Consider the following 57,671-nt stretch of genomic DNA (forward strand, 5'->3'; position numbering starts at 1 on the left):
TTTCATCTGGCGATGCGACTAATGAAATATCAGGATCAAAAAACACCGCGCTTAGCGATGAAATAAAAAAAGTAAAAGCGTAAACGCTCAAGGAACGCATGGAACTATCACACGCCACAGTCACAGATATGACACCTGACACTTTAAGAGTGCGGGAAAGTGCACTTTTGCGTGCTGCAGTTAATGGTGACCGCAATGCATATCGAGAAATTTACGACAATCATATCAACCGTGTTTATGGGTTGTGTTTTCGGTTAACCGGCGAACGCGGAATGGCCGAAGATGCTGCTCAGGAAGTGTTTATTCAAGTCTGGCGCACATTATCGAATTTCGATGAGCGAAGCCAATTTTCTACCTGGCTACACAGTGTGGCGGCGAACGTGACAATCAGTTATATGCGTCGGCAGAAAAACTGGTTGCAGCGCATGTTCGACATCGAAAGCGTCACATTGGCAGAACCCGAGACGTCTGGTTGTAGCAGTGAGGTCGATCTCGAAAAATATATTCTTCGATTACCGGAGCGAGCTCGAGTGGTGTTTGTATTACATGCCGTCGAAGGATATCGGCACGAAGACATTGCCACTATGTTGAAAATTGCATCGGGTACGAGTAAAGCACAGTACCACCGAGCGCGTCAGCTGCTCGAAGATTGGATGGGAGCAGACTAATGGCTGAGCATAACGACAAGCTAACAGTAGCGCTGGCGAAGCTAGATAAAGAAAAAGTCCCTGAGAAGGATTTGTGGGCAGGGATTGCGCATAGCATTAATGACAACATCCCTGCCACTCCCGTTAAGCAAGGGAGAAGCGTGGCAATGCCTATTGCTGCTTCCTTTATATTAATTGCTGCAGTGTTGTTTGTTACCAGAATGGATCCACTTTCAGAGCCATCATCACAAGGTATGCACGGTGATGCACTGGTGCAGGCCATCAGTCAGCAGCATGAAGAGCAAAAATTGTCGCTGTTAACCCGTTTTAGAGAGAAAGCTGCAGTGACGGATGATTGGCAGCAGCAACTTAATGAACTGGATGAGGCGGCTGCGGCGGTAAAACGCGCGTTGGCCGAAGATCCAGATAATACCGCCTTGCTGGGCATGCTCCAGCATATATACCAACAACAGTTATTGCTGATTGAGCGAGTGCACGCGCCCAAGTGGCAGCAAATTTGAACTTAAGGAATGATATATGATTCGCACTAAACCTTCGCACTCAACGGTCACCGCACTGGTATCAGCAAGCCTGCTTTTTGTAACATTGGCGGCTCACGCCAAAGAAAAAGTTGATAAACGCCTGGAGACTTCTGCATCTCCCCACGTAGAGATTGAGCACGTGTCCGGTAAGGCGAAAATTATTGGTTGGGATAAAAATGAAGTCTACGTTTCCGGCGAGCTTGGCGATCGCACAGAAGAATTTATTTTCGAGAAAGACGGTAATGACATTACCATTCAGGTAGAAACCAACCATCGTAAAATCAACTGGAAAGAGAAAGATTATGACGATGGTGATGATCTGACTATTTATGTGCCTATAGAATCTGGTGTGTCTTACACGGCTGTGAACGCAGGCGTAAGTGTAGAATCTCTTACCGACAGTGTTCAATTGGAAGTGGTGAACGGCGATATTGATGCCAAAGACATAGCCGGTCGAATGAAATTAGAAACCGTAAATGGTGACATTTCGCTTAATGCAATACGTGGCTTACTTCAAATTGAAACCGTTAATGGTGACGTGAAAGGCGAACACGAAGGTGACGAACTCACAAAAGTGATGACGGTGAATGGCAATGTGAAGCTTAAAACATCGAGTCCAGTCGTTGAGTTTGAATCAGTGAATGGTGATGCGGAATTAGAATTGGCTCTGATAAAATCGCTGTCATTGACTACCGTAAATGGTGAGATCGAAACATCAATGACCCTCGACAGCAAAGCGGATGTGGAAGCTTCCTCCGTAGGGGGCACCATCGCTTTCACCATGCAGAAAGAGGTGTCAGCGCGCTTCGAGTTGGAAGCCCATGCCGGAGGCGATATTGTTAATAAGATTACCAACGACAAACAGAAGTCAGCAAAATATGGCCCGAGTAAATGGCTTGAGTTTTCGGTAAATCAAGGTTCAGCAGGGGTGGAAATGTCTACCGTGCACGGCGAGCTCATTGTTAAAACTAAGTAGCAAGCCAGATAAGTATCCAATATCAAAATAGATAAAAGGGCAGAAAATCATCAGGTTTTCTGCTCTTTTTTGTAAACATCTGAACCTCTCTTCGCGCAAGCAGACCAACTATCCAATAAGCACGACAAGCTCCCTAAGCTGCTTATTTAAAGCAGCCTTTTTGACCCCATTTATGTTTGGTAATAAAAATAAGGAGAAATTGATGTCAGCGCGACACAGAAGCGCAAAGGGAACTTCCCCACTTATCTGGTTCGGCGTACTTTTTCTTACCGCTTGTGCGGCCATTACCAGTTGTGCAGTAAAAGAGCCTGCTAGCGTAGAAGGAACTTGGGTTATTACCTCCTCGGTGGCTCCGGGGATCAGTGCCATGGAGCCTAAAGACACTAAAACTATGTTAGGCCAATCTTTTCAATACTCAACCGACAATGTAGTGCTTGGTCAAACACAATGTGGGCAAACACAATGGCACGAGAAAAAGCTATCAGAGAAAGACTTTCAAACTGAATATAAAGTGTCTTTTGCGCAACTCGGCATTGTAGCGAATAAAATTTCCCGTTTCGACGTTGAATGTCACGGGGAAAATGTACCGGGTCAATCTGTACTGGTTGCCAGTAAAGAACGTGCTTTCACCCTATGGGACGGCGTTTTTTTTCAAATGGAGAAAACCGAAGCCGTAGTGCAATAATGGCTGTGTTAAATCTGAGAAAGCCAATCATCGTTTGTTATTGGAACGACAAGTTATTAGCTTGATAGCCTAAACACATTGCAATTCGTGCTGATTCACGGACAATATCCTCTTCGAAATTTTGGAAGTGAATATTGTGAAAGTCGTTCCAACCTCAAAAGATAAAAATATCGAAAAGCTGAAAGTACCGCCGCACAGCATCGAAGCCGAGCAGGCCGTGCTGGGAAGTATGCTTATCGATCGTGAGAGTTGGGACAAAGTGGCCGAAGTGGTCACCGATACAGATTTTTATAATCACTCTCATCAGGTCATCTTCAAAGTTATTCTTCATCTTTTAGGTCAAAGTCAACCGGTGGACTTGATCACCGTGTCTGAAGCCCTTGAGCACCGAAACGAGCTCGAAGATGCAGGTGGTTTTGCCTATCTTGCCGAATTGGCAAAGAACACCCCAAGCTCTGCCAACGTGGTTTCCTATGCGAAAATCGTTAGTGAACGCGCAATTACCCGCGAGTTAATTGGCGTAGCTCACGAAATTGCCGAAGTGGGGTACAACCCGGAAGGTCGCGACAGTGCCGACATTCTGGACATGGCAGAGAGTAAGGTTTTTGAAATCGCAGAGAAACGAACAGGGGAGAATGAAGGCCCCCGGGATGTTGACTCGGTGCTTGATAAAACCATCAAGCGACTGGAATCGTTGATTGAAACCAGCAAGGAAGTAACCGGTGTTACCACAGGTTTCAGCGACCTTGATAAGAAAACCAGTGGTTTACAACCTTCCGACCTGATCATCGTGGCTGCCCGTCCGTCGATGGGTAAAACAACCTTTGCTATGAACCTGTGCGAAAACGCCATGATGGCTGAGACAAAGCCCGTGTTGGTTTTCAGTCTGGAGATGCCGTCTGAGCAGATCATGATGCGTATGCTGGCATCACTAAGTCGTGTAGACCAAACTCGCATTCGTACAGCTCAACTTGATGATCAGGAGTGGGCCCGAGTCTCTAACACCATGGCCATGCTGAAAGACAAAGATAACCTGTTTATTGATGATTCTTCCGGCCTGACTCCGATGGATGTGCGCTCGCGGGCACGAAAGCTAGCCCGGGAACGTGGTGGCATTAGTCTTATTATGGTGGATTACCTTCAATTGATGCGGGTGCCGTCGTTAAGTGATAACCGTACATTGGAAATCGCCGAAATTTCGCGCTCATTAAAAGCATTGGCGAAAGAACTTGAAGTACCCGTGGTTGCGCTGTCGCAGCTTAACCGTAGTTTGGAGCAACGGGCAGACAAGCGCCCGGTGAACTCGGACCTTCGTGAATCGGGCTCCATCGAGCAGGATGCCGACTTGATCATGTTCATTTACCGTGACGAGGTTTATCACGAAAACAGTGAATACAAGGGTATTGCAGAAATCATCATTGGTAAGCAGCGTAATGGTCCTATTGGTACAAGCCGTCTTACTTTCCAAGGTCAGTTTTCACGCTTTGACAACTATGCTGGGCCCGCTTTCGACGACGAATACTAACGCTTACACTAACGAGTCAATCGATAAATCTACAGACACAAAAAAAGGCGCCAGATGGCGCCTTTTTAATTATGTCATATTGTCGAATTAACGCTTTTCAGGTACTTCAACAATCGCTGTAACGCGGATAGAGATACGACGGTTTACGCGGTTAGCTTCTGGAGAAGTACCTTCCATCAGCAGTTCACTTTCACCGAAACCTTCTGTGCTAAGACGTGCAGGGTCGATATCGTATTCATTTACCAGTACGTCTTTAAACGCTTCAGCACGACGCTCAGACAGTTCCATGTTGTACGCATCAGTACCTGGAGCAGATGCGTGACCCTCGATCACAGCTTCTGTTTTGCCGTAGCGCTTGAAGAAAGCAACAAAGTCTTCGATGTCGGCAGAGTGTGGCTCAGACACTTCAGCACTTTCGTTCGCGAACAGAACACGCAGGTTGTGCGTTACTTCTTTTTCGTCAAACACAGTACAACCGTCTGCGTCTACTTTGTCGTTCATTGGTGTGTCAGGGCACATGTCTTTGCTGTCTACAACGCCATCGCTGTCGCTGTCAGCTTCAGTCACTACTGCACAACCTGTTGAATCAACTTCGGTACCAGCTGGTGTGTTAGGACACTGGTCAACACTGTTCAGCACGCCATCGCTGTCGCTGTCACCGTCTACAACAGGCGTAGGCTCGTTGTAGTTAGACGTTGTCGCGTTACCGAATGGGAATGTCAGACCAACTTTAACGCTGTAGTCGTAGTAAGAATCGTCGATGTCGCGATAAGCAGCAATTTCAGTAGAAAGCTTCAGCTTTTCACCGATTGCCCAGTGCTTACCCAAACCCAGGTTAACCAGGTTGTGATCTTCATCGAATTCCTGACGCTTAAGACCACCGAAAATGTACCACCAATCATTAGGCATGAAGTACATCGCGTCTACGCCGAACATAAAGCCAGAAGCGCTGTCTTTATTGCTCAAAACTTCCATATAGTCGAGTTCTAATGCAGTAAATTCACCGCGAACAGCCCAGCTTTCATCAAAACGCCAGCCCATTTCCATACCAACGCCTTTGCCATCTTCCAGATAATCAGGTGCTGGTTTGTCTACGTCAGCATTATAATACATACCGTAAATGCCAAACCATTTATCGTATGATTGAGTTGATGCTTCCTGTGCAGATACATGAGCAGAGGCTGCTAATGCAAAAGCCAGTGCAGACAGTTTAAAAGTTTTGTTCATTTTCACATCCTGTATAACGTTGAGTGATTGATAAATCAATTGGATGAAAGGGTCTTAGCATACGGCGTGCCAACTACAACATTTCGTATATAAGAATTTTCTGGATTTTATCGCCAAAGGCCGTGTAAAGTCGCTAGAATGCGCCGACTGCCACCATTATTGCGATGTTCGCCCATAATGAGGCCTTGCCAGATGCCTAGCTGTAATTTTCCATCCTTTACCGGAACTGTTACCTCGCAACCCAACAAGCTAGACTTAATGTGAGCGGGCATATCATCCATACCTTCATAGGTATGTGTAAAAAATTCCGACGTTTCCAATACAGTATGGTTAAACCAGCTTTCTAGATCACTTCTTACCGACGGATCTGCGTTTTCATTAATGGTGAGACTGGCACTGGTGTGCTGAAGCCACAAGTGAAGTTGCCCAATCTTTACGTTTGCTAACTCACTGATTGCACTTTCGATGTGGCCTGTGATGAGGTGGAAACCCCGTCGAAACGGGGGGAGGGTAATTTCTTGCTGATGCCAGTTACTTGTCAAAACATATTTCCATGTGAGCTAGTCCTTCGTCACACATAAATGGCATGATGAGTTTGGAGCCATCGACCTGGTGACTGATAGTGTGTTGCTTTCCAGATACTACGATTGGTGTGGCCATGCCAAACTCGAAGCCTTTCTCTGCCAGGTCTCGCTTTGCGTTGCCACAAATCATGTTTGTGACTTCCCCAACCATATCGCCAACTTCCGCGTCGAGCTTCGCAGGACGTTCACCTACCATACGCTCCATAATGGTCAGCGCCAGTTCCTCATCAAAGGTAATCGACATTGACCCTTTTATCTGTGGGCCCACCATTCCAATTAAGCCGGAGACATCACCTTGCGCTATATCACTTTGTTTACGCTTGGGTTTTCCAGGCTTTAATTTGGTTTGCGCCATGGTTTCCATCACGTTTAGTAAACCATTGATGAAAGGATTAACAAACTCAACATTCATGGTGTTCTTCCTCTGGCTCAGAGTTTTCTGCATCCTGACAGTCTGCACAAAGTCCGTGAGCTTCTATTGTTTGTTTGGAAACTTTGAAACCATATTTACTCGCCTGGTTTTCAAGGGTTTCCTGTAAGCCTTCCGACTGAATTTCTGCTACATCGCCACAACTGTCGCAAATAAGGAACTGTACCGGATGGTGGCAGCCAAAATGATGACAGGCCACAAATGCATTAGTGGATTCCAGTCGGTGTATAAATCCAAATTCTAGTAAAAAATCCAGAGCACGATAGACAGTTGCCGGTTTCGCGCCGGATTCTGTCTCTTTTAATGTGTCCAGCAACTCATACGCCCCCATCGGACCATGTTTACCAAGTAAAATCTCGTAAACTTTTTCGCGTAAAGGGGTGAATCTGGCGCCACGCTGTTCGCAATAAGCACGGGCTTTATTAATCAGGGTAGTACTATTCATGACTTTTTACCGACAAATGTCTTTATTATTTATGACATGACAACCCGTGACTGGTTCGGGTTCCTGCCAATGCAGCTGATTTCTATTCTCAGTATAACATTGCGGTGAACCTTAACAATGACAGAGGTGTTTCCGCAATCGTAACAACTATAAAAATACCGGGAAAATCACTATCATGAGCGCCGTGTTTTTGAAATGCCGCATTAAATAGCAACGCAAGTTTAGGACTTTTTAAGGTGAATGAATGATTAAGCCAGTGACAGAGAATCGCCTCGCTACTACACAGGCGTTATGGATTATATTCAGCCGTGACATGTTGCTGGTGAGAAAATCTGATGATGCTTTATTTCAGGGGTACTGGAGTGATATTAGTCTACTCGCCCACCATCAAAGTAGTATTGTAGAATTACCCGCACTATCGGAACATCACGACCTCGCGCATCCCGTTTTTCTGCTCGATCTAGGAGCTGAGCACGTAGAACATGAGTTGTGGGAATTTACTACAATGCGTAGCGTGATGGCTGAAGGTTCAGAGGCACTGTTCAATGTACTGTCGAGAGCTTGGCAATACGTACATTTTCTTCGCACCCATCGCTACTGCGGCCAGTGCGGCGCGCAGATGGAACAGGTTGATTGGGAAATGGCGATGCAATGTCATCAGTGCAAACATCGGGCTTATCCTCGTGTCTCGCCTTGTATCATTGTGGGAATTTATCGCGAAAACCAGATTTTGCTGGCTAAGGGCGTTCGTCACAAAGAGAGTGGTATGTACTCTACGCTCGCCGGCTTCGTGGAAAGCGGCGAAAGTCTCGAACAAGCCGTTCATCGGGAAGTCGAGGAAGAAGTGGGCGTCAAAATTAAGAATCTTTCATACTTCAATAGTCAGCCTTGGCCATTTCCGCATTCCTTAATGATGGGATTTCTGGCGGAATATGACTCTGGCGATATTGTTCCGCAGCCCGGCGAAATTGATGATGCGCAATGGTTTGATATCGATAATCTACCAAAGATTCCACCTAAACTGTCGATAGCTGGCAAGCTTATAGAGGCGATGATCCAAAGAGACATGGGGAAAGAATAATAAAAAAGCCTCGCTAGGCGAGGCTTCAGGAAGGTTTTAATCGGTCCCTTAAGGGCTTCTTCATTTTTTCTTACTATTATATAAGTCTTCGTGAGAAGCAAGACTAAAGTCTTATGCATTCGTATGCAAAGCGAGTCTTTAGCACAATTTTGGGTAACAGTTGATTTGACTCCGACGCAAGCGGGCGAAATATTGTTATACTCCCCACCAGATTATGATTAAGTTGTAGAGGATTTGCATGTCGGCTAATAGCCCATCTATCGAGCGCCCAGCGCTGAAGAATGACAGATTTTTACGCGCGCTACTCAAGCAGCCTGTAGACGTTACTCCTGTTTGGATGATGCGTCAGGCTGGTCGATACTTGCCAGAATATAAAGCCACCCGTGCGGAAGCCGGTGATTTTATGTCGTTGTGTAAGAACGCCGAATTAGCCTGTGAAGTAACGTTACAACCTCTGCGTCGTTTTCCTCTTGATGCCGCTATTCTGTTTTCTGACATTCTCACGATTCCTGATGCCATGGGATTGGGTTTGTATTTTGAAGCGGGCGAAGGCCCTCGCTTTAAAAATCCAATACAGAGTAAAGCGGATATCGATAAAATTGGTATTCCTGATCCGGAAGGTGAGCTGCAATATGTGATGAATGCCGTGCGCACTATTCGCCGCGAATTGAAAGGCGAAGTGCCACTGATTGGTTTCTCGGGAAGTCCGTGGACACTGGCAACTTACATGGTTGAAGGTGGTTCAAGTAAGGCCTTCACCAAAATTAAGAAAATGGCGTTTGCTGAACCTGCACTGCTACATGCATTATTGGAAAAGCTCGCTGATTCTGTCACCAGTTATCTGAACGCGCAAATTGCTGCTGGCGCACAGTCGGTGATGATTTTTGACACCTGGGGTGGTGTATTGTCACCTCGGGATTACAAATTATTTTCTCTGCAGTATATGGCGCGTATCGTTGAAGGGCTTAATCGCGAAAGTGAAGGCCGTCGAGTGCCGGTTACCTTGTTCACCAAAAACGGCGGCATGTGGCTTGAAGCTATTGCTGATACTGGCTGTGATGCTGTGGGTTTAGATTGGACTATCGATATTGCTGATGCCAAAGCCCGCGTCGGTGACAAAGTCGCTCTGCAGGGCAACATGGATCCTTCCATGCTATATGCTCAACCTGAACGAATTGAGCAAGAAGTTGCAGACATCCTTGCCGGATTCGGCGAAGGGACAGGCCATGTATTTAACCTTGGTCATGGCATACATCTCGATGTACCACCCGAGCACGCCGGCGTGTTTGTTGACGCAGTGCATAAGCTAAGTCGCCAATATCACAAGTAATTGTTACTGAGCGTAAAATTGCGGGAAGGTAGGCGCTAATTACGCGTCTCTTGGTAAGCCTTTCTGAATGACTCTGATCAAACGCTGCTTCTGACGATTGTCGTCATGGGCAGCGTTTTTGTTTTTCTGCCGCTCTATGGCCCAGTCGATGTGTTCCTGAACCAGTTCGCTTACCTGACCACTTCTGCTTTCAAGGGCTGAAAGGATAGACTCATCGGCAGCGGCATTTCCCATCGCAACTGCAATGTTGCGTAACCAGCGTGCGTGACCAATACGTCGAATTGGTGAGCCTTCCGTGTTTTTCAGAAACGTCGTTTCATCCCAATTAAACAGGTTAATCAGCGTTTCACCATGCAGTTGGCTTCGAGGGAAGAAGTCTTTCTCTTCAGTGATGTTGCCATAGCGGTTCCACGGGCATACCAGCTGGCAGTCATCACAGCCGTATATTCGATTTCCCATCAAGGGGCGTAACGCTTCTGGTATTGGCCCATCATTCTCGATGGTGAGATATGAAATGCACTTTCTGGCATCGACAGTGTAGGGGGCGACGATGGCCTGGGTAGGGCAAATCGTCAGACATGCCGTGCAACTGCCGCAACCTTCTTCTACGGGCTTATCTACCGGTAATGGCAGGTTGATAAACAGTTCGCCGAGAAAAAACCAGGAGCCCGCTTCTTTGTTTAGTGTGAGGGAGTGTTTGCCTGTCCAACCAATACCGGCTTTCTCGGCTATAGCATGTTCGAGCACCGGCGCGGAATCTACAAACGGGCGATACTCAGTGTGAGCCAATTCAGCTTTAATTTTCTCGCCCAGTTGTTTTAGTCGGTTTCGAAGTACTTTGTGGTAATCCCTTCCCAGGGCATAACGGCTAATGTAACCAATTTTGTCATCAGAAAGGTGGCGAGCAAACGACGCGTCAGGCGGGAGATAGTCCATACGTACACTAATAACCCGCACTGTACCAGGCACCAGTTCTGCCGGGCGTGCACGCTTTACACCATGGGCTGCCATGTATTCCATATCGCCATGATAGCCGTTTCCCAGCCATTCAAGCAGCTTATCTTCGTGCTGACTAAGATCAACATCGCTGATACCGACCTGCTGAAAACCTAGCGCGCGGCCCCAAGCCTTGATATCGTTTGTTAATCTATTGAGATCGATTGATTGCAACGCGGACATGAAACCATGCTAGACACTAAACTCGCGACAAGCTTATCACACAAACTCTTTCGCGCAGAACAAGTAAGAGAACACGAACGTAAAGCAGCGGAAGATTCCGGCTGCGATTTATCTACGCTGATGGAGCGTGCCGGTACTTCAGTATTCCGTCAGTGTCAGAGCCTGCTCCCGAATACCGATGTTTTTTTGGTCGTAGTTGGGCAAGGAAATAATGCGGGTGACGGTTATATTGCCGCTTTAAAAGCTAAAGATGCGGGTAAACAGGTGCATGTCTGCGCCGTAGAGCCTCATCGAATTCTCGAAGGCGATGCTGGTGAAGCGCAGCGTCGTTGGTTAGATGCTGGCGGTAAAATTGAAGTGTTCTGCGAAGAGCTCCTGGCAAAAGCAGGGCTAATCGTAGATGCCATGTTGGGTACCGGCATTACTAGTTATATTCGCAATGAGTTTGCCGATATCATCGACGCCATCAATGCCAGCGATACCCCTGTTGTGAGTATTGATGTGCCGTCAGGTCTGGATGCCAACACTGGGCAGTCTTTGGGGCGTTGTATCGAAGCTGATGTTACGGTTACGTTTGTAGGCATTAAGCCCGGTTTAACCACCGGTGCCGGAAAACAGTCCTGCGGCAAACTGGTTTACGATGATCTTGGTATTGGTAAAGCCTTTGCAGAATTAGCGCGATCATCGGCCAGTTTGCTGGATATCGAACAGTTCCGTGGTATGGGGCCACGTGCTGTACACAGCCACAAGGGAACATACGGTCGTTTGCTCTGTGTTGGTGGAAATAAAGGCACTGCCGGTGCTATACGATTAAGCAGTGAAGCGGCTCTTCGCAGTGGTGCGGGCATGGTGCGGGTCTTTACGCATGAAACTTCTACCATACAAGTAAGCGCTGGTCGTCCAGAGTTAATGGTTACTGACAGCGATCTTGAAGATGCGCTGAAGTGGGCAACCTGTGTGGTGATTGGACCCGGGCTCGGACAAGACGATTGGGCTGAATCGGTATTCACCACGGTAATGAAGCACTGTCAGACGCATCCTAAGCCCATGGTACTGGATGCGGATGCACTGAATTTGCTTAATCGTGCGGCAACGGCGTACACCATTAACGACTGTATTTTAACCCCTCACGCTGGCGAGGCGGCCCGCTTGCTGGGTGTGTCGGTAGATGATGTAGAAGCAGAACGATTCAACTATGCACGTCAGTGCGCTCAGCGTTATCACGCAACGTGTGTGCTGAAAGGTGCAGGTACCATCATTGATAACGAGAGAAAGACCTGGGTGAGTAAACATGGGAACCCTGGTATGGCAACGGCTGGCAGCGGTGACGTATTAAGCGGTATTTTGGGGGCATTGTTGGCGCAAGGACTGTCTCGTGATATTGCGGCTAAATACGGTGTCACAGTGCATGCGAAAGCGGGTGATGATCTGGCTGACTTGTATGGTCAGCGTGGTATGATTGCCAGCGATTTATTCGATGCCGTGCGCATGCTCATCAACCAGTAGTGAATGTTAAACTGAACTTATGCCTTATCCAGAACTCTCCTTTACGTCTTCATCACCCGAAGAAACCGCATTTGTCGCTGAAACGTTGGCGGACTCGGTCAGTCAGCAGCAGCTAGCGACCGGCTTGGTTGTCTATCTGGAGGGCGATTTGGGTGCGGGTAAGACAACGTTCAGTCGTTACTTTATTCAACGGTTAGGCCATTCAGGTAACGTTAAGAGTCCCACTTATACACTGGTTGAACCGTATGAGCTGAAAGACGTATCGGTGTATCATTTCGACTTATACCGGCTAGCTGATCCTGAGGAACTGGAGTTCATGGGTATACGGGATTACTTTCGTGAAAAGGCGGTTTGTTTAATTGAATGGCCGCAAAAAGGGGCTGAATTCTTGGCTTCTGCGGATTTAGTGATTAGTATTAACTCACATAATGATGGACGAATATTATCGGTTACTGCCCGTTCAGAGGCAGGCAAAGCCATTATTGATGTACTAGGTAGCTGACTCTTTAAATAAAATAACAAAGTCAGTAAGGGTAAATTTCAGGGTTAATTATGTTGCGCGTAATCATACTCACAATCTGTGTGTGGTGTCTGGCGAGCGCTGCTTGGGCACAAAATCAGATAAGTAGCGTTAGGGCTGCGCCTTCTGGCGACAGAACCCGTTTGGTACTTGATCTGAAAAGTGCGCCTGAATATACCTATTTTTCACTCGAAAGCCCTTATCGGTTGGTTATTGATTTAGCTGATACTGGCAATAACAGCGATTTATCCAAGGCGGATATCAGCGGCGATCTCGTTCGCCGGGTTCGCCATTCCACACCAAAAAATGAGAATGCCGCTCGCATCGTCGTCGAGTTATCTCGCAAGGCTGCACCCTCCGTTTTTCCTGTTGAACCTGATGGACCCTATGGTCACCGCTTAGTTGTCGATCTTATTGACTCAAAGCCAACCTATACTCAAACCCCCAGTGTCGTGCTCGATAGCAAGAACAATAGTCGCGATCGCGACATTATCATTGCCATCGACGCTGGACACGGTGGGAATGATCCTGGTTCTATTGGCCGTGCTGGCACGTATGAAAAGCACATTACGCTAAGCATCGCCAAATATCTTGAAGATATGGTAAATGCCCAGTCGGGAATGCGTGCCATCATGACGCGAACAGGCGATTACTATGTGGGACTGAATAAACGCCCTGAAATTGCCCGTAAAAGTAAAGCCGATCTGCTTATCTCAATTCACGCTGATGCGTTTACTACCGCTGGACCGCGTGGCGGTTCGGTGTGGGTGTTGTCTATGCGCCGGGCTGATACTGAATTAGGTCGCTGGCTAGAAAGAACGGAGCAACATTCAGAGTTATTGGGTGGAGCCGCTGAAGTCATTTCCGATAATGCCAGTGAGCGTTATCTGGCTGAAACGATTCTTGGGCTGTCTATGGACCACTCGATGGCGTCGAGTTACGACCTGAGTCAGAAAGTGATTAAGGAGCTTAAGGGCGTCACTCGCATGCACAAGTCTTCGCCGCAGGCTGCAAGCCTTGCTGTACTGACTGCACCAGATATTCCCTCTATCCTGGTTGAAACGGGTTTTATCAGCAATCCGCAGGAAGAAAAAAACCTGAACTGGAGTGATTACCGGAAGCGTCTGGCATCATCCATGTTCAATGCTATTAAAACCTATTTCCGCCAGGTGCCGCCCGACGGCACCCTCTGGGCAGCAGAAAAGTCGCGGAATCTCATTCATAAAGTCAGACGGGGTGAGTCTTTATCCTTGCTGGCCCAGCGCTACAATGTCAAAATCAGCACTATCAAAGCCGCTAATAACTTAAATAGCGATACCGTTCAGATTGGTCAGGAACTGACCATACCGCGAACCTGAAAGTAACCAGTTACAGGATTTCCCTTGCCTATACAGCTACTCCCACCACAGTTGGCTAACCAGATTGCGGCTGGCGAGGTGGTAGAAAGACCTGCCTCCGTTGTTAAAGAACTGGTTGAAAACAGTTTGGACGCCGGTGCAACCCGTATTGAACTGGATATTGAAAAAGGCGGTCACAAGCGCATTCGTTTACGTGACAACGGCAACGGTATTATTAAAGATGAGCTAGCGCTCGCATTAAGCCGCCATGCAACCAGCAAAATTGCCACGCTGGACGATTTGGAAAGTATTTTATCGCTTGGTTTTCGTGGCGAAGCGCTTGCCAGTATCAGTTCGGTTAGTCGCTTGATACTCACCTCTAAGCCAGAAGCGCAAGAGCAGGCCTGGCAGGCACACTGCGAGGGGCGGGACATGGCTGTGAGTCTTAATCCGGTAGCGCACCCGCCAGGTACCACAATTGATGTTGCAGACTTGTTCTACAACACCCCGGCCAGACGAAAATTTCTGCGTACCGAGAAAACTGAGTATCAGCATATTGAAGATGTTATCCGTCGGATTGCACTCAGTCATCCTGCGGTGTCGTTTATTCTTAAACACAACGGCAAAGTGACTAAGCGTTATCAGACATCATCTTCAGACCATCTTACCCAGCGCATTGCTGCGGTGATGGGGCAGAAGTTTCTGACCAATGCGATACATGTGAAAACAGATTATCACGGTATGCATCTGGAGGCATGGCTGGGCAATGAAGCCATGTTGCGAAGCAGTACGGATGGGCAGTTCAGTTTTGTAAATGGTCGCGGTATGCGGGATAAACTTATCTTGCACGCAATTCGTCAGGCATATGAGAGTGTGTGGGGCGTATTAGAACAACCCTCATTCGTGGTTTACCTCACTGTTGATCCCAGCGATGTAGACGTCAACGTACATCCTGCGAAACACGAAGTGCGTTTCCAGCAAAGTAGGTTGGTACATGATTTTATATGTAAAACCGTGGCTGATGCGCTTTGCGACGGTGATGAGAAAACGCAAACGCGTTTCGACGAGCCCGAACACGACTATATTCGCCCTTTAACACCCGTTACCTCAACGTCGCCGGTTCCGGCGTTTGAGCAGCGTCAGGCGGGGTCGCCAAGCTCGCCGTCTGGGGTTGGCGGGTCATTTCGTCAGCCTACCGGTGGCGGGAGCAGCAGTGGGCGCTATCCGCCAACACAATCAGGGTCGTCGAAGCCCTCCATCGCCGATTACAGCGAGAGCTATACGGCCTTGCTGACATCGCAGGCAAATATTGGTGACACAGTAAACTTGCAATATCTTCAAATAAATGAATATATAAGAATTTACTGTCATAAAAACAGCTGTTTGCTATTGTCTATAAACGCTATAATTGGCCCTTGGGTCGAGCAAAATATTATCGCGGCTGGCGCCTCACAACCGCTACTCATGCCTGTCTCCGTCGCTGACGATGGTGCTATTAGCCAGGACACGGTGGAATTACTTCGGGAAGGCTTTTTTGAAGTAAATTTGGTTGCGGGGAAGTATCGTTTGCAGCAGGTGCCGGCAGGTTGCAGGCATTTCCCATGGGTTAACTGGTTTCCGCAAATACTCGCATCAAAACAGGAAACGCTAGGTGGTGTGCTAAAATCCGTGAGTAATACCGACACCTTGCCTAGCGACATCATTGCTGCGGTTTGGCATGATTTTGACCAAAATGCGGAAGCAGAGAAAATTGTCACGCTGGAAGCCCATGGACGCAGGCAGTCCATAGATAGCCTGATTGAGAAATGGCCTGAATGAAAAGTAAAGACGATATGAAGCCTGTCGTAACAATTATGGGCCCGACCGCTTCCGGTAAAACCAGTCTGGCTCTAGCGTTGTCACAGCAAACACCCTGTGAAATTATTAGCGTTGATTCTGCACTGGTGTATCGCGGTATGGATATCGGAACCGCGAAGCCGACAGCTGAAGAGCAAACCATCGCGCCGCATTGGCTTATCGATATAATCGACCCCAATGAAAGCTATTCTGTAGCAGAATTTCACAGTGATGTGGGAACACTGATAAACGACATTCACCAACGCGGCAAATTGCCTGTTTTGGTGGGTGGTACGATGATGTACTTTAATGCCTTGATAAATGGTATTTCGCCCTTACCTAGTTCAAACGATGAGGTAAGAGCGCGTATTGCCCAGGAAGCCGAGGCCTATGGATGGAACGCCTTACACGACGAATTGACTCGTGTAGACCCTGTAAGCGCAGCTCGTATTCATCCAAATGACCCACAGCGCCTGACCCGCGCTCTGGAAGTATATCGGTCTACCGGGCGTAATCTGACAGACTGGCAAGCAACTAAAGGTGAGCCTTGTCCGTTTAATGTCACGCAATTTGCCATTGCGCCGGAAGACAGAGCGGTTTTACACGGTCGTATTGAACAACGATTCGATATGATGCTGGAAGACGGCTTTCTAGACGAGGTCAGAAGTTTATTTGCCCGGGGTGATCTACACGAAGATTTACCCTCTATACGATCCGTAGGATACCGTCAGGCGTGGCAGTATTTGCAAGGGCAACTTGATTACGCGGAAATGCGTGAACGAGGGATAATAGCAACACGTCAGCTTGCTAAGCGTCAGCTAACCTGGTTAAGAGGCTGGCCTGAAGTCGAATGGCTTGACACGTTTGCTAACGATAACTTAACTAGAATTATGTCAAAAATCACACTTTAACTGTTGGAGTGTGTTATACATTAAGCGCGGTGACAACTGTATAGTTTGTCATGGAAATAATAAAAACTAAGGAAATCAAATGGCTAAAGGGCAATCACTACAAGACCCATTCTTGAATGCGTTAAGAAAGGAGCGTATTCCCGTTTCCATCTACTTGGTAAACGGTATCAAACTTCAGGGGCAGGTTGAATCTTTCGACCAGTTCGTGATTTTGCTGAAAAACACAGTAAGCCAGATGGTATATAAGCATGCCATTTCTACTGTTGTGCCTTCTCGAGCTATCACTATGCCCAGTTCAACCCAAGGGGACTCTGACAATAGTAAAAGTGAATAATACAAAAGGTACATTGCTTGTTTGACCGTTATGAAGCCGGTGAACAGGCTGTTCTTGTTCATGTAAATTTTGCTGACGAAAGCAGTAAAGAAGATCTCGCTGAGCTTGAATTGCTCGTATCTTCTGCTGGAGTGAATGCGGTAGACGTACTTACGACGTCGCGCAGTGCACCCCACGCCAAGTATTTCGTTGGTTCAGGTAAAGCCGAAGAGATTGCTGCTTCTGTGAAAGCGCATGATGCGAATGTAGTGATTTTCAATCATGCGTTGTCGCCGTCTCAGGAACGGAATCTCGAAGCTATCTGTAAATGCCGGGTACTAGACCGTACTGGCTTGATCCTCGATATCTTTGCGCAACGTGCGCGAACCCATGAGGGTAAATTACAGGTAGAGCTGGCGCAGTTACGGCATATTTCAACCCGACTCATACGCGGATGGACACACTTAGAGCGCCAGAAAGGCGGGATAGGTCTGCGTGGACCGGGTGAAACACAGCTCGAAACTGACCGCCGGCTCTTACGTGCCAGAATTAAAGCCATCCTGCGCAGGCTGGAGAAAGTCCAGAAGCAGCGGGAGCAAGGCCGTCGTTCGCGCAAGCGCGCCGAAATTCCAACCGTCTCTCTCGTTGGCTATACCAATGCCGGCAAATCAACTATGTTCAATACCATAACGGATTCTCACGTTTATGCAGCCGATCAGCTGTTTGCAACGCTTGATCCTACACTGCGTAAAATTGAACTTAAGGACGTGGGACCGGCTATTCTTGCTGACACAGTAGGGTTTATTCGTCACCTGCCTCACGATTTAGTTGCTGCGTTTAAAGCTACGCTGCAGGAGACGCAGGAAGCCGATTTACTCCTACATGTGGTAGATGTTGCGGAAGCTAACTATCGTGAAACGATGGATGAGGTGAACGCGGTTCTTGAAGAAATTGATGCAGATGACATTCAACAATTAATAATCTGTAATAAGATTGATAAACTTGATGAAATTTCTTCGCGTATAGATAGAAATGAGGACGGTGTGCCTACCCGGGTATGGGTATCGGCACAAACCGGCGAAGGACTCGATTTATTGAGCCAAGCGCTGACCGACTGTCTCGGTCAAAGCATGGTGAGCTATACATTACGAATTCCGCCTGCACAGAGCAAATTACGTGGTGTATTGTACGATTTAAATTGTATTGCCAATGAAGCTTACGATTCTGACGGTGACTGGGTAGTAGACATTAAAATGCCTGCTGCTGATTGGAACCGTTTAGAGAAACGATTGGACCAGGGGCTATCCCATTTTGTGGACCATCATTGACAAACGCTTAAATTAACGACAGTTTTCAGATAAATAACCAATTATGGAGTATCAGCATGGCTTGGAATGAGCCGGGTGGCAAAAATAATGACCCGTGGAAAAACCGCGGCGGTCGAGATCAAGGGCCCCCGGATTTGGACGATGTGTTCAAAAACCTGTTTGGTAAGTTCGGTAAAATGGGCGGCGGCAGCGGTGGTTCTGGTAAAAGTCTTGGTACAGTAGGTGCCGGAATTTTAATTGGACTGTTGGTCGTTATCTGGGTCGTCAGTGGTTTCTATACTATCCGCGAATCAGAACGTGGTGTCGTGCTTCGCTTTGGCGAATATTATAAGCAAGTCGACCCTGGCCTGCGTTGGAAGCCAACCTTTATCGATTCTGTTATTCCGGTAGACGTAACTTCTATTCGTGATCAGGCGTCTAGCGGTTCTATGCTGACTGAAGACGAAAACGTCGTTCGCGTTCAAATGGAAATGCAGTATCGGGTTGTCGACCCGTACCGTTGGACCTTTGCTGTAACGAGCCCTGAAATGAGTTTGAGTCAGGCCTTAGACAGTGCAATTCGTTACGTTGTTGGTCACTCTCAGATGGACGATGTACTTACAGATGGTCGTGAAGTTACTCGTCAGCGAGTGTGGGAAGAGTTGCAGTCTATCCTTCAACCCTATGATCTGGGTGTCACGATTACTGACATGAACTTCCGCGATGCGCGTCCACCTGAAGAAGTAAAAGATGCATTTGATGATGCTATTGCCGCGCAGGAAGATGAACAACGTTTCATTCGTGAAGCTGAAGCTTATGCCCGTGAAATTGAGCCTCGCGCCCGTGGTCAGGTTAATCGCATGAACGAAGAAGCACAGGCATACAAAGAGCGTGTGATCCTAGAAGCGCAGGGTGAAGTGGCACGATTTGCTGAGCTTCTGCCTCAGTACGAATCCGCGCCAACGGTTACCCGAGAGCGTATTTATCTGGAAACCATGGAAGAAGTGCTTGGTAAAACAAGCAAAGTGTTGGTCGACACCAAAGGTGGCAACAACATGATGTATTTACCACTGGATAAAATGATGGAACAGCGTTCGTCGTCAACTTCATCTCCAGCAAGAAGTTCAACAGCACCTTATCAGTCTTTACCGATGTCGTCTTCGGACAACAGCGGCAGACCTTCAACGGTAAACTCTGGTATTCGTGATAGCCGTTTTGGAAGTGGGGGAGAATAACACATGAAGAATCTATTGATTGCAGCCGTGGTGCTGGTGGTTATTCTGTTTTCGGGCGCCGTTTTCGTGGTTAGCGAAGGTGAACGCGCTATTGTAATCCAGTTTGGTAAGGTTCAACGTGATGATGCTACCGGCGACACCAGAGTGTTTGAGCCGGGTCTGCACTTTAAATTCCCGTTCATCGACTCTGTGCGACGTCTTGATGCGCGTATTCAGACGTTGGACGATGTGCCTGATCGTTTCGTAACATCAGAGAAGAAAGACCTGATTGTAGACTCTTACGTGAAGTGGAAAATTGCCGATTTTGCTCAGTATTATCTGTCAACGCAAGGCGGGAATAAACTTCAGGCGGAAGCGCTGTTAAAGCAAAAAGTGAATAACGGCCTGCGTTCAGAGTTTGGTGCTCGCACCATCGCACAAATCGTGTCGGGTGAGCGCTCAGCGCTGATGAATCAAGCAATGGAACAGGCTAGTCAGTCCTCAAAAGAGCTGGGTATCGAAATTGTTGACGTGCGTGTAAAGCAGATCAACCTGCCGAACGAAGTCAGCAACGCGATTTTCCAACGTATGCGAGCTGAACGCGCAGCGGTTGCCCGTGAACACCGTTCTGAAGGTCAGGAGCAAGCCGAGGTCATCCGTGCCGATATCGACGCCAAAGTAACGGTTATGCTGGCAGACGCCGAGCGTAATGCCCGTCAGGTTCGTGGTGAAGGTGACGCATTGGCAGCTCAAATTTACGCAACGTCATATTCTAAGAACCCTGAGTTCTACAGCTTCCTGCGCAGTATGGATGCATACCGCAAGAGCTTCAGCAGCAAAGACGATATCATGGTGCTGGAACCGGATGGTGAGTTCTTCAAATACCTGAATAACGCCAAAGGTAAATAACTTCCTAAGCCCGCGAAATGCGGGCTTTTTTTAATTCTCCCGTATCCTCTGCTTTACGCTTTATCGGTTAATGATAAAGTATAGAAAATGAGCCACTTCATAGCCTTTTGCTGCGAACTGGCTGTTTTTTCGTTATACTCTCGCCAAAATTAAGCAGATTAATCTGCAGATTATAAAACGACAGAGGTTATATTTTGAGCTCCAGACAGTCTGATACTTCTTCTTTTGAGGAAGAAGCAAAGAGTGGATGGTTTGCGCGATTTTTAGCTACCGTAGAGTGGCTGGGGAATCTGTTGCCGCACCCGGTAACGTTGTTCGCCTTACTATCTATTTTCATCGTTATTCTTAGTGGCATTCTTGGTTATTTCGATATTGCCGTTGCTGATCCTCGCCCGGTAGGAGCTAAAGGTCGCGAAGCCGACGGCATGATTGAAGTTATCTCATTGGTCAACGCCGAAGGCTTGCAAAAAATTGTGACGCATCTGGTAACGAACTTCACCGGTTTTGCGCCATTGGGCACAGTACTTGTGGCGCTGCTCGGTGTATCTGTTGCCGAGCATTCCGGCATGCTTTCCGCGCTGATGCGATCGATTGTAATGGGCGCGCCACGTTTATTGGTTACGTTCGCCGTTGTGTTCGCGGGCATTCTTTCAAATACGGCTTCTGAGCTTGGCTACGTGGTACTTATTCCGCTGGCTGCAATGATCTTTCATTCGCTTGGACGGCACCCCTTTGCAGGCCTTGCCGCAGCGTTTGCCGGCGTATCTGCTGGATACAGTGCTAACCTGTTATTGGGTACTATTGATCCGCTGCTTTCTGGAATAACCGAAGCCGCTGCTCACATGATTGACCCGGAGTATATAGTCGGACCAGAGGTGAACTGGTACTTCATGTTCATCAGTACCTTCATTATTGCCATCATGGGCACATACGTGACAGATCGTATTGTTGAGCCCCGACTTGGCAAATACAACGAAGAGCATGCGTCCGATGATCTTGAATCGGCGTCGATGTCAGCGGTAACAGATACCGAGCGCCGTGGTTTAAAAATGGCGGGCCTGTCGTTTGTTGTGCTGTGTGCAATTTTAGCGCTCACCATCGTGCCAGAAGGTGGCCCTTTACGTAATCCGGAAACCGGCGGCGTAACAGGCTCTCCATTCCTCAAAGGCATCGTGGCATTTATTTTTATCACCTTTGCGGTTCCCGGTTTTGTGTATGGCCGTGTGGTTGGCACCATGCGAAACGACAAAGATGTGATTAATGCCATGTCGAAAAGTATGGGCGCCATGGGTCTGTATATCACGCTGGTTTTCTTTGCTGCTCAGTTCGTGGCTTTCTTTAAGTGGACAAATCTCGGTACCTTCATGGCAGTAAAGGGCGCTGCGTTCCTGCAGGCTGCGGGACTGGACGGTCCGTCGGTGTTTATTCTGTTCATTCTGATGTGTGGTCTGGTTAACTTGTCGCTGGGTAGTGCATCGGCGCAATGGGCTGTAACGGCACCAATATTTATTCCTATGCTGATGTTGCTGGGCTATGCGCCGGAAGTTATTCAGACGGCTTATCGAATTGGCGATTCAGTGACTAACGTTATCTCACCGATGATGAGTTACTTTGGCCTTATTCTGGCTATGGCCGCCAAATACCGAAAGGATATTGGCATGGGGACACTCATTGCCATGATGCTGCCGTACTCCATGGTATTCATTGTCGGTTGGACAATACTGTTCTACATCTGGGTATTCTTACTCGGTATGCCGGTAGGGCCCGGCGCGGCAACTTACTACCAGCCGTAATCCAAGCGCTAAAATTGATTATACAAGAACGACCGGTAAGTCTGACTTACCGGTTTTTTTATTTCAAAGGCGTCCAGTGAGATTAAATAATCGTAACAATCGAGCAAAATGATGGATCAAAAGCACTGGTTAATCAGTATACTTACCAGTGATTCAAAATCGTTGGTCATGATTTCAGGTAAAGCAGCATGAAATACAAAAGTTCCACTCATTTCACACATGGTCAGCCAGATAAGCTGGGTGTGTTAATTACTAATTTGGGCACGCCTGAAGCGCCAACCAAACAGGCGCTGAAGCCTTACCTGAAGGAATTTTTGTCAGACCCACGGGTTGTGGAAGTACCAAGACTTTTGTGGTGGTGCATTCTCAATGGCGTAATTTTGAATATTCGCCCAAAACGCTCCGCTCATGCTTACTCCACGGTATGGACCGAAGACGGCTCGCCGCTCATGGCGATTACAAAGGCGCAGCATGCCGCTTTGGCAGATAAATGCAGGCAGCAATACGGCGACGATGTGGTGATAGATTTTGCCATGCGTTACGGCGAACCATCTATTGCCAATGCCATTCAGCGACTGTTGGATCAAGGCGTTCGCAAGTTGGTGGTGCTGCCGTTGTACCCCCAGTATTGCGCGTCCACCACGGCGTCGACGTTCGATGCCGTTGCTGCCGATTTCACCAAGCGTCGATGGATGCCAGAGCTGCGCTTCATTACAAACTACAACGATAACCCGGCTTATATCGAAGCCTTAGCTAACAGTGTTAGAAAGCACTGGGAAGAAAATGGCAAAGCGGATTTACTGCTGATGTCCTACCACGGGATCCCTAAACGATACCTCATCAACGGCGACCCCTATCATTGCGAGTGTTACAAAACGTCAAGGCTGTTGGCCGAAGCGCTGGAACTAAAATCTGATCAATACATGACAACTTTTCAATCCCGTTTTGGTCGAGAAGAGTGGTTGCAACCGTATACAGATGAAACGATGAAATCTCTACCGGGTAAAGGTATTCGCTCGGTACAGGTTCTGTGTCCGGGGTTCTCTGCAGATTGCCTTGAAACAATTGAGGAAATCGGCGTTGAAAACAAGACGTATTTCATGGAAGCCGGAGGGAAACGATTTGAATATATCCCTGCGCTGAATGACGACCCGGCACACGTTGATATGTTGTTTGCACTCATCAATGACAATCTACACGGTTGGCGCATTGATAAAGAAACGCGCAAACGGCAAGCACTGGCTAAAGCACTAGGCGCAAGCGACTAATATGACATCACAGACCAAAGCACCGAAAGAACTCCTTAAAGCACAGAAATGGGCGAACATGCTGGATACAGCGATTAAGCTGCCAGTGATTAATTTTCGGGTGGGTCTGGATTCTATTGTTGGTCTGATTCCCGGTGTGGGTGATGCGCTGATGTTATTTGCTGGCTTCCGGATTATCAGAATGGGCCAAAAACTTGGCATGCCCAGCGACCAGATCAAAGTAATGGTACGCAATAGCGTAATTGATTTTGGTCTCGGCTTCATTCCATTTATCGGTGATGTCGCCGACTTCTTCTACAAATCAAACAGAAAGAATGTTCAGATCATGGAGCGTTGGTGGATTGAAAATAACAAGGCCGCTGTCGATGCGTCTGCGCGTGAACAGTTCCGTGATTGGGAAGAGAAATTCGATAGCTAGCCCGCTAAAGCGCTTTGCTGGAATAAATTTCCAGCGTTTCCAGTGGAATAATATCCAGCGCCTTATGATGCGTTGCTTCAAGATTCACTCTGGGTGCGACGCCTGCATGGTAGGCTTCCAGCCAACGTGCCGCACAAAGACACCATCGGTCCCCCGGAGTTAATCCGGGAAACATCATATCTGGCCGGGGCGTAATCAAATCATTGCCGCGCTCTGCCGAATAAGCGAGGAAAGGCTCGTCGACGATAGCACAAACACTGTGATTACCAATGTCAGCATCAGGTACATAACAAAACCCTTCACGGGTGAAGCCTGTATTGCCACAACAAAGCTGCAGTGGACGCCCATATACATTTTTTTCATTTGCCATAATGAGTGCGCCTGAATAAATTCAATAACGTATATACGGTACAGGAAATCAACGCATTGTCACACCGCTAACGCAGTGTCTGGAGAAACAGTATGTTAGATAAAAGTCAGCTCAGTGCCCCAATCGGCGGCGAAAACGTAGACGCGCAGGAAATTGCCCGCTTCGACGCGCTGGCTGATGCATGGTGGGACCCAGCCGGAAAATACAAAACAGCACTGTCATTTAATGCCGCCCGGGTAGAATTTATTGTTGGCGCCATTCAAAAGCATTTTAAACCGAGCGGCATTGCAGACAGTCTATTGGCTGATTTATCAATTCTTGATGTCGGCAGTGGGGGAGGCCTTATCTGCGAGCCTCTGGCCAAACGAGGCGCATCGGTAACGGGCATTGATGCCAGCGCAACTAGCGTGGAAGTAGCGAAAAGGCACGCGCTCAAAGAGAACTTAGCTGTAGAGTATCATCATTGCCTTTCTGGCGAATGGGCTGCAAAGGGTCATCGTTATGATGTGGTAATAAACGCTGAAGTGGTGGAGCATGTGCCGGATCAGGCAATGCTGATAAAGGAATGTGCCGATATGGTGAAGCCGGGAGGATTACTCATTCTGGCTACCCTTAATCGAACACTTCTCAGTTATGTCATCGCAATCGTCGGCGCAGAATACGTGATGCGTTATCTGCCGGTTGGTACGCACAGTTGGACTAAGTTCGTCAAACCCGATGAACTTGATTGCTGGGTGGGAGCCGAGCTGTCCCGGAAATATCAAAGTGGCTTTAAACTGAATCCGCTTAGCGGAAATTGGCGCACCTCGCCGTCTATGCAAGTGAACTACTTGTGTGGCTATACGAAAAGTGAACGTGCAGACTGAGTATGAATAGCATGCCTGCACGGATATAAAAACCTACCATTCTCCTGTCACAAACCGCCGATAAACTCGGTGTGTGACGAATGCCTTTCAGCAATAGTTGGATAACTGTTGAACAGTACCATCCTTTCACTAAATTACTGTTATACTGGCAACAAAATAAATTAAGTAAGAGAGTACATGAGCGACGATCCCCATTTCCAGCGAGAGAAAGAGAAATACGAAAAACCGGTAGCAAGCCGGGAATATCTGATGTCAGTGATGAAAGAACAGGGCAAACCTTTGTCTTTCCTCGACATTTGCTCGCTGGTAGATGCAATGGATGAAGACAGCCGAATTGGAATTCAGCGCCGTCTGCGTGCTATGGAACGTCAGGGGCAAGTTCAGTTCACTAAGCAGAAAAAATATGCACTGCAAAATCGGGATGAACTGATTAAGGGCCGCATTATTGGCCATCGCGACGGATATGGTTTCCTGCGCCCTGAAGATAACAGCGGCGATTTGTTTATCAGCGCCGGACAAATGAACTTGTTTATGCACGACGACGTGGTCGAAGCCAGAGAAAGTGGCACCGATCGTCGTGGCCGCAAAGAAGCGTATATCACTCAGGTTATTGAGCCGAGAAGCGAACCTATAGTTGGGCGTTACTTTGTCGAAAACGGTGTTGCCGTGGTCATGCCCGATGACAGTCGCCTGCAACACGAAATCATGATTCCCCCAGAAGCCACGAAAGGCGCTCGTATGGGGCAGGTTGTGGTGGTGGAAATTACCCAGCGCCCACGACGTCGGGTGAGTCCGGTAGGTAAGATTGTTGAAGTACTCGGTGAGCACATGGCGCCGGGTATGGAAATTGAAATGGCGCTGCGTACTTTCGATATTCCTCACGTATGGCCAACTGCGGTAGAGCGCTATGTGAAACGGTTTACCGAAGAAGTGCCAGAGGAAGCCAAAGAAGGGCGGATTGATTTACGTCAGTTGCCGTTAGTCACTATCGACGGTGAAGATGCCCGGGACTTTGATGATGCGGTTTTCTGCGAGCCTCTGGATGAGGGGGGGTGGCAGCTTTGGGTTGCTATTGCCGATGTCAGTAGCTATGTGAAATTGGGGACAGCATTGGATAAAGAAGCGCAGAACCGGGGTAACTCGGTGTACTTCCCTGATCAGGTTATTCCCATGCTACCGGAAGTGCTGTCAAACGGCCTATGTTCGCTTAATCCAGAAATAGACCGCTTATGTATGGTCTGTGAGATGACTATCACAGAGCAGGGTAAACTCGACAGCTATCAGTTCTATGAAGCGGTAATGAACTCCCATGCCCGCCTGACTTATAACAAAGTCTGGCAAATCCTTGAGGGCGATAAAGAGTTGAACCAGCGTTATGCCGAACAAGTACCACACCTTCGAAATTTGCATGACTTGTACCGTGCATTGAAGCGTTCACGTGCTCATCGTGGTGCTATTGAATTTGAGACGCAGGAAAGTAAGTTCGTTTTTAACGCCCAGCGCAAAATCGAGAATGTAGTGCCTGTAGTACGCAACGACGCACACATGATGATTGAAGAATGCATGATCATGGCAAACGTCAGTGCCGCAAAATTCCTTGAGAAGCATCAGATGCCAGCGCTATATCGGGTTCATGATAAACCGGATGCCGACAGGCTAACGACGTTTACGTCTTACCTCAAAGAAATTGGTATTCCTCATCGTATCACCGAAGATGCACGACCTGCCGACTTTACCGACGTGGTGACAAAGACCAAAGCGCGTCCAGACCAAGAGCTAATTCAAACCATGCTGCTTCGCTCGATGAAGCAAGCGGTGTACGACTGCGACAATGTCGGGCATTTTGGTTTGGCGTTAGAGGCTTATGCACATTTTACATCGCCAATCCGTCGCTACCCCGACTTGGTTGTGCATCGCGCGATTAAAGCTATCCTCAAAAAGCAGAAGCAAAAAGTCACCGGCCCGAAAGCCTACTCCGTTGAAGAAGTTGAACAATTGGGCGAGCAGTGCTCAATGACGGAGCGTCGCGCTGATGACGCCACGCGAGATGTCGCAGACTGGCTAAAATGCGAATTCATGCAGGATCATGTGGGCTCAAGCTTTGAGGGCGTAGTGGCATCGGTCACAAATTTTGGCATGTTCGTACGTATCAGTGAGTACCATATCGATGGTTTAGTTCACATCACCTCTCTGGATGACGACTATTATCGCTACGATGATGTGAAGCAAACGCTGGTAGGCGACTCCGGTGCACGTCAGTTCCGTCTCGGCGATACGCTGATGGTAAAAGTTGCGGCAGTCAATCTGGACGAAAGAAAGATTGATTTAATTCTTGATGCGTCTATGCTGCGCGGCCGCGGTGGCCGTAAAGTACAGGTCAGAAAGGCAGAACCTAAATCTTCAGAAGGCCGTCGCGAAGGCAGCAAACGCGACGGTAAAGCCGAAAGTGCAGGTAAGCCAGGTAAAAGCCGGAAGCCGCGTAACGGTAGCAAGAATGGACGTCAGTCAGAGCGCAGTAAACCTGCCGGACGGGCGCCGAAAAAAACACGTAGCAAATCGACTAAAGGTAAAAAGAAATAAATGGCGCAGCAAGAATGGTTGTACGGCCTGCATGCAATGCAGTCGGTATTAGAACATGAACCAGAGCGAGTTCTGGAAGTACTGGTGCTGAAAGGTCGTGACGACGAACGATTGAAAAACATCATTAATCAGGCGCGCCGCTTTGGTATTAGCGTGCAGTTTTGTCAGCGTAAAGTGTTAGACGATAAAGTCAGTGGCGAGCAACACCAAGGCGTCGTCGCTCGGGCAAAGCCGGCCAGAGTGCTTGATGAAGCCGATTTAGATGCTGTTTTAAACAAACAGAGCGAACCTTTTCTTTTGGTACTTGATGGTGTCACCGACCCACACAATATCGGTGCATGCTTGCGTACTGCCGATGCCGCGGGAGTTCACGCGGTTATCGTACCTAAAGATAAGTCTGCCGGACTTAGCGCGACTGCCCGCAAAGTGGCATGTGGAGCGGCCGAATCTGTTCCATTGATTCAGGTTACCAATCTCTCCCGTACTCTCAAGCATCTGCAGGATAAAGGGGTTTGGGTTATCGGAACCGCGGGTGAGGCCGAACAGCTCATCTATCAGGTTGACCTGAAAGGGCCAACGGCACTGGTCATGGGCGCAGAAGGTAAAGGCATGCGTCGCCTTACTCGAGAACATTGCGACCAGTTGGTGAAACTTCCTATGGCAGGTGCGGTTTCATCTTTGAATGTGTCGGTCGCCACAGGTGTTTGTCTGTATGAGATTGTCAGGCAGCGTCAGGGCTAAGTCATCTTAATAACGCTATATAGAAGCCGGTTTAACGCCGGCTTCTCTTTATCTAAAGGGTAATTCGATTATCCAACCCCAGTATTCTGTAAATAGTGCAAAGATCACGTAAATCACTGAACAGTGCCGATTTTTATTGGACTTAGGGAAGTATGATATGCACGTTCCGAAAACCATTTGAACGTGAACAACTACCTTCTGCTAAGGATTTACTAATTTATGCTATTTCGACTTATCAAGCCGTCTATCAAGTTGTTGACGGTATTTGCATTGCTTGCTGGTCTTTCCGCCTGTGGAGGCTCAAGCGATGACAGTTCAGATTATACCTATGCGTATATTCAGTTTTACAATGCCTCTCCCAACGGTGCAACAGTAACAATGCGTGAAGTCGATGGCGACTCATTTGGCTATGCGCCATTCGGTGATTCGACAACTCTGGTATCGACTGATGCAGGTGAATACGACCTGGAATTTATTCGCACAGATTCGGATGATCAGGAAGTTCTCCTGCACGAAATGACAGTTACGCTACGAAAAGGATATAAAACCTTAATCGTCCTTAGTGGTGACTTTGAACAAGGTGAATACATTGAATACCAGTTCGAAAGAACGTCAATGGAAGACCATTTTCGTTTATTCGTGAACAATGAATTGGTAGGGCAGGAGGATTACGACTTCTATCTAGCGGAAGATGGCGACCCGTTTGAGGCTGCTAATTTGTTGGGTACCGTAAGTTATCAGGAACTGACTGAAATGACTTACTGGGACGGCGATGACGATAGTGATGATTTCGACTCTGGTGATTATACTATCTATCTTACATCACCAGGTGAGACAGAAGTCCTGTTCGAATCTCAAACTATTTCATTCAGCTACGATACCGAATACGTGTTGGTACTTCGTGACGTGAGTGGCGCGATCCGCACAGGTTTGTCAGTCGATATGGTGCTAAATTCATCTTACGTCACCAATATTGCAGACGTAGATGCCGACTCGCAATATCGTATTTATAACAGCACGGACTACGATGCCCCTCTTACGGTTACGTTTGGTGGGAATGACGGCGAAGAAGACACGGAATTTACTTTGTCTGCCGGTGAAATTTCTGAGTTCACAGAAATTAATTATGGTGATTATCGCGTTACCGTTACCACCAGTGACGGCGAAGCGACTGCGCTGACAAACAAGCTTATCACTCTTAATCAAGGCGAAAGTAAGGCGATAATGATTTATGAGGCCAATGAAAAACTTGAAGCCGCTACGTTTGTAGAAAGTGGTTTGCCGCAATCCTATGACAAGACGGTAAATATTATTAATCTTGTAAGTGATTTCGATAACGTTGATTTTTATCTGGTTCGTAATGACGAAACCATTGATACGGCTGACTACTATTTGATGAACCTGGAGCTTGGTGAAAGCAACAGTATCGTTCTGCCATCAGATTATTATGAAATCATTGCTGTGTATGAAGATGATAACGATGAGCAGGTGCTGCTTGATAGAACCGCACTGTATGGATTTACGGAAGAAGAAAACTACATTGTTACTATCGAGCCTGCGGATACTGCAACAGGCTATGAAATAAATGTGTTGTATTAATTAATACGACATAGCGACGGCGTTCTTACGCTGCAACGCACAAAAGCGGCAGGTGATACGGAAGTAGCACCTGCCGTTTTTTTGTGTGCTATCTTAAGCCATCAATACAACTTCACACTTCTCCAGCGATGCAAATAATTAAAGCGTTACACGGTATATCAGCTGATGTAACGATTTCGACAGAAGAAAAATTACAACGCTTACTGAAACTAGGTCTTGATGCGCTTAGTTTGGACATCGGACTCGTTAGTCATATCGATGGCGATGTGTATACGGTAATTTCAGCAGTTTCTCCCGGAGACGCTATCGAGAAAGGGGCAACCTTTGCTCTCGGTGACACTTACTGTCGTGACACACTCGCTGCAGATAAAATTGTTAGTTACAGCGATGCTGCTGAAGAAGTTGGGGTCGCTCATCCCGGCTACCGCAATTTTGCCTTGCAGAGTTATATCGGCATGCCGTTTATGGTGAACGGTGAGCGATACGGTACCGTGAACTTTTCGAGTCTGGATAAACGTGGCCAGCCTTTCACCACCGAGGAGCAGGATTATATTATGCTCCTCGCCGAGTGGGTTGGCACTGAGCTTACCCGACAGCAGCAAATGCTCGCCATTTTCGAACAGCAGAAGGCGCTTGAACATCAGCACCGGCTGCACCTTCAGATGTCGAAGCTTGCAAAGGTGGGTACGTGGGAAATGAATCAGACAACAGAAGAGGTAAGCTTGTCGGATTCATTAAGAAAACTATTTGAAATCCCAGAAGACGCAACACTGAATTTCGACGTAGTCCGGTCGACTATTTATCAAAAGAAAGATCTGGAAACGTTTCGGGTATTGATGGCGCATTCGAAAGAGACTGGAGAAGCATGGTCTTTTGAGTTTGAGGCCATAACACTGAAAGGAAGACGATTCTGGGCACAATCCCAGGGTGTTGCAGACACATCCGACCCAGAAAATATTCGTTACTACGGCGCAACCCAGGATGTCACTGAACATATGCTTGTTAAAAAGCAGCTTGAAGAGCGCCGCCATGTTGCTGAAAACGCTTTAGCTTCTCGCAGTCAGTTTTTAGCTAACATGAGCCATGAAATTCGTACACCCATCAACGGTATTGTGGGTATGTTGGACGCACTAACATCCACACCGTTAAATGATAAGCAGCAAGAGTTCTGTCGTTTAGCCACACAAAGCGCTGCAGGCTTACTTCAGATAGTCAATGATGTGCTCGACTTTTCAAAGATAGATGCAGGTGAACTGGAACTGGAACAAATACCGATAGATATCGGCCGTATTGCTGAGGAGCAGGTTCGCCTATTTCAATTAGCGGCCCACAAAAAAGGCTTAATGCTAAAACTCGACCTGCAAAAAACAGAACACTTTGGCGTTAAAGGCGATCCCACCCGAATAAGGCAAATATTCACTAACTTAATCAGCAACGCGATAAAGTTTACAGAGCAAGGGAACATCCTGGTAAAACTACGTTCAAAGTTGCAAAACAACGGGCGCAAGCTAATACAAATCATGGTGCAAGATGATGGTATTGGCATAAAACCTGAACATCAGGCTTCGATATTTTCACCTTTCCGCCAAAGTGACAGTGAAACGACACGTCGTTATGGCGGCACCGGTCTTGGTTTATCTATTGTGGCGCAAATCGCTGAACATATGAACGGCGGGATCAGAGTTAACAGTGAATTCGGCAAAGGCTCAACATTCATTGTCGCGCTTTCTCTTGATATTACCGAAAGCAGCGAAGCTGAAAACCCCAACCATGAAGCGGCATCTGTCATCACCGATGAGATGGCAGGCAAGCATGTGCTGGTGGTTGAAGACAATGAGATAAATCAACTTGTCGTAGCTGAACAACTGAAGCAGTTTGGCATTACGTGTGACATTGCCAGCCATGGGGCTGAAGCACTGGAAAGCGTGGTTAGGAAAATAGCCGCAGACGACATGTACGCACTCATTTTAATGGATTGCCAAATGCCCGTAATGGATGGCTATGAAGCTGCGACGCAAATCAGGCAGCTTGGCAGGGCAGCACAAATAGTACCGATAATCGCACTGACAGCAAATGTGCTGGTGGGTGAGCGAGAAAAGTGTTTACTCGCCGGAATGAATGATTATTTGTCTAAGCCAATTGATAAAGCCGTTTTTTCCCGTTGTTTGCATCGCTATTTACTTGCGTAGCATAGTGATGCAGTTCTGATAAACAAAGCAGAATAGCAGAGTTGAGAAGAATGTCGGATCGTTTAAATTTAATTCAAATTCGCACTATCACTTGCTAATCTTTTCTGTTATAGTTTCGCGCCCTTTTTATGGGGGTATGTACATAAAAGCGGCAATATCTGCTGCTTTTATCAGCGCAAACGACTCGAGAGAGTCTTAATTATCGAGCGGAGCACTAACATGATCCAAATGCAAACTAACCTGGACGTTGCAGACAACAGCGGCGCTCGCAGGGTTCAGTGTATTAAGGTTCTTGGTGGCTCGCATCGCCGTTATGCAGGTATCGGTGACATCATCAAAGTTACTGTTAAGGAAGCAATTCCTCGCGGTAAAGTTAAAAAAGGTGACGTACTGAACGCAGTGGTGGTGCGTACTAGAAAAGGCGTTCGTCGTGCAGATGGTTCTACCATCCGTTTTGACGCTAACGCGGCTGTATTGTTAAACAACAATAAGCAACCTATTGGTACGCGTATCTTTGGTCCGGTTACACGTGAGCTGAGAAGTGACAACTTCATGAAAATCATCTCACTGGCCCCAGAGGTACTATAAGGAGTCACGATAATGGCTAGAAAAATTCGTCGTGATGATGAAGTAGTCGTATTAGCGGGTAAAGATAAAGGCAAACAAGGCAAAGTCCTGAAAGTGCTGGTATCTGAAGACCGTGTAGTTGTAGAAGGTGCAAACCTTGTCAAGAAACACCAGAAGCCAAACCCACACATGGGCGTAGCTGGCGGTATTGTTGAAAAAGAAGCATCTCTGCACGTTTCTAATGTTGCGGTAGTTAACCCTGCGACGGGTAAAGCTGACCGTATTGGTTTCCGTACTGAAGACGGTAAGAAAGTTCGTTTCTTTAAGTCTAACGGTGAACTTGTTTAATTAATTGGAGAGTACGATGGCGAAACTGCATGATTTCTATAAAGAAACGGTAGTAGCTGACCTTGCAAAGCAGTTCAGTTACCAAAGCGTCATGCAAGTCCCTCGGATTGAAAAAATCACCCTGAACATGGGTCTGGGTGAAGCCGTAGCTGACAAGAAAGTTCTGGAAAATGCGACTGCCGATATGGCAGCTATCGCTGGCCAGAAACCAATTGTTACAGTTGCGCGTAAATCTGTTGCGGGTTTTAAAATCCGTGAAGGTTATCCGATTGGCTGTAAAGTAACCCTGCGTGGCGAGCGTATGTGGGAATTCTTAGAGCGTTTGATTTCAATCGCAATTCCTCGTGTACGTGACTTCCGTGGCTTGAGCGCTAAGTCGTTCGACGGTCGTGGAAACTACAGCATGGGCGTTCGTGAACAAATCATCTTCCCTGAAATCGATTTCGATAAAGTGGATAAAGTACGCGGTATGGATATCACTATCACTACCAGTGCAAAAACTGATGATGAAGCACGTGCTCTGTTGACCGCGTTCAACTTCCCATTCAAAAAATAAGGGGTGTAGGGTTATGGCAAAAGAATCAATGAAGGCTCGTGAAGTAAAGCGTGCAAAGCTTGTTGCTAAGTATGCTGAAAAACGTGCCGCACTTAAAGCGATTATCAGCGATGTTAACGCCTCTGAAGAAGAGCGTTGGGATGCTGTTCTGAAGCTACAACAACTGCCACGTGACAGTGCTAAATCTCGTCAGCAAAACCGCTGCCGCGTAACTGGCCGTCCACACGGTTTCCTGCGTAAGTTCGGTCTGAGCCGTATCAAACTGCGTGAAGCAGCGATGCGCGGTGAAGTCCCTGGCCTGAAAAAAGCCAGCTGGTAAGGAGTAGCTAAAATGAGCATGCAAGATCCTATCGCGGATATGTTTACCCGCATCCGTAACGGCCAGATGGCACAGAAAGTTGCTGTGACTATGCCTTCTTCTAAACTGCGCGTAGCTATTGCTGGCGTACTGAAGGCTGAAGGTTACATCACTGACTTCGCTGTTTCTGGTGACGTTAAGCCTACTCTTGAAGTTACTCTGAAGTACTTCGAAGGTAAGCAAGTAATCGACACTATTGAACGTGTAAGCCGTCCTGGTCTGCGCATCTATAAGAAAAAAGATGAGCTGCCAAAAGTAATGGGTGGTTTAGGCGTTGCTATCGTGTCAACTTCTAAAGGTGTGATGACTGACCGTGCTGCGCGTAAAGCAGGCATGGGCGGTGAGATCATCGGTTATGTAGCGTAATCGGAGGAGTTGAAATGTCACGAGTAGCAAAAGCCCCGGTAAACGTAGCATCAGGCGTTGAAGTTAAAATCAATGGCCAGGAAGTTACTGTTAAGGGCACTAAAGGCACACTGACTAAAGTATTCAACGAAGCTGTTGAAGTAGTACAAGATGAGAACCAACTGAAAGCTCTGCCTCGTGAAGGTTTTGCTGATGCATGGGCTCAAGCTGGTACTGTTCGCGCATTGTTGAACTCAATGGTTCAGGGCGTATCTGAAGGTTTTGAGAAAAAACTGCAACTGTTAGGTGTTGGTTATCGTGCACAAGCACAAGGTAACAAACTGAACCTGACTCTGGGTTTCTCTCACCCTGTAGCATACGAAATGCCTGAAGGCATCACAGTTGAAACGCCTACCCAAACTGAAATCCTCGTTAAAGGCGCGGATAAGCAGGTTGTAGGTCAGGTTGCGGCAAACATCCGCGCGTACCGTCCACCAGAGCCTTACAAAGGTAAAGGTGTTCGCTATGCAGACGAGAATGTTCGTCGTAAAGAAGCTAAGAAAAAGTAGGTGGGTGATACGATGGATAAGAAAACATCACGTTTACGTCGCGCAACTCGCGCACGTGCTAAGATCCGTGAATTGGCCGCGCATCGCCTGGTAATTAACCGTACACCTCGCCACATCTATGCCCAGTTAATCGCTCCTAGCGGTGCTGAGGTACTGGCGGCGGCTTCTACCGTTGAAAAAGGTCTGGCAGCAGATCTGAAAGCAACCGGTAATGCGGAAGCAGCTGCGGCAGTGGGTAAAGCTATCGCCGAGCGTGCAATCGAAAAAGGCATCAAAGTTGTTGCTTTCGATCGCAGCGGTTTTAAATACCACGGTCGCGTAAAAGCATTAGCTGATGCAGCTCGCGAAGCTGGTCTTCAGTTCTAGGAGTGAAGAATAATGGCTAAACAAGAAGTTCAAAACGGTGATATGCTGGAAAAATTGATCGCTGTAAACCGCGTTTCTAAAGTGGTTAAAGGTGGTCGTATTTTCAGTTTCACTGCACTGACTGTAGTTGGTGACGGCAATGGCCGTGTTGGTTTTGGTTACGGTAAAGCACGTGAAGTGCCAGCTGCTATCCAAAAAGCGATGGAAAAAGCACGTCGCAACATGGTTACTGTAGACCTGAACGGTCACACATTGCAGCACCCTATTAAAGGTCGTCACTCTGGCTCTAAAGTTTACATGCAGCCAGCATCTGAAGGTACCGGTATCATTGCCGGTGGTGCGATGCGTGCAGTACTTGAAGTAGCTGGTGTACAGAACGTACTTTCAAAATGCTACGGCTCTACAAACCCAATCAACGTTGTTCGTGCAACAGTTAACGCGCTGACTGAGATGAACTCTCCAGCGGGTATTGCTGCAAAACGTGGATTGTCTGTAGAAGAAATTTTGGGGTAATCAGACATGGCAACGATTAAAGTAAAGCAAACTAAAAGTGCGATTGGCCGTCTGCCAAAGCACAAAGCTACGCTTAAAGGCTTAGGTCTTCGTAAAATCAACCATGTCCGTGAACTGGAAGATACCCCAGCAGTACGTGGCATGATCAACCGTGTATATTACATGGTTGAGATCGTGGAGGAGTAAGACATGCGTTTAAACACAATTTCTCCTGCAGAAGGTTCAAAACCAACCGCTAAGCGTGTAGGTCGTGGTATTGGTTCAGGTCTGGGTAAAACCGGTGGCCGTGGTCACAAAGGCCAAACCAGCCGTTCAGGCGGTACCATCAGACAGGGCTTTGAAGGTGGTCAAATGCCTATTCAGCGCCGTCTGCCTAAGTTTGGTTTCACCTCTCGTAAGAGCTTTGTTACTGATCAAGTAACTCTGACTGAAATCGCTAAGGTTGAAGGTGATACGGTTTCTCTGGAAACTTTGAAAGCAGCTGGTCTTATTAAGAAAGACGTACTGTTCGTTAAAGTTGTAAAGAGCGGCGAAGTATCTAAAGCTGTTACAGTTAGCGGGTTGAAGGTTACAAAAGGCGCTCTTGAAGCGATTGAAGCCGCCGGCGGTAAAGTAGAGGAATAAGCTAGATGGCTAAACCAGGATTGGATTCAGGCGCGAAAAGCGGCTTGAGTGAGCTGAAGTCAAGATTGTTGTTCGTACTCGGTGCGATTGTCGTGTTCAGACTGGGCTCTTATGTGCCGCTTCCTGGCATCGACGCAGCAGTACTTGCTGAGTTGTTTGAGCAACAAAAAGGTACCATCGTAGAAATGTTTAACATGTTCTCCGGTGGTGCGCTTGAGCGTGCATCCGTTCTGGCTTTGGGCATTATGCCTTACATTACTGCATCGATTATCATGCAGTTGCTCACGGTGGTTCACCCACCGATGATGGAGCTTAAAAAGGAAGGCGAAGCTGGTCGTAAGAAAATTAGTCAGTACACGCGTTATTTAACGCTGGTACTGGCTACATTCCAATCTATTGGTATTGCGACTAACCTGCCTAACCTGATTAATGGTTTGGTTATAAACCCTGGCTTCGGATTCTACTTTACAGCGGTAGTTAGCTTAGTCACTGGAACGATGTTCCTGATGTGGTTAGGTGAGCAAATTACCGAAAGAGGTATTGGTAACGGTATCTCTATATTGATTTTTGCTGGTATTGTTGCCGGTCTGCCAACAGCGATTGGTCAGACAGCGGAACAAGCAAGACAGGGCGACATTAACTTGTTGTTCCTGATGCTGATTGGCGTAATCGTCATCGGTCTGATTTACCTGGTAGTGTTTGTTGAACGAGCGCAGCGTCGTATCGTTGTAAACTATGCGAAGCGTCAGCAGGGCCGTAAGGTGTTTGCAGCGCAGAGCACGCACTTACCATTAAAGGTAAACATGGCGGGTGTTATTCCACCAATCTTCGCATCCAGTATCATTCTGTTTCCATCTACCATTGCTGGTTGGTTTGGTCAGAATGAATCTACAGCTTGGTTGCAGGACATCGCATTAATGCTTTCTCCTGGTCAGCCGCTGTACGTGATGTTGTACGCAACTGCGATTATCTTCTTCTGCTTCTTCTATACTGCGTTGGTTTTCAACCCACGTGAAACTGCAGATAACCTGAAGAAATCTGGTGCGTTTATTCCTGGTATCCGTCCAGGTGAGCAAACATCGCGTTATATCGATAAGGTAATGACTCGTCTGACTTTGGCTGGCGCACTTTACATAACCTTTATTTGTTTAGTGCCTGAATTCATGTTGATCGCGTGGAATGTGCCGTTCTACTTCGGTGGTACGTCGCTTCTGATTATCGTGGTTGTCATCATGGACTTTATGGCACAGGTGCAGACACATCTGATGTCTAGTCAGTATGAGTCTGTTCTGAAGAAAGCTAATCTGAAAGGCTACGGTCGATAAGATTAGTGCACTACGGAGTGATGTAATGAAAGTTCGTGCATCAGTAAAGAAGATTTGCCGTAACTGCAAAATCATCAAGCGCAACGGTGTTGTGCGAGTAATTTGCAGCTCTGACCCTAAGCATAAGCAGCGTCAAGGCTAATCGAAAAAGCGGTTAAAATTCGAAATGTAAGCTGAACCTCATACTGGGTTCAGCTTGCTCTATTTCGTTTATATAAACCTTATGTTGCAATTTTGTCGTCGGGTAAGTATCCTATCGGGCTTTTTAGGTCGTCGACATTAAAATATAGAGGAGTGCTGTTAATGGCCCGTATCGCTGGCATTAACATTCCTGAACACAAGCACACCGTTATCGCTCTTCAGGCGATTTTCGGTATTGGCGCAACTCGTGCAAAAGAGATCTGTGCTAACGCTGGTGTTGCAGAATCAACAAAAGTAAAAGAGCTTGACGAAGCGACTGTAGAGAAGCTTCGTGAAGAAGTGGCTAAGTTCACCGTTGAAGGTGATCTGCGCCGTGAAGTATCTATGAGCATCAAACGTTTGATGGACCTGGGTTGCTTCCGTGGTATCCGCCACCGTCGTAGCTTGCCTCTACGTGGTCAGCGCACTAAAACTAATGCGCGTACCCGTAAAGGTCCTCGTAAGCCAATTAAGAAGTAAGCGGGGGAATTAGTTATGGCAAAAGCACCTACTCGTACTACGCGTAAACGCGCTAAGCGTCAGGTTGCAGACGGTATGGCTCATATCCATGCGTCTTTCAACAACACAATTGTGACTATCACTGACCGTCAAGGCAATGCATTAGCATGGGCGACATCAGGTGGTTCTGGTTTCCGTGGTTCACGTAAATCTACCCCTTTTGCTGCACAGGTTGCTGCTGAACGTGCTGGCGTAGCCGCACAAGACTACGGTCTGAAAAACCTTGAAGTTTTCGTTAAAGGTCCAGGTCCAGGCCGTGAGTCTGCGATCCGTGCACTTAACGCAACTGGTTACAAGATCACAAACATTACCGATGTGACTCCTATTCCTCACAACGGTTGTCGTCCACCGAAAAAACGTCGCGTTTAATCGCCGGACAGTTGGAGAAAGAACATGGCAAGATATTTGGGTCCTAAACTCAAACTTAGCCGTCGCGAAGGAACTGACCTGTTCCTGAAAAGCGGCGTTCGCGCAATCGATTCTAAATGTAAAATCGATACAGCGCCTGGTCAGCACGGTGCCCGTCGTGGCCGTCTGTCTGACTACGGTGTTCAGCTGCGTGAAAAGCAAAAAGTTCGTCGTATGTACGGCGTTCTGGAAAAACAATTCCGTAACTACTATAAAGAAGCTGCCCGTCTGAAAGGCAACACTGGTGAAAACCTGTTGCAACTGCTTGAGCAGCGTCTGGATAACGTAGTATATCGTATGGGATTCGCCAGCACTCGTGCAGAAGCACGCCAGCTGGTTAGCCACAAGGCGATCATGGTAAATGGTCAAGTTGTGAACATTCCATCGTTTAACGTTTCTGCCGAAGACGTGGTTTCTGTTCGTGAAAAGGCTAAGAAGCAAGCGCGTATCGTTGCTGCTTTGGAACTGGCTGACCAACGTGAGAAGCCAACCTGGATTGAAGTAGACAACAGCAAAATGGAAGGCACTTTCAAGCGCATTCCAGAAAGAACTGACCTGTCTGCTGAAATTAACGAACAGTTGATCGTCGAACTTTACTCTAAGTAAAGCTAACTAAAGAGGAAGCATTGTGGGTTCTGTGACTGAATTCCTGAAACCGAGATTAGTTGAGATCGAAAACGTTTCTCCTACTCGTGCCAAAGTAACTTTGGAACCACTAGAGCGCGGCTTTGGCCACACTCTGGGTAACGCCCTTCGCCGCATCTTGCTGTCATCCATGCCTGGATGTGCGGTAACTGAAGTGGAAATCGATGGCGTTTTACACGAGTACAGCACCAAAGAAGGTGTTCAAGAAGACGTAATCGAGATTCTGCTGAATCTGAAAGGTTTAGCGGTTCGCCTGGAAGGTAAAACTGAGGCAACCCTGACATTAGTGAAATCTGGCGCTGGCCCTGTTGTTGCTGGTGATATTCAGCATGACGGTGATGTAGAAATCGTTAACCCTGACCATGTTATCTGTACTTTAACTGGCGAAGCTGACATCAGCATGCGCATTAAAGTAGAAACTGCTCGTGGTTACGTGCCTGCTGCTACTCGTCGCTCCTCCGAAGAAGATGATCGTCCAATTGGTCGTTTGTTAGTTGATGCTTCATACAGCCCGGTTGAACGTATTGCTTATTCTGTTGAGTCTGCACGTGTTGAACAACGCACAGACTTAGACAAACTGATCATTGATATGGAAACCAACGGTACATTGGATCCTGAAGAAGCGATCCGCCGCGCAGCCACTATTCTGGCTGAGCAATTAGATGCCTTTGTTGACCTGCGTGATGTTTCTGAACCTGTTCAGAAAGAAGAGAAGCCGGAATTCGATCCGATTCTCCTGCGCCCAGTTGATGATCTGGAACTGACAGTACGTTCTGCTAACTGTTTGAAAGCAGAAGCTATCCAGTATATTGGTGACCTGGTTCAGCGTACTGAGGTTGAGTTACTTAAAACGCCTAACCTTGGTAAGAAATCGCTAACTGAAATCAAAGATGTTCTAGCATCTCGTGGACTTTCTCTGGGCATGCGCCTGGAAAACTGGCCACCAGAGAGCATCGCTGAAAAAGATTAATCAGGTTTTTATCAAACTGATTTGTAGAGAAGGATAAAACTATGCGCCATCGTAAGAGTGGTCGTCAGTTGAATCGCAACAGCAGCCATCGTCAAGCTATGTTCAAAAACATGGCCGGCTCACTGGTCAAGCACGAAGTGATCAAAACGACGTTACCAAAAGCGAAAGAATTACGTCGCGTAATCGAGCCTTTAATCACACTGGCAAAACAAGACAGCGTTGCAAACCGCCGTCTGGCTATGGCTCGCACAGGTGATAAAGAGGTTGTAGGTAAACTGTTCAACGAGCTTGGTCCTCGTTACGAAGCTCGCCCAGGCGGTTACACTCGCATTCTTAAATGCGGTTTCCGCGCAGGCGACAACGCCCCAATGGCGTTCGTTGAGCTGGTAGACCGTCCTGAAGTTGAAGCTGAAGAAGCTGAAGCGACAGAAGAGTAAGAGATTACTTCATCGATTTATCGATATTAAAAAACCCCGCGAAAGCGGGGTTTTTTGTTTCTATCAATTTAGTTCCATGGAAGTTTTTACTGGCAAGGCAAAAGTATAGTAAGATAAAACAACCTTTAAGGTTAGTGTTGTCCAAGAAATAGAATATCATCATTCTCTCGAAGAGTGCTAACTAGGCATAATTATATAAGATGCTTCTTTATTTAAATAGCTATCTTTGATACACAATTCATTATTGATACCAAGGCTAAGTACTGAGTTATCAACATAAAAAAACTTCTTCTGATATCCTAACTACTCGAGTGGGATGAAACTGATTAATCATAGATATAGAAAATATAAAACGTAGGTTGAACGCAATGAGTTCAGAAGCAAATACTAAGGACATGAGCAAGTTACAGTCCGAAATAAAACAGTTAAACACGAAATTGACCGATACCTTAAGGAAGCTACTGGATAGAACTAGGTTATTTGATAATGTTAGTCTTGATTTGCAGGAAAAGAAGTTCGAGTGTTTAAGCCTAAAATCAGAGCTAGACAGCCTTGCTTTAAAAAATGATCAGTTTGAAAAAACTTCTAATGAGTTAGAAACCGCAAAGGCTGAATTACTAGCTGCTAGCAAAGAACTAGAGCTAAGTAATGAGAAGATTGCTAATACTACCTCTCAACTAGAAAAATTAAATATTGAGTACAATAAGCTAAGAAACGACTATGACAAGTTAAACTTTGATTACGTTGATTTGCAAAAAGAACAGATCAAAAAGAACGATGAAGCTGATTCAATAAGAGGTAATCTTTCACTAGTAATTGAGCAGCTCTTGATCTTCCAAACACGATATAAGGAACAGAAGAGAGAGCTGTTTCTAGCAAAAAAAGAATGCCGTCAGATGAAAGATAGCCTTAAAAAATCTAAAACCCTGATCGCTAAATTAGAAAAAAATTCTATCGAATTGTCTAGTTTAAAAAAACAAAGTAAAAATTTACAGTTAGAATTGAAGAACTCTCGCTCGATGTACGATGATGTGATAAATCTGATACTCTCGGCCAAAAAAGAAAAAAAAAGAAGTCTGTCAACACACCTGAGTAATATAGTTATTCCTTCTAAAAGAAGGTTTGCGTCGTTGATAAATATACTTGAAAATACTAATTACTTTAATGTTAACTTTTACCTGAGAAACAATCCGGATGTTGCTCTTAGTGACTTCTCTGCCGCGGAACACTTTTTGTTATATGGTGCGGATGAGATGCGCAATCCTAGTGAAAATTTTAATTGTAAAGAATATTTGGATATGTATCCAGATGTGGCTTCTTCCAAATTAAACCCACTAATTCATTATCTTCTATTTGGTAAAGAAGAAGGTCGTAAACCTTTGAGAAAAATCTAGATCCTTATGATATTTTTCAAAATAAAAGTATACTGTTCAGAAGTAAGTTTAAATAATAAAAAACAGATATTGGAGGCTTCCGTCGATGTATAGTGTAAAAATGGAAGGCCCGGTTTGGGATCAAGATACTTTATTTAATCTCAAAGATGATAGATTTCAAGAAATAAATCTACCTGAAGAAGACTTATGTAATCAGAAGTATGACCTTAACGGAAATAAATTAAAAAAAGTTTTGCTAATATTATCATCACCACGGTCTGGTAGCACTGCTTTATGTGATTATTTATATAAAAACAACCACTGCATTGCGCATGAATATTTCCAACCATTCCAATACATGCCTGTGCTAGCGAAAAGATGGAACTCTGAAGTTGAAGGTTACTTGGAGCCTCAGAAATATTTCAGAGCACTGTGTTCACACAGAGTTAATGAAAATGGGGTTTTAGGCATTAATTTGCACGGCTCTCACTTGAATGTTTTTTCTTATTTTATGTCATTTATTAATGACGAAATTGATACAAATGCAATTATCTTAAAAAGAAAAGACAGGATATTACAAGCCGTTTCTTACTACATCGCGTCGGAAACGCAAAATTGGAGTTCTCATTTTAGGTCTGAGAAATCTGTGCCGAAGTATTCTTTCGACTTAATTACCCAGAAGCTTGAGTCTATTCTCACACAAGAACTTAACGTTGATAACTTTGCATCAAAATCTAATTTTCCAGTCAGAACAGTTTATTATGAAGATTTATGTGCTTCTAAGGTTGATTTTGATAAAAGCTTTGAGGTTCAAACTGGAATTAGTCAAATAGATTTAAAAGAAGCTTCTTTGCAAAGGCAATCTCAGTCTATTAACGATATTTACGCCCAGCGTTATCGAACTGAATTGGGTATTTAGTTATCAGCGATATATATATCGCCAAATTTTTTACAAGAGAGACGTTTGTGGCAATTATGAGTGAAATTTCACGTATTGAATTTAATAAAGCTAAAGAGCTATTGACAAAGCTAAAGTTTGGGGGGGCTGCTCAAGCATTTAAAGAAGCATCGAGTGTCGGTCATGATAAGGAATTGTGTGTATATAATGCAGTCTTATCATATTTATTAAACGGCAATAATGACCTCGCAGATGCAGAAATGTACAGGGGGCTAGAGAAATTTCCAACTAGCGTTCTCCTCAATGCTCTTTACGACACCACACAGCAAAGCTTTTTGAGTAACCATGATGGGCCAAGGCTATCTATAATAGTCCCCGTATATAACTCTGGAGCTTACCTTGAAGAATGTCTCTCTAGTATTATTTGCCAAACTTTTGTTGATTTTGAGTTACTCATAGTCAATGACGGCTCTTCAGACAACTCAGCTGCTATTATTGCAAGTTTTATGGAAAAGGATAATAGAATTAGGTTAATTTCTAATCCTTCACCTAGTGGTAATCCAGGAAGCCCAAGAAACCAAGCTCTCAATATTGCCACAGGTTCATATATAGGGTTTGTTGATAGTGACGATTGGATTGAGCCTGATTATTACGAAAAGCTTATGAACGAGGCGGACGCAGTGAAGGCTGATATTGTTTTCTGCTCCGGGTTTATAAACCAGCATGGTTCTGAAGAGCGAAAGAGAAAATATTCTAATAAGTGTCTTTCTAATCTTGGTACACCACTTTATAAGTACCATGAAAGCTTTATGATTTGGGACAAAGTTTTTAGTTCTAGGATTATTAAAGCATTTAATCTTCGTTTAGGAGAAACTAAAGCCGCAGTAGATGTGCCATTTATCATACAGGCTTACTATTACGCTCACAAAACCAGTGTTATTACAGATGCTGATGGTTATCACTACCGAAGAGAAAGTACTTCCTCTGTCACCGTCAATTATCGAAAATCTTCGGACTGTCATTTTGAAATTGCTGCCTTCGAAAATGTTAGCCGGTGGGAAAAAACCGAAAACGTGGCTATAGAATACTCTAAGCAAATTCAATATCGAAAGGTAAATAGTTTCATATATACCTTAAGCGTAATAGCACCGAAGATGTTTGATGCTTTTTATAAAAAGGTAAAAGATATTTTTACTGATATCGACGAGGACATCGTCTATCTTTTTTCCAAGGAGACTGGGAAAGAGCATGTTCTGAAAAAATTTAGGCACGTAATAAAAAAAGATGCTAATAGCTATAAAACTGCCTATCGCAAAGATATAAAGAAGTCATCTAAGAAGGCTGACATAAAAAAGAAACCGACTCCAATTATCGATTTGTGTTCTTTCGATGTAAAAGGCTCGAATAAAGGCATTATGTTTTTCCCGGATTGGTCTGCTAAAAATCCATATCAAAAATTACTATATGCGGGTATTGCTGATAACTTTAATGTCAATGTTAAAGGGTTTAAGGAATCATACCTGACGAAAGAGTTGTTAGAGCAGGGGAAAGAAGAATTCGATTGCATACATCTCCATTGGTTACATGTTCATATAGATTTTTCACGAGATGATGGAGCCAATCAGTTCATAGATACAATCAACTATGCAAAGTTGCTTGGTTATAAAATTCTTTATACAGCGCATAATATTATCTCTCATGACTCAGATAATACCGCGTTAGAGTTAAAACTTCGACAAGAAGTCATAGGATTATTTGATCATATTCTTGTTCACGGCCAACTTGCAAAAACTAGGATCATAAACGAGATAGGTGCTGATCCTGCCTGTGTATCTATTGTCCCACACGGTTCATACGAAGGGTACTATCCAAATTTTAGTGATAAAGAAATCGCTAGGAAACAATTTTCTTTACCTTCAGATGATTTTGTTTATTTATTTTTCGGAAATATAAAAGGCTATAAAGGTGTCGATAAGCTTTTAGAGGCTTACGATATGGTGTACAAGAAACACCCTAATAGTAAGTTAATTATAGCTGGCCGAATATTCGATTCAGATGCCGGTGAACTCATTGCTAAATATTCCGCCACTAATCCAACCATCATTTGTAAGCCTGGATTCATAGAAGAGAATGATGTTCAATACTATTTTAATTGTGCGGATGTAGTTGTATTACCGTATAAGAAAATCCTTACTTCCGGTGCAGCTACACTTAGCTTCGCGTTCAAAAAAAGAGTTATCGCGCCAAAAACCGGCTTGTTACCGGAACTTATCGAAGATGGAAAGCAAGGGTTCCTTTTCGATGATTTTTCTCATATGGAATCGTTGATGCTGGATGTCCAAAAGATTCCTGATCTGCAAGATCCATCTACAGATTTTGATGAGCTAAATAAGAATTTGCTTTGGAGCAACATTACAGGTAAGGAGCCTTTCAACAAGTTGTTCAGCGACAGCAGTGATAAAAACAAATTGGAACCAGTTTCCAAAGAAAATCTGTATGCGCTTATACGAATTCTTGGTAATGATTTGCCTGAAAGACACGCACCAGATCAAACCTTCCGAAATTTAGAATTCACTTTAAAACATGAAACAGATTTTAATGGATGTATTAAAATTTGGATTCTCAACAGGATTATTGATGCTGATAAGAGTCTTAAACTGAAAGCACTCTTGGAAGAGTATGGAAAGGAATATGTCGAGATACCTTATGATCCAGCTGAATTGGTTGGCGAGCCATTTTGTTTTGAAGATCTTCCTGTTGATGAGTTCATTTTTACCCCTGAGTTTGAAGCGCTTTCCGAGCGAAATAAGGTAATTGTTGAAACTGCGATACTGAAACATAAAAATAATTACATTATGAATAATAATGGGGCGCGGAATAAAGCACTGGAAATTGGTAAAATAAAAGCCAAATGGGTATTCCCTTGGGATGGTAATTGTTTCCTCACAGATAAGGCTTGGGGATCTATAGTCGCATCTTTACAAAATCGTGAAGATGCGAAGTACCATATCGTCCCGATGGATAGGGTTTTGTCAAATCAGGATTTGTTAAGTAGCTACTATTCGCCTAAACCTCACGAAGAACCACAAGTTATATTTCGCGCAGATGCCAAAAAAACATTTGATGAAAATCTGATGTACGGATTAAAGCCTAAAGTTGACTTGCTTAAACGGCTCGGAGTTCCTGGTGTGTGGGATCAGTGGAAGAATTTGTACCCTTGGAAGAAACATCTTATTGAATTTGACAGCGCTACTTATAATTATGCGTGGAGTGGCTGGACGGCAAGACTATTCTCGGGAAGCCAAGGTCAAGAATTAGACTCCCATGAGAGAGCTGTAAACCGGGAAAAAGGGATAGTCAGTTATATCAAGACCCACGATAAGGAAGAAATATTCAAGTGTTTTGATAAGGATCGCCTTGCCTACTACAACGAAGAACTTTTGTTGAATCTGCAAGATAATAATTCGTTGTATCCGGCGCTGAGTTCATCCTTGTCTATCTTAAAGGAAAATGCCTCGAGTTTTTTACAAAATAACTCTTATTCTGTTGTTACTAAAACTACGATTCCCCCAAGCGGCGATGTTCATGATTACTGGCATCCTGCACCTTATGCCTGGCCTAATCCTGATACAGCTGACGGACTTCCATATATCTACAAAGACGGGCAAAGGGTTCCCGGGACAAGGATGTATGAAGAGGCGAGCGTAAAGTATGACCGAACTTCATTACAAAAATTGTTTGATGAAACCACAACATTAGCATTAGCTGGCCTCATTTTCTCTATTGAAGAATATACTATAAAGGCATATGAGCATGTGAAAACATGGTTCATCGATAGCGAGACAGCTATGAACCCTAATTTTAATTTTGCACAAGTAGTCATGGGTAAGAATGAAAATAAGGGCACAGCATCAGGACTGATTGAAATGAAAGATCTGTATTTCTTTCTTGATGCAATCAGGCTTGTTAAACAAAGTAACTTCTGGACTGAAGATGATAGTGATGCTATCAACGCGTGGTTCACGAATTATTATAAGTGGCTAAATGATAGTCAGCAGGGTCAGCAAGAGCTTCGTGCTAAAAATAACCACGGTAACGCATATGATCTACAGACTTTTTCTATTGCTTCTTTCCTCGGCATGGAAGACGAGATGTATGAAATCTATAAAAGGTCTTCCAGTCGTATAAAGTCACATGTACTTCCTAATGGTTTACAGCCGCATGAGATGACGCGTACGACAACGGCGCACTATACAGCATTTAACTTACATTTATGGTTAGGGCTGGATACGCTTATAAAGAATACAATCGGAGCCTCGTTTTTGACGACTAAGCAGCACTATGGAGATGAACAGATAGTGGCTCTTGAAAAAGCTGCTGAATGGGTATTATCGCATGGTGTACTTGCTGAGTGGCCTTATAAGCAAATCGACCATTTTGATAAGAGCAGATACGACCATATTTATAATACCCTAATTTGCTCCGGTAACAGCGCGATGAAGAGATATAGTTCCTTCTACAAAGATCTAGCTAACGCTAAGGATCTTTACTTTCCACATGATGGTATTGCGCCTTATTGGAAACTTGGATTAGATTTTTAATAGCTTAATAATAAGATTTTTATTTTCATGAAAAAAAGAATATACCTTCACGTAGGGCTTCCAAAAACTGCCACAACATGGCTGCAAAAAACAGTGTTTCCAAATTTAAATTTAAAACTAGTATTATGGCAAGAGGAGCAGTATCAACCAGTTATAAAAAGTTTGCAGGCTTTTTATAGAGGAAATAGTTTCGACTCAAAATCTATATCAAAGAAGCTACTCGCTTTGCTCAACGATGATCCAAAAGTTAATACGTTACTCATTTCAAATGAAAATATATCGGTAAAGATCATAGACTTCTGGAATTTAGAAGCTGTAAATTATATTGATCTTATTGATCGTAGTAACATTTTAAGAAATGAGTTAGCTCTTCATGATGTACATTTATCAATTATATTTGTTTCAAGAGAACAACCTGAATGGCTAGCTTCAAGATATGCCGAGTCAGCGAAACGGCATGAGCATTTCTCTCAAAGCCATTTTGAGGAACTAGTCAAAACTGAAGAGTTCAAAGCGTGTGTAAGAGACAGTATTTTATTTTTTAGTGGTATCGAGAAGCACATAACTGCACATAAAATTCATAATTGGTTTCACTTTCTGCGGTATGAGGATTTTAAGTCAGATCCATCGGCCTTTCTGAATAAATTTACCGATATACTTGGTACTCCACTGACCTACGAAGAGAGTCTTCGGCTTCTTGGTCGTACTTCAGAAAGATTAAACGATTTAAAAGTTGATACAAATAGGTGGAGTTTAAAAGATAAGAAAGGTAAACCAAGTGACAAACAAATAGTTCTGAATGACAGTTTGAAATTGTATATCTCTAAACTTTTCGAAGAATCTTCATTACCTAATCCGCATCAAGAAAATAAACGAGTAATACTTGTTTTGTCTGTAGGACAGCGTCCTTGGTTGGCTTCTGTTCGTCGAACTTGGGAATCTTATGCAAAAAAATGTTCTGCAGATCTTATAATCGAAAAAGAATTGCCATATTTTAATGAATTCGAGTTGCCATCCCTTCCTGACAAACCTGGACGCCCGCATAAAAGAGCATATGCGGCAAAAGCTTACTTACCTTGGAAATATCTTACAAGCGGATACGACCAAGTATTAATGTTGGATGATACTTGTTGCATAAGCAAAGATGCTGATAGCATTTTTGATATAGCTCCCGATGATTCTGTGGTTTTAACTCCAACTGGTGTAGATCATGCAGTGGATTCATTTAGCTTTATAGTCGAAGAATCAAAAAAATCAGGCTTACCCAAACTGAAGAATTTCAATTCTGCCGACTATGGGAATACTGGTGTTGTACTTTACAACAAATGTGCAATCGAAGCTTTGGAGCCGGATAGAATTATAAAAGCTAGTAGGTTGCTATTTAACCGTAGGCCCCATCAAACTTTGTTTTATTATTTAATGAATCGCGGAAATGTTCCTATAAAAATGATATCCGGGTCCTTTAACAAAGTACCTGGTACAGAGATTGGAATGGAACTTTCTGAGAGAAAGAAGCTGAAAGAAATTGGAGACATGTTCGATACAGATATTCAGATATATCATGTTACTGGTTTAACAGATAACAGGCGTGACTTGATTGAAGATATAGTGAAGCGACAAGGCTTTTAACTCTCTAGATAAAGCCCGTATCTTTCTACGGGCTTGTCAATTTTTAAATATCTAATAAAGTAGATAATAACTTATATAAATGTTCCTTTCTGATAAATAAGCTGTCAAGTATGTGGTGGTCTGTTTTAGCAGGAATGAAAATTTGAGCCACCGTGCCTTTTGTCTCCTTGCTTTCGATAACTTCATTAATATCAAAATATTTAAATTTTCCTAAAGCCATTGATTTAATCGTTTTATTAAAATATATATGGTTATTATATCTTTCCAAATTTGAAGGAAATTTTTCCTCTAATATTTTCTGATATTTACTTATACTTCCTTTATCTTCTATATTCTCTGTTATTATTCTCTTTGTATACTGAATAGCCTTCTTTCTACTGTTAGTTAGCACAGATAAGTTAATTCCTTTTATGCAGACAGTATCGGGTGAAACCCCAAGTTCAGTAATTAAATTGTTAATTGTAAAAATATATTTCTCACATAAATCAAAGATATAATGAAATTCACTTATGTCTTGATTTTTAATGATTTTTTTGTAGTAAATTCCAAGTTCAATGTCTACTTGTCCTAAAGCAAAACATACGTAGTCTGGTTTATAGCTATGGAATTCCTCTAATAATTTTTGTTGAACATCTAAAGTACTCTTCCTCTTACCAAAACCGTTTATTGTAGCGCCATGGAGCAAAACCACCTTTATATCAATACCTTTCAAAGACTCGTGTATATCTAGTAACTCATTAGTTATCTTGAAATAGACGGAGTGACTATCTCCTAATACAAGTATTTTCATATGTCTGACCTATACAATGCTAATCGTATTACACGACCTTCGTGTTTTTTTGCTATTTGCGTGATGAAATCTAGGTTTAATTTGTCTTTTTTATTCAGCATGATAATTAAGCGCAGTTTATTGGGGGAGTCGCCCGCGAGTTAATAATTTAGGTCTGTTTCACTTTCAGAGTAGTTTAATTATATCAAAATTTATGATTAGACCTGAAAGTTGAGATGATAAAATTTAAAATTCCATTTTCTAAGCGGGTTGCCAGCATTTAATTTTAATTCGTGCCGAAATAATTTCACAGATTTTACCTTATATACGTGACACAACCGATATTTGGCATATCACCTATGGAATCTGTTCTTTCAGTCCATGGCTTAAATGGCCCTGTGTAGTTTAAAACGCAAGTCTTCCTCAGCAGTTCTTTGTAAACTTTATCTGACGCCAATCTCAAGAAACTCTCCTGAAAGTTAAAAGCACTCGAAACCATGCCGATATGGCCGCGCTTGTCTCCGAGATACTCACTAAGAAAATCACAGCTTACCAGCATCATGCATGAGTTAATTATCTTGATATGTTTGCCGTCGAACTGGCCGTCTTTCATTTGCAATAACTGTGAGTCAGTATCCCTTTGTCTTAAAGACTGCTGAAATTGTGGTCTTGTTACTAGGGGCTTATCGGGCAATGCCTCGAAAAGAGCCTGTATTGGATTGTTCACGATCATGTTTACGTCGAGAAATAGCAATTTACTCGTTTCTTGTTTTCTAAATATCGACCATTTCAAAAATGTACCTCTGTTCCAATCCGCCTGTTCTGGCCTTTTAACATTTTCCTTCCCCAGAGTGCAAAGTGTATCTTTTCGTTTTCCGTCTATCAGTGAAACCTTATCTGCGACAAGTTGCACAAAGCTATCTGAAAGCAGTTTTTCATCATCGGTATAGATAATAATAGGGTTATCAGAAAGTACGCCGCTACGGGCCATACTGCCGAGCATTACTTTAGAACAACTTAAATAGCCACTGTTGAATCGCTCCGGTAAATTCGGAGGCGGATTTGTTTGAGTCATGCTGCCGTATCTTCGGCTAATTGTCGATAATAGTTTTCCTCATATTTTAGTGGCGGGATATCACCGATAGAACTCAACAATCTTCTGTTGTTGAACCAATCAACCCAATCCAATGTGGCTAGTTTAACTTGCTCCAACCCTTTCCAAGGGCCGTCTTTGTGGATGACTTCTGTTTTGTATAAACCGTTTATGGTTTCAGCCAGGGCATTGTCATAAGAATCCCCAACACTGCCAACGGAGGCGCTGAAGCCAGCCTCATATAGTCTCTCTGAGTACCGGATAGAAACATATAGGCTGCCACGGTTGCTATGATGGATAACGCATTTCGGTTTCCCTCGTGCCCACAAAGCTTGCTCTAGCGCATCAAGAATCAGTTGGGTTTGCATGGTTTTCATGACACGCCATCCAACGAGTTTTCGCGAAAACACGTCAATGACGAAGGCCACGTAGACAAAGCCAGACCATGTGGCCACGTAAGTGATATCCGCAACCCACAGCTGATTTGGCCGTTGCGCTGTGAACTCCCGATTGACGAGATCCAATGGTTTAGCCGCACTCTCATCTGGGAGCGTCGTAATACAACGGCACCCTCGACGCACGCCTTGAATTCTCAAGACCTTCATCAGCCTCGCAACGGTACAGCGAGCCACAGTAAAGCCTTCTCGCTTCAATTGCTTCCAGACTTTCCTGACACCATAACATTAGCGGTTCTGTTGCCAGACTCGCATGATTTCAGGCTTTAAAGCTTCATCCATATGATAACGCTGGCATCGCTGTGCCGGCGCAGCATCCAGGGCTTTACAGCGATAATACGTTGATAGTGCGATCCGTAACACACGACAGATCGGCTCGACACCATGCAACACTTGATGCTTATCAATAAACTGGACTATTTCTTGGGTTTGTGCGCGTGGGTCACCCCATCGAGCTCCGCCTGCGCAAAAATGCGGCTGCCTTTTTGAGGATCTCGTTGGCTTGTTTAAGCTCTCGGTTCTCCCTTTCAAGCTATTGTATCTTTGCGCTGGCATCAGAAGTCACACCAGGCCTTTTACCTGAGTCTACTTCCATTTTATTAACCCACGCCCTTAACGTCTCAGGCGTGCAACCGATTTTAGATGAAACTGACACTAAAGCTGCCCATTTAGAAGGATGCTCATGTTCTGAGGTCGAAACCATGCGAACTGCTCGCTCGCGGACTTCTGGGGAATACGATACTCTTTTGTTCATAGGCTAATTCTCTCAAGATAATTATCCTCCGACAAATCCGGATTGATTCAGTACTGCCGCCGCGCTCTGCTTCAAGTTGCCTAAACCACTTGTGCATAGTATTTTCATGTACACCTACTGCGCGACCAACTTCAGCCATACTGTAACCCTGTTCAACTACCAGGCTAGCTGAGTCATCTTTGAATTCCGGACTTATTGATCGTCTTTGTCTTTTCATTGAACACCTCGATATTAAGTGTAATGCTACCACTTAAAATAATGTTCGGGTTTAGTCTGCCACTACAATTTAGTGTAAGGTGTGTTTTAAGACGGTTTAGTTGGTTTATTTCAGCAGTAATAAAGGAATGTGTATGTTTAATAGCTCAAGGATTGGGACTTTAACGAAGGCTAGCGCATTAGGTAGCTTTCTGATTGTAATCCTAACCGCTTGTAGTGGTGGCAGTGAAAATGAAGACACTTCACCATCTCAATTCTCAGTCGACGCAACTTATACCTCAAAACTATCGGAACCCACAATTTCCGACGAAATTACCGTTACAGGTGTTAATGCTAGTACCAGCATATCTATAAGTAATGGTGAGTATCAGATTAATGGTGGTGAGTGGGGGAGTTCAACAGGTTCCGTTTCAATCAACGACGTAGTTCGGGTGAAACTGACATCGCCTGATACCTATATATCAAGAAATGTTGATGGTGAACCCATTGACTCTTTCTCCGAAGCTATAGTTACAATCGGTGGCGTTAGTGCAGATTACAGAGTATACGCAGCTCAATACAGTGAAAGCGATATCACCCCCGAATCGTTAGAAAATCAGGAGTTGGACGAAGTCATTCCAGGCGATGTTATCAGTACTTCCGAAATTATTGTAAGTGGCGTTGATATTCCTGTTTGGGTAGTCATTGAAGAGGGCCTGATTTCAGTAAACGGCAACAGCTTCCAGAGCGGGTTGGTTGAGGTTGAAGAGGGCGATTCTGTTGCTTTTCAGGTCTCAGCAAGGGATGAATATGAATCGACCAATGGTGTCGCCTTTAAAATTGGTAGCCAGTTTGGATTAATCCGTTATACCACGTTTGCAGAATCTGATATGCCGGGGTTTGTAGTCATCAAGTCAAACTGTCATCAGGGCTATTGTTTTGAATATAGGGCTACCAGAGTCAATGTCTGGGCGATAAACGGGGAGGATGCAGATTCAGAATATTATTTGCCGGAAGATGGCACTGATTTACGTATTCCCGTCGAGCTGGGCGAAACCATAAGTTTCACTGTTTATGAGTTGGCTGAAGGAGAAGAACTGATTACATCCTATGTATCAGTTCCAGAAGGTCAATACCGTCCTTTCAGAGCCAGGCTACCGATTACTGATCCCAGTCTGTGCAAGAATCTAACCCTCAAGCTTGCTAACAGTCTGGGTAGTATATTTCGTCTTTCATCAGAGGCATTCACCTTTTTTGATGCGCCGAACAAAATTCTATCTACATCTATAGCCGGGGATGAAGCTGAGCTTTTAATTGCAACCTGCCTTAGTGACGAATTAGTTGTCAGAAACTACTCAAGAGAAGTGGATAGCTCGGGCAGATCATTCGACAAGCTTGTTGGTTACAGTTCAGTCAATGTTGCTGACTTGCAGGAAGGAGACACTAGAACTGCTGATCTAGCTGTACCTCTTTCATTGGAACTAAATTTAAATGAATATGTAAATGAAGTAGTTGTAAACAGCCAATCTTTAGAAAGACCTGCTTATCAAATAGAAAGCTATAGTAACGTTAACTTAGTATCTGAACCAAATAACGAGTTTAATATTTCGGCCTTGAACTTACCCGAAGCGGCTAATTGGATATCCGCTAGTAGCGGTGAAGGTTCTCTGCCGGAGAGATTCGTCCGAACTGTACATCAGCAAGTAGACAACACCGTTACTAAAATTTACGCAGAGTTAATGCCTTTGTCTGTAGAAATTGATACTACAGAGGGAAACTTCGACGGTAGTAGAATTGATTATATTTTGACAGGCGGAACCCCCGATTTTATTGAGCTGTCCATACATACCTATCATGAGGTGTTGAGTGGTTTTGAAGCTTCTCACCATTTAATTTTTGCGCCTTATAACGGGGGCGTCGTTGAAGTACCTGACGCACATGGATTGCACCTGGAGACGGATACTGAGGTTACTCTCGAACTAAATGCTATAGATTTTCCGGGCATAGATGGGTATGAGCAAGCTATTAGCAAACCTGTTGTCGAAGTTGAGCGGTACTTTGAAGCGAGCGACGCGGTAACTTTTGATTATCGGTAACCGAATGCTGTTGATTTGCTAAGGTAATGAATTGTTAGTCATGTAATGCAACTTCTTGTACGCTATCTAACGGTATGAGAAAACCAATTAAATATCCTAGTGAACGATTCATGAATGCGTTCAAGGGGGCAATTAAACGTTGCGGTTGATGCAGTTTGGACAAATGATTTTGCGTCTGCTATTTCGCAAACCATAAGGAAGGAAATGCTTAGTAGTAATCATATTATCGTGACTCGCTATAGTCTTAAGTCTAAGACCATGCTGAGTGGCGCGACACAGGACATTATTAAAGACGAGGAAACGCGCAGAAACTGGTTGGAACATCGAAATAATCTGTTTGAGCGATACTGCCTGCCCTCAATTGTGAATCAAACTATCAGACCTGCACTTTGGATCCTGCTCATGGACGAATCTGATGAATGGGTCAGCAAAAACGTAGGTCTGGAGAAGTATGAGTGGATTCGACCACTTTATATTCGTTCCGGAGATTCTGGTATCTCGGAGACGAAAAAAGTTATCAGGCAATTCGCTGGTGAAAATAGCTTTGAAAACTATAAAATTAGCAGGCTGGATAATGATGATATGCTGGCTTCTAATTTTATCGAAATGATGGCCGAGTATCCGGTAAATGAACTCATTCAAAAATCTACGTCAGCTAAAGAACCTTTTGCTATCGTTGCCCAACGTGGCAGTCGCTGGGACGGCAATAAAAACATTGTTTTTGATTTTCCAACCTGCCCGTTTATTACTTACTTATATAATGAAGCGGATATCGTATCGGGCAATTTTCCGCTTCCCATATCAATCAATCATACAAAAGTCAGGCAGCAACCTCATATGCTTACAAACACTATCGAGCCATTGTGGCTGCAAATTATTCACGACCAGAACCTTAAGAATCAGATGAAAGGAAAAGGGGCGGAGCTTCCGTCATTATCCCCTGAGCGTTTAAATGCAATTTTTATCGCAAAGGAAAAATTTCAATTTTAACTTCGGTAACTGTAATCGCTTGCTCTGGCATCATCCCTTTTATCTGAGCATACACTGTGCGTGAGGCTATCCCAAGACATGAAAAATTGAGTAAAACCGCCCGGATACCAGCTTTCATAGGCTTTTATGAAGCTGCCATAATTTGAATCGAGTTGCTCTCTCTCGATATAGTGATTGTACGCGATTTGATAATAGCCGGCTCCGTTAAGATGACTATTTTTGTAGGAGCCTTTTTTCAACCCTTTTGGTGACGGCCTCTCACCATTGAATAGTTCCGAAAAATGTTCGAGAACAACCATTAGTCGGGGCGCATTATTTTCATAGGAGATTGAATAAAGGTCGACATTGTTGTGCCATGCTATTTCTGCAGTTTGTACCCATGCGGTTAAAGTGTACTGAGGGTGCCAGGTGTCGCGAAGGTAATCAGCGGTTAACTCGCCTTTAGGTGTGCTAATGTCAGAAAAGTTTTGTTTATATTTATTGATCGCTTTCTTGAATCTTTTTTCATCTTCCAAATATACTGCAAGAGAAATTTCAGCGAGTACAGACGATGCGCCCCAGTTGCTACGTTTGTAGCCCTTTGATGCATAATTGCCTAGCCTTTCAGCAAAACGCCGAAATTCTCGTTTGTCGCCGTCGTCCCACTGAGCGATGCCTCCCTTGTAGAAAGTAACTATATCTGCTGCGCTAATCCAGATAGGAAGAGCCCACGATGCCTCAAGATAGGCCTGGTCGTCTGCACCTTTAGTGACTTCTATTTTTTTGAACGTTTCCGCCCAGTCAGACAGGATATTTTTCGCCTTAATTAAATAACGTTCATCCTTTGTTACCACCCACATAATAGCCAATGCTCTTGCAGCATGCGCGTCGCCCCGAAAGGCTTTCTCATATTTGTTTACTGTATAGGATTCAACGTAGACGGTTTCATAGGCATGATGCTCTCTTTGTAATGAAGCATGCTCATCTTCTGCCATTTTCCTGAATGCAACATCCTGTTCTTCGCAGCGCCTCTCAGCCAGAAAAGTCAACTGCTGCTGACTTGCTAAAATACTAGGGTGAGTAAATTCTTGAGCAGAACTAAGGCTGTTGAGCACACTGAGTAAAACAAGCAGTATCGCTAGGGTAAAGAAGGAGTGACGGTATCGCTTGATGAAAGTTGATTGTGAAGACATGGTTTACCTTAAGGATCTGGTGAGAAGCACTGGTTGCTGGTAACATCTGCGACTAAGTTTTAATACAGGATGGTAACCAGAGTAATGGCGGTAAAGCAACTCACACTGCAGTTAAAAGAATACGTACAAAGTAAAGCAGCAGAGCGCTCACTGCTCAAGGTGATACTAAAAAGTCAGAAGTTTGATCGCGATTTCTACTTGTCTTCTTATCCAGATGTAGGAAACCACCCTGACTGGTGCAGCAAGCCTGAACTTCACTACCTCAAGTTTGGCGCTATGGAATCGCGCGATCCCGCTCCCTGGTTCGATACACAATTCTATCTGCAGTCGAATCCAGATGTTGATGAGCAAAATATCAACCCGTTCGTACATTATATTCTCCATGGCCATATGGAAGGGAGAAAGCCCAATGAGAAGCAGCATAAGCGCCACAAAAATAAAGCAGTGGACAAAGTGCGATTTAAAATTGTGAACCATCTTTGGGGGGGCTATTCAAAACCTGCGCTGGATGCGCTCGCACGTATTTATAGCGACGACACAAAGTCTGGAGATCTCCGTTATTTTGCCGCGTGGCAGGCTGCAAGGTGG

The 57,671-nt window shown here is 45.0% G+C and carries 58 protein-coding genes, 1 pseudogene and 1 other annotated feature (1 of these 60 running past the window's edge); of the genes and pseudogenes, 48 read left to right on the plus strand and 11 right to left on the minus strand.

Annotation, left to right across the window (positions count from 1 at the left end; genetic code table 11):
• Positions 1-128: 128 nt before the first annotated feature.
• The 5 genes from ACXAFQ_RS18615 to dnaB all read left to right on the plus strand — a co-directional run bounded on the left by ACXAFQ_RS18615 (position 129) and on the right by dnaB (position 4,375).
• Positions 129-668: an RNA polymerase sigma factor gene (locus tag ACXAFQ_RS18615; protein ID WP_474824948.1), complete on the plus strand. Its 540-nt coding sequence runs from the start codon at positions 129-131 to the stop codon at positions 666-668.
• Entirely contained in the window at positions 668-1,168 is a 501-nt protein-coding gene (locus ACXAFQ_RS18620) for a hypothetical protein (RefSeq protein WP_474824892.1), read from the plus strand. Before ACXAFQ_RS18615 ends, ACXAFQ_RS18620 begins: the two co-directional genes overlap by 1 nt.
• Before the next feature lie 16 nt (positions 1,169-1,184).
• Positions 1,185-2,165 carry a DUF4097 family beta strand repeat-containing protein gene (locus ACXAFQ_RS18625; protein WP_474824893.1) on the plus strand — a complete coding sequence of 327 codons (981 nt, stop codon included), beginning with the start codon at positions 1,185-1,187 and terminating at the stop codon, positions 2,163-2,165.
• Between the two features lie 202 nt (positions 2,166-2,367).
• A complete protein-coding gene (locus ACXAFQ_RS18630) occupies positions 2,368-2,850 on the plus strand; it encodes a hypothetical protein (protein ID WP_474824894.1) in 483 nt (160 codons plus the stop codon).
• A gap of 136 nt (positions 2,851-2,986) precedes the next feature.
• The gene (gene dnaB, locus ACXAFQ_RS18635) at positions 2,987-4,375 is read left to right on the plus strand and encodes a replicative DNA helicase (protein ID WP_474824895.1); all 1,389 of its coding nucleotides are present in this window, start codon (positions 2,987-2,989) and stop codon (positions 4,373-4,375) included.
• Between the two features lie 87 nt (positions 4,376-4,462).
• Here dnaB and ACXAFQ_RS18640 read toward each other — a convergent pair whose 3' ends face one another.
• The 4 genes from ACXAFQ_RS18640 to ACXAFQ_RS18655 form a co-directional block, all read right to left on the minus strand.
• Positions 4,463-5,602 (minus strand): OmpA family protein, encoded by a 1,140-nt coding sequence (locus ACXAFQ_RS18640; protein WP_474824896.1) that lies wholly within the window; start codon positions 5,600-5,602, stop codon positions 4,463-4,465.
• 107 nt (positions 5,603-5,709) lie between these two features.
• The gene (locus ACXAFQ_RS18645) at positions 5,710-6,144 is read right to left on the minus strand and encodes a secondary thiamine-phosphate synthase enzyme YjbQ (RefSeq protein WP_474824897.1); all 435 of its coding nucleotides are present in this window, start codon (positions 6,142-6,144) and stop codon (positions 5,710-5,712) included.
• The gene (locus ACXAFQ_RS18650; RefSeq protein ID WP_070125795.1) at positions 6,134-6,598 is read right to left on the minus strand and encodes a chemotaxis protein CheX; all 465 of its coding nucleotides are present in this window, start codon (positions 6,596-6,598) and stop codon (positions 6,134-6,136) included. Before ACXAFQ_RS18650 ends, ACXAFQ_RS18645 begins: the two co-directional genes overlap by 11 nt.
• Entirely contained in the window at positions 6,588-7,061 is a 474-nt protein-coding gene (locus ACXAFQ_RS18655; protein WP_070125794.1) for a transcriptional repressor, read from the minus strand. Before ACXAFQ_RS18655 ends, ACXAFQ_RS18650 begins: the two co-directional genes overlap by 11 nt.
• Before the next feature lie 244 nt (positions 7,062-7,305).
• On the opposite strand from ACXAFQ_RS18655, the gene nudC reads away from it, so the two are divergent.
• Together nudC and hemE are read left to right on the plus strand one after the other, a co-directional pair.
• Positions 7,306-8,142: an NAD(+) diphosphatase gene (nudC, locus tag ACXAFQ_RS18660; protein WP_474824898.1), complete on the plus strand. Its 837-nt coding sequence runs from the start codon at positions 7,306-7,308 to the stop codon at positions 8,140-8,142.
• A 238-nt stretch (positions 8,143-8,380) separates the two neighbouring features.
• Positions 8,381-9,472, plus strand: coding sequence for a uroporphyrinogen decarboxylase (gene hemE / locus ACXAFQ_RS18665; RefSeq protein WP_474824900.1), 1,092 nt, complete (start codon positions 8,381-8,383; stop codon positions 9,470-9,472).
• A 39-nt stretch (positions 9,473-9,511) separates the two neighbouring features.
• Here the strand turns inward: hemE and queG are convergent, their stop codons facing one another.
• Positions 9,512-10,651 carry a tRNA epoxyqueuosine(34) reductase QueG gene (queG, locus tag ACXAFQ_RS18670; RefSeq protein WP_474824901.1) on the minus strand — a complete coding sequence of 380 codons (1,140 nt, stop codon included), beginning with the start codon at positions 10,649-10,651 and terminating at the stop codon, positions 9,512-9,514.
• 6 nt (positions 10,652-10,657) lie between these two features.
• Here queG and ACXAFQ_RS18675 point away from each other — a divergent pair, with 6 nt between their 5' ends.
• From ACXAFQ_RS18675 to ACXAFQ_RS18730, 12 genes are all read left to right on the plus strand, one after another.
• Entirely contained in the window at positions 10,658-12,157 is a 1,500-nt protein-coding gene (locus ACXAFQ_RS18675; RefSeq protein ID WP_474824902.1) for an NAD(P)H-hydrate dehydratase, read from the plus strand.
• Positions 12,158-12,176: 19 nt separating this feature from the next.
• The gene (gene tsaE / locus ACXAFQ_RS18680; RefSeq protein WP_474824903.1) at positions 12,177-12,659 is read left to right on the plus strand and encodes a tRNA (adenosine(37)-N6)-threonylcarbamoyltransferase complex ATPase subunit type 1 TsaE; all 483 of its coding nucleotides are present in this window, start codon (positions 12,177-12,179) and stop codon (positions 12,657-12,659) included.
• A 50-nt stretch (positions 12,660-12,709) separates the two neighbouring features.
• Complete coding sequence (locus tag ACXAFQ_RS18685; protein ID WP_474824904.1) at positions 12,710-14,035, plus strand: N-acetylmuramoyl-L-alanine amidase; 1,326 nt, start codon at positions 12,710-12,712, stop codon at positions 14,033-14,035.
• Between the two features lie 24 nt (positions 14,036-14,059).
• Positions 14,060-15,832: a DNA mismatch repair endonuclease MutL gene (mutL, locus tag ACXAFQ_RS18690; protein WP_474824905.1), complete on the plus strand. Its 1,773-nt coding sequence runs from the start codon at positions 14,060-14,062 to the stop codon at positions 15,830-15,832.
• On the plus strand, positions 15,829-16,761 hold the full coding sequence (gene miaA / locus ACXAFQ_RS18695; protein ID WP_474824906.1) for a tRNA (adenosine(37)-N6)-dimethylallyltransferase MiaA: 933 nt from the start codon (positions 15,829-15,831) through the stop codon (positions 16,759-16,761). The genes mutL and miaA overlap by 4 nt, the downstream gene beginning before the upstream one ends.
• A gap of 79 nt (positions 16,762-16,840) precedes the next feature.
• Positions 16,841-17,095, plus strand: coding sequence for an RNA chaperone Hfq (hfq, locus tag ACXAFQ_RS18700; protein WP_070125785.1), 255 nt, complete (start codon positions 16,841-16,843; stop codon positions 17,093-17,095).
• Between the two features lie 17 nt (positions 17,096-17,112).
• Complete coding sequence (gene hflX / locus ACXAFQ_RS18705) at positions 17,113-18,402, plus strand: ribosome rescue GTPase HflX (RefSeq protein WP_474824907.1); 1,290 nt, start codon at positions 17,113-17,115, stop codon at positions 18,400-18,402.
• Between the two features lie 56 nt (positions 18,403-18,458).
• Entirely contained in the window at positions 18,459-19,616 is a 1,158-nt protein-coding gene (gene hflK, locus ACXAFQ_RS18710; RefSeq protein WP_474824909.1) for an FtsH protease activity modulator HflK, read from the plus strand.
• 3 nt (positions 19,617-19,619) lie between these two features.
• On the plus strand, positions 19,620-20,504 hold the full coding sequence (gene hflC, locus ACXAFQ_RS18715; protein WP_474824910.1) for a protease modulator HflC: 885 nt from the start codon (positions 19,620-19,622) through the stop codon (positions 20,502-20,504).
• A 194-nt stretch (positions 20,505-20,698) separates the two neighbouring features.
• Positions 20,699-22,297, plus strand: a complete 1,599-nt coding sequence (locus ACXAFQ_RS18720) for an AbgT family transporter (protein ID WP_474824911.1) — start codon at positions 20,699-20,701, stop codon at positions 22,295-22,297.
• A 188-nt stretch (positions 22,298-22,485) separates the two neighbouring features.
• On the plus strand, positions 22,486-23,565 hold the full coding sequence (gene hemH / locus ACXAFQ_RS18725) for a ferrochelatase (protein ID WP_474824912.1): 1,080 nt from the start codon (positions 22,486-22,488) through the stop codon (positions 23,563-23,565).
• 1 nt (position 23,566) lies between these two features.
• The gene (locus tag ACXAFQ_RS18730) at positions 23,567-23,983 is read left to right on the plus strand and encodes a DUF4112 domain-containing protein (protein WP_474824913.1); all 417 of its coding nucleotides are present in this window, start codon (positions 23,567-23,569) and stop codon (positions 23,981-23,983) included.
• 4 nt (positions 23,984-23,987) lie between these two features.
• On the opposite strand, the gene ACXAFQ_RS18735 is transcribed toward ACXAFQ_RS18730, so the two are convergent.
• Entirely contained in the window at positions 23,988-24,353 is a 366-nt protein-coding gene (locus ACXAFQ_RS18735) for a DUF2237 family protein (protein ID WP_474824914.1), read from the minus strand.
• 92 nt (positions 24,354-24,445) lie between these two features.
• Here ACXAFQ_RS18735 and ubiG point away from each other — a divergent pair, with 92 nt between their 5' ends.
• From ubiG to ACXAFQ_RS18865, 26 genes are all read left to right on the plus strand, one after another.
• Positions 24,446-25,219: a bifunctional 2-polyprenyl-6-hydroxyphenol methylase/3-demethylubiquinol 3-O-methyltransferase UbiG gene (ubiG, locus tag ACXAFQ_RS18740; RefSeq protein ID WP_474824915.1), complete on the plus strand. Its 774-nt coding sequence runs from the start codon at positions 24,446-24,448 to the stop codon at positions 25,217-25,219.
• 177 nt (positions 25,220-25,396) lie between these two features.
• Positions 25,397-27,799, plus strand: coding sequence for a ribonuclease R (rnr, locus tag ACXAFQ_RS18745; RefSeq protein ID WP_474824916.1), 2,403 nt, complete (start codon positions 25,397-25,399; stop codon positions 27,797-27,799).
• A complete protein-coding gene (gene rlmB, locus ACXAFQ_RS18750) occupies positions 27,800-28,540 on the plus strand; it encodes a 23S rRNA (guanosine(2251)-2'-O)-methyltransferase RlmB (RefSeq protein ID WP_474824917.1) in 741 nt (246 codons plus the stop codon).
• Positions 28,541-28,759: 219 nt separating this feature from the next.
• The gene (locus ACXAFQ_RS18755) at positions 28,760-30,139 is read left to right on the plus strand and encodes a DUF4397 domain-containing protein (protein ID WP_474824918.1); all 1,380 of its coding nucleotides are present in this window, start codon (positions 28,760-28,762) and stop codon (positions 30,137-30,139) included.
• A 128-nt stretch (positions 30,140-30,267) separates the two neighbouring features.
• Entirely contained in the window at positions 30,268-32,328 is a 2,061-nt protein-coding gene (locus tag ACXAFQ_RS18760) for a GAF domain-containing hybrid sensor histidine kinase/response regulator (RefSeq protein ID WP_474824920.1), read from the plus strand.
• A gap of 219 nt (positions 32,329-32,547) precedes the next feature.
• On the plus strand, positions 32,548-32,916 hold the full coding sequence (gene rplN / locus ACXAFQ_RS18765; RefSeq protein ID WP_070125772.1) for a 50S ribosomal protein L14: 369 nt from the start codon (positions 32,548-32,550) through the stop codon (positions 32,914-32,916).
• 12 nt (positions 32,917-32,928) lie between these two features.
• Positions 32,929-33,243 carry a 50S ribosomal protein L24 gene (rplX, locus tag ACXAFQ_RS18770; protein WP_474824921.1) on the plus strand — a complete coding sequence of 105 codons (315 nt, stop codon included), beginning with the start codon at positions 32,929-32,931 and terminating at the stop codon, positions 33,241-33,243.
• A 16-nt stretch (positions 33,244-33,259) separates the two neighbouring features.
• Positions 33,260-33,799, plus strand: a complete 540-nt coding sequence (gene rplE / locus ACXAFQ_RS18775) for a 50S ribosomal protein L5 (RefSeq protein WP_070125770.1) — start codon at positions 33,260-33,262, stop codon at positions 33,797-33,799.
• A gap of 13 nt (positions 33,800-33,812) precedes the next feature.
• The gene (gene rpsN, locus ACXAFQ_RS18780; protein WP_070125769.1) at positions 33,813-34,118 is read left to right on the plus strand and encodes a 30S ribosomal protein S14; all 306 of its coding nucleotides are present in this window, start codon (positions 33,813-33,815) and stop codon (positions 34,116-34,118) included.
• A gap of 12 nt (positions 34,119-34,130) precedes the next feature.
• A complete protein-coding gene (rpsH, locus tag ACXAFQ_RS18785; protein ID WP_070125768.1) occupies positions 34,131-34,523 on the plus strand; it encodes a 30S ribosomal protein S8 in 393 nt (130 codons plus the stop codon).
• Between the two features lie 14 nt (positions 34,524-34,537).
• The gene (rplF, locus tag ACXAFQ_RS18790) at positions 34,538-35,071 is read left to right on the plus strand and encodes a 50S ribosomal protein L6 (protein WP_474824922.1); all 534 of its coding nucleotides are present in this window, start codon (positions 34,538-34,540) and stop codon (positions 35,069-35,071) included.
• 12 nt (positions 35,072-35,083) lie between these two features.
• The gene (gene rplR, locus ACXAFQ_RS18795; RefSeq protein WP_070126110.1) at positions 35,084-35,437 is read left to right on the plus strand and encodes a 50S ribosomal protein L18; all 354 of its coding nucleotides are present in this window, start codon (positions 35,084-35,086) and stop codon (positions 35,435-35,437) included.
• Positions 35,438-35,449: 12 nt separating this feature from the next.
• The gene (gene rpsE / locus ACXAFQ_RS18800; protein ID WP_474824924.1) at positions 35,450-35,950 is read left to right on the plus strand and encodes a 30S ribosomal protein S5; all 501 of its coding nucleotides are present in this window, start codon (positions 35,450-35,452) and stop codon (positions 35,948-35,950) included.
• A 6-nt stretch (positions 35,951-35,956) separates the two neighbouring features.
• The gene (gene rpmD / locus ACXAFQ_RS18805; protein WP_014950907.1) at positions 35,957-36,136 is read left to right on the plus strand and encodes a 50S ribosomal protein L30; all 180 of its coding nucleotides are present in this window, start codon (positions 35,957-35,959) and stop codon (positions 36,134-36,136) included.
• A 3-nt stretch (positions 36,137-36,139) separates the two neighbouring features.
• Positions 36,140-36,574 carry a 50S ribosomal protein L15 gene (gene rplO, locus ACXAFQ_RS18810; RefSeq protein WP_474824925.1) on the plus strand — a complete coding sequence of 145 codons (435 nt, stop codon included), beginning with the start codon at positions 36,140-36,142 and terminating at the stop codon, positions 36,572-36,574.
• A gap of 5 nt (positions 36,575-36,579) precedes the next feature.
• The gene (gene secY / locus ACXAFQ_RS18815; protein WP_474824926.1) at positions 36,580-37,899 is read left to right on the plus strand and encodes a preprotein translocase subunit SecY; all 1,320 of its coding nucleotides are present in this window, start codon (positions 36,580-36,582) and stop codon (positions 37,897-37,899) included.
• A gap of 25 nt (positions 37,900-37,924) precedes the next feature.
• Positions 37,925-38,041: a 50S ribosomal protein L36 gene (gene rpmJ / locus ACXAFQ_RS18820; RefSeq protein WP_073325329.1), complete on the plus strand. Its 117-nt coding sequence runs from the start codon at positions 37,925-37,927 to the stop codon at positions 38,039-38,041.
• 161 nt (positions 38,042-38,202) lie between these two features.
• Entirely contained in the window at positions 38,203-38,559 is a 357-nt protein-coding gene (gene rpsM / locus ACXAFQ_RS18825) for a 30S ribosomal protein S13 (protein ID WP_070125762.1), read from the plus strand.
• A 15-nt stretch (positions 38,560-38,574) separates the two neighbouring features.
• Positions 38,575-38,967 (plus strand): 30S ribosomal protein S11, encoded by a 393-nt coding sequence (gene rpsK / locus ACXAFQ_RS18830; RefSeq protein WP_070125761.1) that lies wholly within the window; start codon positions 38,575-38,577, stop codon positions 38,965-38,967.
• A 24-nt stretch (positions 38,968-38,991) separates the two neighbouring features.
• Positions 38,992-39,612, plus strand: coding sequence for a 30S ribosomal protein S4 (gene rpsD, locus ACXAFQ_RS18835; protein ID WP_070125760.1), 621 nt, complete (start codon positions 38,992-38,994; stop codon positions 39,610-39,612).
• A gap of 19 nt (positions 39,613-39,631) precedes the next feature.
• Positions 39,632-40,621: a DNA-directed RNA polymerase subunit alpha gene (locus ACXAFQ_RS18840; RefSeq protein ID WP_474824949.1), complete on the plus strand. Its 990-nt coding sequence runs from the start codon at positions 39,632-39,634 to the stop codon at positions 40,619-40,621.
• A gap of 41 nt (positions 40,622-40,662) precedes the next feature.
• Positions 40,663-41,058 carry a 50S ribosomal protein L17 gene (gene rplQ / locus ACXAFQ_RS18845; RefSeq protein WP_474824927.1) on the plus strand — a complete coding sequence of 132 codons (396 nt, stop codon included), beginning with the start codon at positions 40,663-40,665 and terminating at the stop codon, positions 41,056-41,058.
• A 368-nt stretch (positions 41,059-41,426) separates the two neighbouring features.
• The gene (locus ACXAFQ_RS18850; protein ID WP_474824928.1) at positions 41,427-42,452 is read left to right on the plus strand and encodes a coiled-coil domain-containing protein; all 1,026 of its coding nucleotides are present in this window, start codon (positions 41,427-41,429) and stop codon (positions 42,450-42,452) included.
• An 85-nt stretch (positions 42,453-42,537) separates the two neighbouring features.
• On the plus strand, positions 42,538-43,350 hold the full coding sequence (locus tag ACXAFQ_RS18855; RefSeq protein WP_474824929.1) for a Stf0 family sulfotransferase: 813 nt from the start codon (positions 42,538-42,540) through the stop codon (positions 43,348-43,350).
• 56 nt (positions 43,351-43,406) lie between these two features.
• Entirely contained in the window at positions 43,407-47,930 is a 4,524-nt protein-coding gene (locus ACXAFQ_RS18860; protein ID WP_474824951.1) for an alginate lyase family protein, read from the plus strand.
• A 27-nt stretch (positions 47,931-47,957) separates the two neighbouring features.
• Positions 47,958-49,559 (plus strand): sulfotransferase domain-containing protein, encoded by a 1,602-nt coding sequence (locus tag ACXAFQ_RS18865; RefSeq protein WP_474824930.1) that lies wholly within the window; start codon positions 47,958-47,960, stop codon positions 49,557-49,559.
• Positions 49,560-49,602: 43 nt separating this feature from the next.
• On the opposite strand, the gene ACXAFQ_RS18870 is transcribed toward ACXAFQ_RS18865, so the two are convergent.
• The 4 genes and pseudogenes from ACXAFQ_RS18870 to ACXAFQ_RS18885 form a co-directional block, all read right to left on the minus strand.
• A complete protein-coding gene (locus tag ACXAFQ_RS18870) occupies positions 49,603-50,349 on the minus strand; it encodes a hypothetical protein (RefSeq protein WP_474824931.1) in 747 nt (248 codons plus the stop codon).
• A gap of 295 nt (positions 50,350-50,644) precedes the next feature.
• Complete coding sequence (locus tag ACXAFQ_RS18875) at positions 50,645-51,403, minus strand: hypothetical protein (RefSeq protein WP_474824932.1); 759 nt, start codon at positions 51,401-51,403, stop codon at positions 50,645-50,647.
• A pseudogene (locus ACXAFQ_RS18880) lies at positions 51,400-52,630 on the minus strand (IS3 family transposase). Before ACXAFQ_RS18880 ends, ACXAFQ_RS18875 begins: the two are co-directional and overlap by 4 nt.
• Positions 52,222-52,352, minus strand: a sequence feature (AL1L pseudoknot). It overlaps the preceding pseudogene by 131 nt.
• Positions 52,557-52,847 carry a transposase gene (locus tag ACXAFQ_RS18885; RefSeq protein WP_474824933.1) on the minus strand — a complete coding sequence of 97 codons (291 nt, stop codon included), beginning with the start codon at positions 52,845-52,847 and terminating at the stop codon, positions 52,557-52,559. The pseudogene ACXAFQ_RS18880 and the gene ACXAFQ_RS18885 overlap by 74 nt, the downstream one beginning before the upstream one ends.
• Positions 52,848-52,980: 133 nt before the next feature.
• Here ACXAFQ_RS18885 and ACXAFQ_RS18890 point away from each other — a divergent pair, with 133 nt between their 5' ends.
• Both ACXAFQ_RS18890 and ACXAFQ_RS18895 read left to right on the plus strand, forming a co-directional pair.
• On the plus strand, positions 52,981-54,921 hold the full coding sequence (locus ACXAFQ_RS18890; protein WP_474824934.1) for a hypothetical protein: 1,941 nt from the start codon (positions 52,981-52,983) through the stop codon (positions 54,919-54,921).
• Between the two features lie 114 nt (positions 54,922-55,035).
• Positions 55,036-55,911 (plus strand): glycosyltransferase, encoded by an 876-nt coding sequence (locus tag ACXAFQ_RS18895; RefSeq protein ID WP_474824935.1) that lies wholly within the window; start codon positions 55,036-55,038, stop codon positions 55,909-55,911.
• Here ACXAFQ_RS18895 and ACXAFQ_RS18900 read toward each other — a convergent pair.
• Entirely contained in the window at positions 55,908-57,083 is a 1,176-nt protein-coding gene (locus tag ACXAFQ_RS18900) for an alginate lyase family protein (protein ID WP_474824936.1), read from the minus strand. The two genes, ACXAFQ_RS18895 and ACXAFQ_RS18900, sit on opposite strands and share 4 nt — an antisense overlap.
• Positions 57,084-57,167: 84 nt before the next feature.
• Between ACXAFQ_RS18900 and ACXAFQ_RS18905 the strand changes: the two genes are divergently transcribed.
• A protein-coding gene (locus ACXAFQ_RS18905; RefSeq protein ID WP_474824937.1) for a glycosyltransferase family 2 protein crosses the window boundary here: on the plus strand, positions 57,168-57,671 show its 5' end (the start). 1,566 nt of this gene lie beyond the right edge of the window; 504 of the gene's 2,070 nt are visible here — the first part of the coding sequence; the start codon lies at positions 57,168-57,170; its stop codon lies off the right edge, out of view.

The sequence above is a fragment of the Alteromonas sp. ABH2_165 genome (assembly GCF_056159945.1).

Coding starts and splice junctions, on each gene's coding strand:
- ACXAFQ_RS18615 (WP_474824948.1), top strand. CDS start 129: ATGACACCTGACACTTTAAGAGTGCGGGAAAGTGCACTTTTGCGTGCT.
- ACXAFQ_RS18620 (WP_474824892.1), top strand. CDS start 668: ATGGCTGAGCATAACGACAAGCTAACAGTAGCGCTGGCGAAGCTAGAT.
- ACXAFQ_RS18625 (WP_474824893.1), top strand. CDS start 1,185: ATGATTCGCACTAAACCTTCGCACTCAACGGTCACCGCACTGGTATCA.
- ACXAFQ_RS18630 (WP_474824894.1), top strand. CDS start 2,368: ATGTCAGCGCGACACAGAAGCGCAAAGGGAACTTCCCCACTTATCTGG.
- ACXAFQ_RS18640 (WP_474824896.1), bottom strand. CDS start 5,602: ATGAACAAAACTTTTAAACTGTCTGCACTGGCTTTTGCATTAGCAGCC.
- ACXAFQ_RS18650 (WP_070125795.1), bottom strand. CDS start 6,598: ATGAATGTTGAGTTTGTTAATCCTTTCATCAATGGTTTACTAAACGTG.
- ACXAFQ_RS18655 (WP_070125794.1), bottom strand. CDS start 7,061: ATGAATAGTACTACCCTGATTAATAAAGCCCGTGCTTATTGCGAACAG.
- nudC (WP_474824898.1), top strand. CDS start 7,306: ATGATTAAGCCAGTGACAGAGAATCGCCTCGCTACTACACAGGCGTTA.
- hemE (WP_474824900.1), top strand. CDS start 8,381: ATGTCGGCTAATAGCCCATCTATCGAGCGCCCAGCGCTGAAGAATGAC.
- queG (WP_474824901.1), bottom strand. CDS start 10,651: ATGTCCGCGTTGCAATCAATCGATCTCAATAGATTAACAAACGATATC.
- ACXAFQ_RS18675 (WP_474824902.1), top strand. CDS start 10,658: ATGCTAGACACTAAACTCGCGACAAGCTTATCACACAAACTCTTTCGC.
- tsaE (WP_474824903.1), top strand. CDS start 12,177: ATGCCTTATCCAGAACTCTCCTTTACGTCTTCATCACCCGAAGAAACC.
- ACXAFQ_RS18685 (WP_474824904.1), top strand. CDS start 12,710: ATGTTGCGCGTAATCATACTCACAATCTGTGTGTGGTGTCTGGCGAGC.
- miaA (WP_474824906.1), top strand. CDS start 15,829: ATGAAAAGTAAAGACGATATGAAGCCTGTCGTAACAATTATGGGCCCG.
- hfq (WP_070125785.1), top strand. CDS start 16,841: ATGGCTAAAGGGCAATCACTACAAGACCCATTCTTGAATGCGTTAAGA.
- hflK (WP_474824909.1), top strand. CDS start 18,459: ATGGCTTGGAATGAGCCGGGTGGCAAAAATAATGACCCGTGGAAAAAC.
- hflC (WP_474824910.1), top strand. CDS start 19,620: ATGAAGAATCTATTGATTGCAGCCGTGGTGCTGGTGGTTATTCTGTTT.
- hemH (WP_474824912.1), top strand. CDS start 22,486: ATGAAATACAAAAGTTCCACTCATTTCACACATGGTCAGCCAGATAAG.
- ACXAFQ_RS18730 (WP_474824913.1), top strand. CDS start 23,567: ATGACATCACAGACCAAAGCACCGAAAGAACTCCTTAAAGCACAGAAA.
- ACXAFQ_RS18735 (WP_474824914.1), bottom strand. CDS start 24,353: ATGGCAAATGAAAAAAATGTATATGGGCGTCCACTGCAGCTTTGTTGT.
- ubiG (WP_474824915.1), top strand. CDS start 24,446: ATGTTAGATAAAAGTCAGCTCAGTGCCCCAATCGGCGGCGAAAACGTA.
- rnr (WP_474824916.1), top strand. CDS start 25,397: ATGAGCGACGATCCCCATTTCCAGCGAGAGAAAGAGAAATACGAAAAA.
- rlmB (WP_474824917.1), top strand. CDS start 27,800: ATGGCGCAGCAAGAATGGTTGTACGGCCTGCATGCAATGCAGTCGGTA.
- ACXAFQ_RS18755 (WP_474824918.1), top strand. CDS start 28,760: ATGCTATTTCGACTTATCAAGCCGTCTATCAAGTTGTTGACGGTATTT.
- ACXAFQ_RS18760 (WP_474824920.1), top strand. CDS start 30,268: ATGCAAATAATTAAAGCGTTACACGGTATATCAGCTGATGTAACGATT.
- rplN (WP_070125772.1), top strand. CDS start 32,548: ATGATCCAAATGCAAACTAACCTGGACGTTGCAGACAACAGCGGCGCT.
- rplX (WP_474824921.1), top strand. CDS start 32,929: ATGGCTAGAAAAATTCGTCGTGATGATGAAGTAGTCGTATTAGCGGGT.
- rplE (WP_070125770.1), top strand. CDS start 33,260: ATGGCGAAACTGCATGATTTCTATAAAGAAACGGTAGTAGCTGACCTT.
- rpsN (WP_070125769.1), top strand. CDS start 33,813: ATGGCAAAAGAATCAATGAAGGCTCGTGAAGTAAAGCGTGCAAAGCTT.
- rpsH (WP_070125768.1), top strand. CDS start 34,131: ATGAGCATGCAAGATCCTATCGCGGATATGTTTACCCGCATCCGTAAC.
- rplF (WP_474824922.1), top strand. CDS start 34,538: ATGTCACGAGTAGCAAAAGCCCCGGTAAACGTAGCATCAGGCGTTGAA.
- rplR (WP_070126110.1), top strand. CDS start 35,084: ATGGATAAGAAAACATCACGTTTACGTCGCGCAACTCGCGCACGTGCT.
- rpsE (WP_474824924.1), top strand. CDS start 35,450: ATGGCTAAACAAGAAGTTCAAAACGGTGATATGCTGGAAAAATTGATC.
- rpmD (WP_014950907.1), top strand. CDS start 35,957: ATGGCAACGATTAAAGTAAAGCAAACTAAAAGTGCGATTGGCCGTCTG.
- rplO (WP_474824925.1), top strand. CDS start 36,140: ATGCGTTTAAACACAATTTCTCCTGCAGAAGGTTCAAAACCAACCGCT.
- secY (WP_474824926.1), top strand. CDS start 36,580: ATGGCTAAACCAGGATTGGATTCAGGCGCGAAAAGCGGCTTGAGTGAG.
- rpmJ (WP_073325329.1), top strand. CDS start 37,925: ATGAAAGTTCGTGCATCAGTAAAGAAGATTTGCCGTAACTGCAAAATC.
- rpsM (WP_070125762.1), top strand. CDS start 38,203: ATGGCCCGTATCGCTGGCATTAACATTCCTGAACACAAGCACACCGTT.
- rpsK (WP_070125761.1), top strand. CDS start 38,575: ATGGCAAAAGCACCTACTCGTACTACGCGTAAACGCGCTAAGCGTCAG.
- rpsD (WP_070125760.1), top strand. CDS start 38,992: ATGGCAAGATATTTGGGTCCTAAACTCAAACTTAGCCGTCGCGAAGGA.
- rplQ (WP_474824927.1), top strand. CDS start 40,663: ATGCGCCATCGTAAGAGTGGTCGTCAGTTGAATCGCAACAGCAGCCAT.
- ACXAFQ_RS18850 (WP_474824928.1), top strand. CDS start 41,427: ATGAGTTCAGAAGCAAATACTAAGGACATGAGCAAGTTACAGTCCGAA.
- ACXAFQ_RS18855 (WP_474824929.1), top strand. CDS start 42,538: ATGTATAGTGTAAAAATGGAAGGCCCGGTTTGGGATCAAGATACTTTA.
- ACXAFQ_RS18860 (WP_474824951.1), top strand. CDS start 43,407: ATGAGTGAAATTTCACGTATTGAATTTAATAAAGCTAAAGAGCTATTG.
- ACXAFQ_RS18865 (WP_474824930.1), top strand. CDS start 47,958: ATGAAAAAAAGAATATACCTTCACGTAGGGCTTCCAAAAACTGCCACA.
- ACXAFQ_RS18870 (WP_474824931.1), bottom strand. CDS start 50,349: ATGAAAATACTTGTATTAGGAGATAGTCACTCCGTCTATTTCAAGATA.
- ACXAFQ_RS18875 (WP_474824932.1), bottom strand. CDS start 51,403: ATGACTCAAACAAATCCGCCTCCGAATTTACCGGAGCGATTCAACAGT.
- ACXAFQ_RS18885 (WP_474824933.1), bottom strand. CDS start 52,847: ATGAAAAGACAAAGACGATCAATAAGTCCGGAATTCAAAGATGACTCA.
- ACXAFQ_RS18890 (WP_474824934.1), top strand. CDS start 52,981: ATGTTTAATAGCTCAAGGATTGGGACTTTAACGAAGGCTAGCGCATTA.
- ACXAFQ_RS18895 (WP_474824935.1), top strand. CDS start 55,036: ATGCGTTCAAGGGGGCAATTAAACGTTGCGGTTGATGCAGTTTGGACA.
- ACXAFQ_RS18900 (WP_474824936.1), bottom strand. CDS start 57,083: ATGTCTTCACAATCAACTTTCATCAAGCGATACCGTCACTCCTTCTTT.